Genomic DNA, 57,671 nt, shown 5'->3' with positions numbered 1-57,671 from the left:
ACTTGTCTCACCTCTAGATGATGAAACAGCTTGTTTCCCAAGCTCAACTTTCCTTCTCTTTACATGAAATTCTCTGGCCCAAGAACCATGCAATGTTACCATATCCATGTCAATTCGATCAAAGTCAACACATGCAGACAACACTCTTGTCAATATGATATCTTCATCAGAGCAATTTTTCACTTTTACACTTCTCGTTATTACATCTAAATCTTCAAAAACCGTATAAATCAAAATAACTTCCAGATTTAAATGATTATCAACACACGTTATTTCAAGCGTAGTACAGTCGTCTTCATTGCCAAACGTCGCTGGCAAGCCATTTAATTTTGGCTTGCCTTTATATATTTTATGTGACTTGTAAAAAATCCCACACGCAGTAGCTCCTGACTTTGTCAGAACCTTTAGACATGGCTCTCTAAAATCCCCTAAACCACTTGTAGGGTATTCTGTAGGGAAGCTGTCTAAAAACGACATCCTGTCTCTGTTATTCTTTGAAGGAACATAAGGAGGTTCATCCAATCTTAAAAGGTAATTCACATCTTCATCAGGAATCCTCTCTCCGAAGTAGACATGGCCTAAAAACTTTTCTTCATCAACGACAGCCATTATATAACTTGTATCTTTTGCATCAAGCTTAAATGACTTCGACTTCTCATAATAATGTATAGGCATAATAAAAATCCTCCACTTATTTAAAAAATTTATCAGCGCTTATTTACTTGAATATTTTTCATATATTTATTCGCTTTTGATAAATTTTCCCACAACTTTTACTTTAAATGTAAACTTTCACTATGATTCTAATAATTCTAAGAAAAACTTAAGAATTATGTCGCCTGAATACAGGAGGTACTCATGCTGGTACTCCGGAAAAAACACAATTCTTTTATTTGATGTAATATTGTTGTACGCTGCCATCTGTGAAAATGGCGGACACACGTTGTCCATTAAAGCTGTCATCCAGAGGACATCACACTTAACATCTTTTGCCCGATTCTTTATATCGATGTATGCAAGCCGCTCAAAGAAAAAATCCTCTTTTAGATGATTTGGGTCCCTCTGCCTAAAATACCACGTAATCTCTTCATAAGTGGGATTTTTAAAATTGTTCTGATATATTCCTCGAAAATCACACAAAAATGGATAAATAGCAGCAGCCCCCTTCAAATCATCTACTAAAGAAGCACATGCGATAGTAAGCGCACCACCTTGGGATGCTCCTGTAGCAAAAATATTTTTTTCATCCACAAAATCCATCGTCTTTAAGATTTTCACACACTGTGCCGTATCTAAATAGACATTTCTATAAAAAAGGTCATCAGGATTGTCGCTCTCTAGACCCCTTATAATATGGCCGCTCTGCGTATTTCCCTTGTATACGCCATTGTCAACGCTTAAGCCTCCTTGACCCCTGACATCCATTGCCAGCACGCAAAAACCTTCTGCAATGTATGGAAGTTTTCCGCTCCATTCGCCGCTGTTACTCCAATATCCATGAAACATAACAACAGCAGGTATCTTACCCTCTATCCTCTTAGGCTTTAAAAATTGACAGTGTATTTTCGCTCCACCAACACCGGTAAAGTATAAATCGTATGCATCGCAACTTCTTGAAACAAAGTCACTTTTCACAAGCTCATATTCTAAAGATGCATTCTCGAGATCTTTTCTTGCTCTTGCCCAGTATTCATCATAATCTTTTGGCGGATCTCCTATTCCTTTGTAGTCTTTTAAATGCTCTATTTGACACTCGTAAAGTTTATCCATCGGCTACACCTCTATATTTTTCCATCTGTTGAATCAAGAGGCAAAACTTCATTGTGCTCTTTTATAAAGTTTAAAGTTTCATCTAATGTCGTATAAGCAACCGCTACATAAGAATCGGCAGCACCGTAGTATATGGCTATTCTACCTGTATCAGCATCACATAAAGCAGCGCATGGAAATACTACATTTGGCACAAATCCTCTTTCCTCATACCATTCTTCAGGTGTCAGCATGAAACTTCCTGCCCTGTATAACACTTTTGCAGGATTATCTTTATCCAAAATCGCCGCACTCATAGAATAAACCAAGCCGTTGCATGTACCTGTAACACCATGGTAGAAAATAAGCCATCCATCGTCTAACTCAATAGGTGCAGGGCCACATCCAATTTTAACAGATTGCCACCATCCATTGCCGCCTTTCTGCATGACAAGCCTGTGTTCTCCCCAGTATTTTAAATCAGGGCTTTGGCTTAGCATAATATCTCCAAATTGAGTATGTCCATTGTCACTGGGACGTGACAGCATTACGTATTTGCCATTTATTCTCCGTGGAAATAAAACTGCATTCCTATTAAATGGCAAAAATGGATTCTCAAGTCTCGTAAATGTCTTAAAATCAGTTGTCCTGGCAAGCCCAATTGATGCACCATCGAAGTCACCGCACCATATGATGTAATAAGCATCCTCTACTTTTACAAGCCTTGGATCGTATGCATATAGCGGTTGATACGGTTTTCCGTCTTCATCAAAGAATTTAATTTTTTCTTCATCAAACTCCCAGTGAAGTCCATCCTTACTTCTTCCCAAATATATGTGGGGCCTTCCATTTATAGTTTCACCGCGAAATACCCCGATAAAAGCACCTTCATAAGGAACAACTGCACTGTTAAAAATCCTTGCTACTCCATTCACTGGATTGCGATTTATTATTGGGTTTTCGCTATGGCGCCATATTGGACCATTAAATCCCTTTGGTTTATCCTGCCATGGAATGTTTTTTAAACTGCTTCCTATTATCTTACTCATAAATTATCTCTCCTTTTAAATTATTCTTTTACAGATCCAACAACCAATCCATTGTAGATCTGCTTTTGCAACGCCAGAAAAATAATAAGTGTCGGTATCATTATGAGAATTACACCTGCAGATATTATTTCCCAATGAGCACCATACGGACCTCTAAAAGCAAACAGCGCCGTTGATACAGTAAGTAGGCTTTGGTCTGGTGTGTAGAGAAATGGAATGTAAAAATCGTTGTATATAGCCACACCTTTTGTGATTAATACAGTTGCAACTGCAGGTCTTATTAATGGAAAAATAATTTTAAAAAATACTTGAAAATAGTTTGCACCATCTATTATTGCAGACTCATCTAATGATACAGGTATGTTCTCCATAAACTGTAGAAAAATGTATATGGATACAATGTCTGTACCGCAATATAGAATTATTGGAGCAAGTCTTGTATTAAATAATCCTAAAGCGTTTATAATCTGAAACGTCGCAACCTGCGTAGAAATCATAGGAATCATTGTAGCAACTAGAAATAGAAAATTCGCAACTTTACTGATTTTAGACTTAAAGCGACTAAACACAAATGCAGACATAGAACCAGTAAGAACAGAACCAGCCAATGAAAAAATTAATATTATTACAGTGTTTTTAAACCCTGTAAGCATATGTCCTTCAGTAAATGCCGCTACAAAATTTTTAAAGTTCAAAAAATTTGAAGGTAGTGTCAAAACACTTGTAGAAGCATATTCGGCATTAGTTTTAAATGCTGCAAAGAAAACAACCAATACAGGCACTATAAATACAAAAAGTAGCAATATCAATATAGCATATTTTAGAGTAGTTAAAAATATATCTTTGAAATTCATTTTTCTCCTAACCATATTTTATGCACCTCTCGACTGTAAAACAATTCTCTGAATAACAAATACTAATATACTGATTATAAGCAGGATAACAGCTAAGGCAGATGCTAATCCAACTCTGTAGTTTTGGAATGCAAAATTAACTGTTTGAATTACAAATGTCATACTGCCGTTTCCTCCGCCTGTCATTATATACGGAATCTCAAAAGCAGCCAATGAACCGGTTATCGAAAGAAATACTAGCAATTTTAATATCGTTGATATCCCAGGTATTATAATGTGGATAAATTGTTGAAATCTATTAGCACCATCAACCTCTGCAGCTTCAATTATGTCTGTAGGAATCGACTGCATAGCAGCCGAAAACATTACAATATCATATCCTATATATCGCCATACCGAAACAAATGCTAATGACACATTTATAAGATGAGGATTTTGAAGCCACAACTGTATATATTTTCCAAGTCCCAATAATTTTAAAATTGTATCCAGTGTTGAGCCTGGTCGAAAGAAGAATATGAAGATAAAACTTATTGCAACACTATTGATCAACGAAGGAAAGAAATAAACTCCTTTAAATAAATTTGCAAATCTGCATCTAAAACTAATTAGATACGAAATGCACACTGCTAAGGCAATCTGTATAAAAGCAGCTACAATATAATACAAGCTGACAATAAATGGTCTAAAATAATCTGGACTGCTAAATATTAATTTATAATTACTTAACCCAATAAAATTTTTCGTAGGGCTAATACCATCCCAATCAGTAAAGCTGTACCCAAACATAAATATTGATGGAACATAAGTAAATAATATAAGCAACAATACAGGTACAAATAAAAACGTAATAGAAATAAGGATTTTCTGTTGTTTATACGTTAGAGAAGATATGCTAAACTTCTTCCTTTTTACGCTGGCTTCCATATAATCATCCTCTCAATCTTTAAGATTAATATAAATATTTGCGATATAACAATATTAATTTTTACTTTATTATAATAATTTGGTTTAGATTATGCTTCATGTACTTTCATGTACTTAAATATACATGAAGCATAACATCTAAACCAACTCTTCAATTGCTTTAATTTTAATTACTTTTTAACAGCATTAACACCTTGTGCCCATTTTGAATTTAGTTCTGACATATATTGATCAAATGTCTCATTACTTACACCTAATCCAATCTCTATGATTTTCTTTATCCACTTGCCATCGTTTAAATTAATCAAAGAAGTTTTCTGAACTGTATCTAAGTCCTGTGCTTGTTTTGTTGTGCCAGGTTTTGCTTCCACCAATTCAATATCTGTCGCACCATTTAAATAGTCAGGCAGTTTTGCACCTACAATAGGTGAGAACATATTAGAATCTTGCGGGTATTTCGTTATAAAGAATTTCAAAAATTCTTTCGCCAATGGTATATTTTTACTATGAATATTTACACCCATACCATAATCAGGTCCTACTTGAACTATTGCTTTACCATCATGGCGAACTGGAACAGGCATAAACTTTATATCTTCAGGTGTCTTTGATTTTGCTTGAATCTGTCCTATTGCCCAACTGCCTAAGCACATAACGGCAATCTTGCCATCAGCCATAGCCTGTTTAGACCATTCCCAATCAGATGTCATAGGATCTTGTTCTACTAATTTATTCTTTACAGCTTCATAGAGAAGGTCTAATGAAGTATACGTTGCAGTACCTTTTGTAAATTCATTTGGATTATAAATCATTTTATTCATATAATCCGGATCACCAGATATACCGATCTGCAACGCATTTGAGAAATTTGTCAAAGCCCATTCTGATGTATAATTTGTATAATATGGGATAGCATCTGTCTTTTCTTTTATTGCCTTTAGCATGTTGATGTATTCATCAGGTGTTGTTGGAAGGCTTGTTACACCAGCATCTTTTAAAACCTTTGCATTGTATACAAAGCCTGTCGCATTGGCACCTGTAGGAATGCCATAAATTGTACCATCTACATCAAAATTATCAAGATAATTATAAGTTTTTGACAGCTCATCTTTTGACCCAAGAGGTGCAAAAAAGTCTTTATATTTATCCTTAGTTATATTAGCAGGTATCATCAAAACATCGCCATAATTACCTGTGGACATTCTTGTAGAAATTGCATTTTGATAATCATTTAGATTCTCAAACTTTATTGTAGTACCAGGATGCAATTTTTCGAACTCATCAGCATATTTGTTAAATGTATCTGTCATATCAGTCCTGTGTGTCAATACAGTAATAGTCCCTTTTAACTCATTACTTGAACTGCTTGTTTTATTGGTGTTGCTATTGCTGTTATTGCTTGAATTGCCACATCCCGCCAGTGAAGTAGATATTACCGCAGTAGCCAGTAGCAGCGACAACACTTTTTTTGCTTTCATAGCCGTTCCTCCCACAAAATTTTATTTTTAGATTGGATTTGAACATAATCAAATGTTTACATAAAATATTTTCTCAATCCCCCCTTTTAACAAAATTTTATAAAAAGGCTTATATACCTTTTATACAAATTTTTAAATAATACATAACTAAAAAACATCAAATATACTTGTTTTTCCAATATCTCAAAGTTACATTCTAATATAAACTTAATAAATAACAATATTATTTAATTAAATTATTTATTTAATAATAACTTTACACTATTATCATTATTTTTCGAAATACGTAAAGTTACTTCATATTTAATAATCACAATACTAAATACAATTTAAACTTAATTTTTAACCTTAATTAAAGTATAAAATAACTATAGCAAAATGTCAATACATAATTATTATTTTCATTTATTTACATGTATTCTTAATTTTTAACGTATACAATTAGCTGTTAAAATTATTTAACCGTTATTTTGATTTTATTTATAGTTACAAATTTTATTTTATAATCCATTTTTATGTCTATTGTATTGTGATTTTTATAGAAGTAACGTTTGAATAATTGCAAATAAAGGAGGATTAGTCGCGTAACCCTCCTTTTAGTTCATAAGCTTTTAATTTGATAATACAACATTATCTAAATAAACATTGCTGTTTCCAGTTTGCCCGCTGTCAGGTACAATCTTCACGCCTATTGACTGCACATTGTCAAGGTTATTTATCTTTGATGGATCTAAATCGATTGATAATGTTGTAAATCCCTCGTTATTTATTGCCTTCCAACCACTATCATACCATGCCCAAGTTGAACCCGTTTTTATATAAAGCGTTGCAGTCGCAGTACCATTTGATAATTTAACATCGATACTTATCTTTTTAACTGCAGACAAATCAATTGCCTGTACCTTATCAATTTCAAAACCATCTGTCTTGCTTAAATCAAAATTAGATGTAAGTGAATGTGTGCCACTACTTGCAAAATCAGTTGTTATACTTGTTGCTGTCGCATTTGCATTATTTTGATCAACAGTCCAGCCATCTGTCCCATTTTCAAAATCATACAACACACCAGGCTGAGCAGGAGTACTGTTAGATCCAGAACCACCATTAGGTACGCCGCCGGTACCATCATTTATAGCTCGTATGCCATCAAAGTAAAGCGTACCAATTTCTGAACCTCCATCATCATTAACATATATAGAAAACTCTTGAACATTTTTAAGATCTTCTTTTGTTATAACTTTTCCCTGATCTTGTGTATCCCATGGTGCAACCGTAAAACTATTAAACCCAATCTCTTCCCACCGCGGTATACTATCTGAAAGAGACGGATACGCCTCGTAATAAATTCCATTTACTACTATTTGAATTACTAATTTCTGATTGCTTCCATCTGGCACTAGATAAAACTTCAATTTATTATATCCCGACCAGTCAGCGCCACCTAAAGTCTTTGTTACTCCTGCATATCCAGAAGCACCTAAATTATAATCGACTTTCATAGCATAGTTACCATCTACTGCATTGTCAGTAGTTAAAGAAACTGAAATATCATCTCCTGATGCTTTAACCCACTTAGACTGCAATGCAGCGTCATTTCCCATGTACGACTCAAAATCATCAACAAGAGATGGATCGCTAGGCGCTTCTGCAAATGCATTTATTAGTTGAATATTGTCAACATATATTTCTCCTGTACCATCAAAATTCAAGCCATTTCCTACTACTGATATAGCAAGTCCTTTAGCTGATGATACCTTTGAACTGTCTAAATCAATTGTAACTGGGAAATAAGCATATTGTATACCATCAATACTTTCTGTACTCAAATCAGCAATTTTTTTCTCCGTAGTAGTCATACCGTATTTCGTATCCCAATCGTCTGGCAACATTGCAATCCCACGCACAGTAGCATCAGGATTAGCACTTGCTGATGTTGCTGGAATCAAGACATCAAATTTAACACGATTCACATATGGTAATACATCATCTATATTAATCAATTGCAATTTCAATTCCTGCCATGTATCTGCATAAGTCATCCCACTGATAGTCATTTCGAGTTTTCCATCACCAGCTAATACTGCATGTCCTATATTCAAACTCATAGATTCAGGATAAGTACCATTATTTTGAATGCCTTCTATATTTGTATCAAAAGTATAATCTTTGACCAATATCTCAGGAACTTTTACAAAAACATTAACGGACTGTTCAAATTCAATACTATCACCATTATATGCGATAACTGTAATCTTCGCTGTTTTACCATTGTCTTGATAAGAAGGAGACCAATCTTGAGAATAATATCCATCCTGGTCTAATGTCATTGGTATTTCTTCATTTGAGTCATTAACTTTATATACAACTTTTGTTGGCGTGTCATTCAATATTCGCACTCTAATCCTTGTTGTATTAGTTGTTATTTCTGAATTATCTGTTGGCGTAACAATATGCATAAATGGCTTGCCTGGATTAACAACAATATCTGTAGTTAAATTTACCCCTTTTATATCATTAAGAAATGCAGTATAAGGATCTTGATAAAATTTTATAAAGTCTGGCAACAATTCATGATCTCCTAAATTTTGTGCGTTTTTATAAGGAACAAATAGATTACCATTTGTGCCAAAATTAGCCCATGTCAGCATATATGCAATACGCCTTGCATTGCTGTTAGATTTAATGGCATCTAAAACGTCAGTAAACCAGCTAAGATCACCATTTCCTGTCACTTTCATCCCTTGGGGGCTATAGCCAAATTCAGATAAAGTAGCTATCTTTCCTTTGCTATCAGCCAACTTTGAGATCATAGATAAATCATTAACTAGACCGCTTAAAAATTGTGCTGTTCCTGGATTGTCAATGTTGTCATACTGGTCCATGCCAAGAACATCTACGTAATTATCACCGGGATAAGTTGCTAAATAATTTTCTTCGCTGCCATTAAAAGGACCATTAGGTGAATAAACATACAATATGTTATGAACTCCTTTTTTATCTCTCAAATATTCTACTGTATATCTGTACAGTTCAATATATTGGCTTGGCGTCGTCGTCTTTGCTCCCCACCAGAACCAACCACCATTTTGCTCATGGAATGGTCTAAACAAAATTGGTATCAAGTTCCCATTATCATCTTTGAGATTATTTGCAAAAAGAGCTATGTTATCTAAAAATTCATTAAATTTGCTGTTGTATTCCCCACCAGGGAGTATCTTCTCTACAACATCACCAGAAACATCATTAAAACTACCACCTGTAACAAAATTAGGCATATGAGCACTTAGAGTGAAAATTCCACCCATCTCATGAATTTTCTTAACAGATGCTATTAAATTTTCACGACTTTTTACAGGATCATTCGGAACACCTGGTTTTTCTTTTCCCTCTAAGCTTAAGGTATCCCATCCAAAAACAGCTGGAAAATCACCAACATCATTTTTTACGTCTGACTGTAACTCATCAGAACCGGAAGTTATCGTTATACCTTCATCAATATCATGTTGATGGCCAAACAATACCTCTTTTCCACGTATATCATTCAAATAAACAAAAAGTTCTTTTGTCTCTGCAGTTGCATTAGGATCTACTAAATTAATCTTTTTTATTGTAGAACCATTATTACTATTATTTTGGCTATTATTATCATTTTCAGAACTGAGATTCAACAATCCCTTCTCTAGAATTTTCCCATTCAAAGAAACATTTTCTGCTTCAATATTTGCTTTTTTTATTGTGCCATAGCCATTTATAATAGTTCCATTTGCACCACTATTAACATTTATCTCGGAAACACTCGCTTCTCTACCAATATTAAGTGCAACATAGGTGTTTATTTCAATTGTACCAATATCAGCTTTGTCATTTAAATCAATTAATGATTCACTGTTAACTGCAACATTTTCAACCTTGTTAGCCCCACTCAAAACCACATGAACTTTTCCATCTAAACGATTAACAACAATTTTACTAATGTTGCAATTATTAATATAAATTGAATTCTCTCCACCGCCAGATATATAAACTGCTCCATCAACAGTTACATTATCAATAGTTGCTTCTCCATTTCCTATACCTGATGCAAGATATAAATTCCCTTCTATTACAGTATTTTTCAGTGTTACACCGTCATGGTTGATTATAACATTCCCATTAAAAGTTTTACCTTCATAATTGCCAGTTGTATTGTAATAACCAGTTATTAAACTGTCAAGTAGCGCACAAAACTCTGCACGCGTAATAGTCTTCTTAGGTTTAAATGTACCATCCTCATATCCTGATATTATTCCACTAAGAGCATTTACAGCGTCTTTTGCATAATCGCTAATTTGTGAAGCATCTTTAAATTTATTAATACTCGATAAATCTCCTTGGCCGTTCATATTAAAAACATCTGCCAATAGCGTAATTGCATCTTCACGTGTTATATTGGCATCAGCTTTTGAAATATTATCAGGAAATCCAGAGTAGTATCCGGCATATCTTGCTATAAGCAATTGGTCTGCATACCATGCACCTGGTTTAACATCAGAAAATTGATGTTGTGACTTAGTTGAAAAACCAAAAATGCGATTTAAAATTGATACGACTTCTGCACGAGTAATTTCTTTTTGAGGCTTAAATGTCCCATCGGAATATCCATTTATTATTCCATAGTTTTTTAAATTTTCTATATCATTCTTTGCCCAATTATCTCCTATGTCACTGAACGCAAAACTATTTGAATTTGATACTACAGACTCCGAAGTAGCAGCATATGAAGTTGTAAAGAAATTATAGGGAATAGCAGAAACTATTAATAAAACAGATAAAATTGCAGCGATAAACTTGCGAATAATACTCATCATAAATCCCTCCAAACGACAAATAGTTTTTTATTAAAACAATAAATAAAAGCTTTTCTTTCCTCCTTTCTATGTTTTAAACTTAAAATAAAATCCTCATTTATCACTCCTTCCTATGCTGTATTTATGTGTATTAACAAGTAGATAATCTAAACGGAGTTTTGGAATTTTAAAATTGAATTTGATATATCAATATTTTTAGTAAATTCACATTTATAAAGATACAAAAAAGTTACTTACGGTTATTTTTAACTTAATAAATTATATTAAATCTATTTCTTAACTTATATTTTAGTATAGAATATTTATGTATAATTGTCAATAATATTATATGATTTTCATTTATTTACATCAATTTACGGGTACTGTATGTATGTATTGTTTTAATTTCCGTTATTCGCGGATTAAATAAGGTTATTTTTGTTGTAAAATATTATTAAAAATGATTGATAATCCGAACATATTTTGTGTGATTCCTGCTACAAAATATTAGCAATCTTTATAAAGAAATTTTCCTCCTTGACTCCCAATCAAAATAATGTTAGAGTAGCTTTATAGAACTATTTAAGGAGGAATTTACGATAGATATCAATATTAAAAGTTTAAAAATCGGCGATTTAGTAGCAAAATTGCCAATAATCCAAGGTGGCATGGGTGTAGGAGTATCATTAAGCAATCTCGCTTCTGCCGTCGCAAATGAAGGTGGCATTGGTGTAATATCTGCAGCAGGTATTGGCATGCTAGAAAAAGATTTTGCTACAAATTACGTTGAAGCAAATATAAGGGCACTTAGAAAGGAAATTAAAAAAGCAAGAGAGAAAACTAAAGGTATAATTGGCGTTAATATAATGGTGGCACTGTCAAATTTTGCTGACATGGTTAAAACATCAATAGATGAGGGCATTGATATAATCTTTTCCGGCGCAGGACTTCCGCTAAATCTTCCTAAGTTTTTAAATAACTCATCTAAGACTAAGTTAGTACCTATTGTTTCATCGGGAAGGGCATTTAATCTTATAGCAAAAAGATGGCTGCAAAAATACGAATATTTGCCGGATGCTGTTGTTGTTGAAGGTCCAATGGCTGGTGGTCACTTAGGATATTCAAGTGAGCAGATATCAAATCCTGATTATTCTCTAGATAAAATAGTTAAAGACGTGTTGGAAGAAACAAGACAATATGAAGAGATTTCAGGAAAGCAAATACCCGTTATTGCTGCTGGTGGAATATATACAGGGAATGATATATTAAAATATCTAAAAATGGGTGCCGCTGGTGTACAAATGGCCACGCGTTTTGTCACAACTGATGAATGTGATGCATCAGATGAGTTTAAAAAATCATATCTCAACTGCAAAAAAGAAGATATAACTATAATAGAGAGTCCTGTCGGTATGCCAGGCAGGGCAATCATTAATAAGTTTCTTAATGATGTAAAATTGGGTGAAAGAAAACCATATAAGTGTTTGTATCATTGTATTAAAACGTGTGACTATAAAAAAAGCTCTTACTGTATATCGCAAGCACTTATAAATGCTCAAAGGGGACTCTTGGTAAATGGATTTGCATTTGCTGGAGCTAATGCTTATAGAGCGGATAAAATAATATCTGTTAAAGAATTAATTAGTATTCTTATGGATGAGTATAATAAAGCGCTTTATTTAAACATGTAACTATTTAAAAGACTGCCGTATTGGCAGTCTTTTAAATTATTTTCTAGGCTTTGAAAGTTCGATTTTTATTCTTTTCCCATCGATAATTTTATCAAAAGAATTATTTATTATATTTTTTGCAGCATTTCTACTGGCATCTATAAAAGTAAATTTATCAAATATATCTATAGTGCCAATGTCTTCTTTAGAAATATCACCTATGTCCATTAATAATTTCAGAAGTGTCCTCCGATTTAGTTTATCTTTCCGCCCTAAATTAATGAACAGCCTTACGTATTTAGGTTCGTCGTCATTATAATATAATTCTTTCCCATAGTACATATCCATTAAAGCTGCTGCAACATCTACAAGGTTGTACTCTTCATCAAGTTCCATTGCAAGCGGCACAAATCTCTTGTAGCCATCATTTTCTAAAACCCTTTTTATATCTTTAATCATTTTATTGTATTTAACTTGAAAAATATCATCAATTGTAGGCAATTCTTTTCTTCTTATTTTGCATTTTGTCTCTCTTTCTATTCGCTTTAATGCTGGATACTCCCTTGATGTTACTAATGTATAAGCGACACCGCTTCTATTGGCTCTACCTGTCCTGCCAATTCTGTGAACGTACGATTCTACATCCTGTGGCAAATCATAATTTATGACGTGTGTCACATTCTCAATATCTATACCTCTCGCTGCTACATCTGTAGCAACCAAGAAATCAAGGTTGCCTTCTTTAAACTTCCTCAAAGTATTAATTCTTTGATTTTGACTCATATCACCATGCATTCCTTCTACGTTGTATCCTCTTGATTGCATGCCCTGTGTAAGCTCATCTACTTCTTTTTTTGTTTTGCAAAAGATAATAGAACTTGATGGTTCTTCAACGTCTAATATCCTGCAAAGGGATTCAAACCTATCTTGATTTTTTATCTCGTAGTAAAAATGCTGGACTGTCGAAACAGTCATAGTCTTTTTTACAATAGAAATGAATTTCGCATCGCTTTTCATGTATTTCTTTGCAAGCCTCTTTATCTCATCAGGCATCGTAGCAGAAAACATCATGGTCTGCCTATTGCTATTAGTATGCCTTATAATTTCTTCAATATCATCTATAAACCCCATATCAAGCATTTCATCTGCTTCATCTAAAACAAGGTACTTCACATCATTCAATCTCAATATGTCTCTCTTAATAAGGTCGAGAACTCTGCCTGGTGTACCAATTATTATATCTACACCTCTTTTTATTGTCTTAATCTGCCTATCTATCGGTACACCACCATATACTGGAAGTAATTTCACTTTAGAGTACTTCCCAATGCGGGCTAATTCATCATTAACTTGTATCGCAAGTTCCCTTGTTGGCGTCAAAATAATACAAAATACATTTCCATTGCCACCATCAAAATTGTTTATAACAGGCGCACCATATGCAAGTGTCTTGCCAGTACCTGTCTCTGCCTGTCCAATTACATCTGAACCCTGCAACAACACAGGAATTACTTCAGACTGTATTTTAGACGGCTCCTCAAATCCCATATCGTCGATGGCATTTAAAATCTTTTCATTTAAACGTAGTTCCTTAAATCCCATTAATATTTGTCTCCTTATATTTTTTATTTACCTAGTATTTATTTTTTACAGAATCAACTGCAATATGTGAATATCCAGGTATCTATTAAACTTGTAACCTAATTCTTTTAATGTGCCAACAATTTTGAAGCCGTACTTTTCGTGCAAGTGAATGCTTACATCGTTGCCTTCAGATATTCTGGCTATTATAGTGTGAAATTCATTTTCCTTTGCGTGTTCTATAATCTTCTTGATTAATTTATCCCCAATGCCACGTCCCTTGTACGACTCATCAACGTAAATCGAGTCTTCCGCCACAGCTCTATAGCCGCATTTTTCAGACCAAATGGATAATGACGCCCAGCCTACAACAATGTCGTCTTCTATTGCCACAAAAACAGCATATCTGTCATTGTGGGCCTCAAACCACTTTTTATGATACTCTAATGGCCTTGGTTCAGTATCAATTGTTGCTGTCGTATTTAACACTGCTTGATTGTATATGCCATTTATCCTTTCAATATCATCTATATTAGCTTTTCGAATGATCATAAAGACCGTTCCTTTCAATCAAATTGGCTTTAAAAGAATCCGATATAAATACTTTAACATATAATGCTGAAATTGCATATATATAATCAAAATAATTTTTAAAAATTCTCATGGAGATGTATTATATGAATAAGAAATCGATTGATATAAAAAAACACTCATTCATAGTAAATGCTGATTACAATGATGTTTTGCTTTTAGCAAAATTAATTCAGGCAGAAGGCGAAAGCGAACCAATGATTGGAAAAGTTGCCATAGGAGCCGTCGTCGTAAACAGAGTACAAAATCCAAATTTCCCTAATACCATATCTGAAGTCATATTTGAGCCTGGACAATTTGAAAGCGTAACAAATAACCGCATATTCAATATAGAAAATATAGACGAAGAATGTATGATTTCAGCTTTAAAAGCATTGGAAGGAGAAGACCCGACAGACAGTTCTCTGTACTTTTACAATATGTATACAGCGACAAACGATTGGATTAAATCAAAAAAAGTAAACGCTACTATAGGAAAACATAATTTTATAGCATAAGAAAGCAGGGCAATGCCCTGCTTTCTTCAGCATATTCTGGGGAGAAGCTCGCCAATTGGCCTATCCACGATTCTATTTGTGCCATAGATTGTTTCTATCGTCACAAGACCAGAATCATCGATTTCGCCTATAATAGCAGCATCTTTACCGTATTTATCATCTTTCATTATTTCCAATGCCTTATAAGCAAAATCTTTATCAACTACACATACGAGTTTCCCTTCATTGGCAAGGTGCAGATAATCGATGCCTAACATACTACAAGCAGATTTTACATTTTCTTTTACAGGTAGTTTATCTTCATATATTTTAATTCCCACATTGCTCATGCCAGCTATCTCGTACAGAACTTCTGCGACACCGCCTCTTGTAGGATCTCTTAAGATTTTCACAGCATCTCTAAGAGCCATAAGCTTCTCCACCATTTTATTTAAAGGTGACACATCAGAAAGAAGAGGAGGGTCAAAATCAAGCCCTTCCCTGGCACCCATCACTGCCATGCCATGATCGCCTATAGTACCTGAAACTATCACTACATCTCCAGGCTTTCCATTTTTAATAGATACGGAAGCTTCATCATGCAAAATGCCTATCCCTGCAGTGTTTATAAAAATGCCATCTGCGCTGTGTTTCTCTACAACCTTTGTATCACCTGTCACAATTTGTACACCAGCTTCATTAGCCGCATCTACCATAGAGTCGACTATCTTTTTAATGTCATCAACCGGAAATCCCTCTTCAATTATAAATGATGCACTTAAGAAAAGAGGCTTTGCACCACGCATGGAAATATCATTTACAGTACCGCATATTGCCAACCTTCCAATGTCACCACCTGGAAAGAAAACAGGCTTTACTACAAAGCTGTCTGTAGTAAAAACGGTCTTGCCTGGCAGCAATGCTGCATCTTCCATCTGATTTAGATATTCGTTATTGAACTTTTCTATGAATATTTCGCTTATGAAGCTTTGCATCATCGAACCGCCGCCACCGTGTGACATCAATACCTTATCCATATACCGTTCCTCCTCGATTTTACTCGCCATATTTGTAGTACGCCGCACATGATCCTTCTGATGAAACCATGCAGGGACCAACAGGATTTAAAGGTGTACAAGCTTTGCCAAATAGCGGACATTGCTTTGGCGTTATAATCCCTTTCAGCACATCACCGCATCGACAGCCTTTTATCTCTGTGTTGCTATTGGGCTTTTTAATCTTAAATTTTTTCTCTGCATCGTATTCGCTGTACTTATCACGTATCCTAAGCCCTGATTCTTCTATCATGCCAAGACCTCTCCACTCAGCATCGCTTTCTTCAAAGACTTCATCCATCAATCTCTGCGCTTCAGTATTTCCTTCATCTTTTACGACCCTTTTATACTGAATTTCTATCTTAGGATCTTTTAAGTTTTTTAAAATCATTACGACGCTCATCAATATGTCTGTTGCTTCAAATCCAGATACGACACCGCCAATATTGTATCTATCAACCAAAAAATTATATATAGTGCTTCCTGTTATGGCACTTACATGGCCTGGAAGTAGAAATCCCTGAATGTCTGAACCATTTACAACAAGTGCCTCCAATGCCTTTGGCATTGTCTTATGAAGACAATACACACTGTAATTCTTTATTTTTTTTGTGTACGCTTCTTTTATAGTCATGGCGACAGACGGGATTGTCGTCTCAAAGCCTATCCCAATAAAAACTACCTCTTTACTTGGGTTTGCCATAGCATAATCCAGTGCATCAAGTGGTGAATAAAACACCCTCACATCTCTGCCTTTCGCCCTTTCCTCTTGCAGCGAAGAATTGTTTCCAGGCACTCTTACCAAATCTCCAAATGTGGCAATAGTCACTCCTTGACTTGCCAAAGATATTGATGCATCAATCTCATTTTGTGCCGTCACACAGACAGGACATCCTGGCCCCGATATGAGCTTTATATTTGGCGGCAATATCTGCCTTAATCCGTATTTCGATATAGCCATAGTGTGAGAACCGCAGACTTCCATTATTTTAATAGATTCTCCAGTATTATACCTATCTATAAGCTCTTTGGCTGTATTTATGATGCCTTGCATAGAAATACCTTTCCTTTCTTATTTTTGTTTGAAGCTTTCTCTCAAAGCTTCCTCCATTTCTTCCCAAAGCCTTAGATCTTCTTCAGCCGTCTCTTTGTCTACAATGCTTATGGCTACACCTGCGTGAACCATCACGTAATCTCCAATCTTGACATCAGGTACCATTGATATGGACACCCTTCTTTTTAGTCCGTTTAATTCAGTCTCTGCCACATCTCCATCGATTTTTACTACCTTTTGTGCGACAGCAATACACATAATTACACCTCCATCATATAGTTTGCTATGACTGCTTGGCCTAAGGAAATGCCACCGTCATTGCAAGGTATCTTGCTATTGGAATAAACAAGAAATCCTTCTTTTGATAATCTATCAAGGATATTTTCCAATAAATATTTGTTCTGAAAGCTTCCACCGCTTAAAACCACTTTATCTATATTGTACTTTTCGCCAAGTTTCAATGCCACATAAGCAGTAAACTCTACGATGGTATTGTGAAATCTGGCGGATATTATTCCCTTACTTACTCCTTTTTTATAGTCAGAATAAACTTGCTTTAAAATACCTGATGTATCCACCACATACCGGTCACCGCTTGATACCGTGAAGTCATAATATGATCGATCACTTTCTATGATGCTTTCAAGCTCCATGGCTGCTTGTCCTTCATATAGAACAGTGTCTTTAACACCAATCAGTGATGCAACTGCATCAAACAATCTACCCATGCTGGACACCAATGGTGCGTTTATTTTTTTGTCTATCTGCGCTTTTATGATCTCTAATTCCTTTGCATCAAACCTTTTAAGGTATTCATGGTAATAATCCATATCTTCATTTATAAAGCCTATTGCAGTTCTGTATATCCTTTTTATAGCAAGCTCTCCGCCTGGAAGCGGATTGTACTTTACGTGACCTGCCCTTACGAAGTCTTTCAAATCAGCTATCAAAAATTCAGCACCCCATACATTCCCATCTAAACCATATCCAGTGCCATCGTATGAAAAACCTATTACTCTGTCTTCTATGCCGTATTCCGCCATACAGCTTACTATGTGCGCATGATGATGCTGCGTGTATATTACTGGTAAATCTAGAGATTTTGCAAACTGTGTTGACAAATAACCTTGATGCATGTCACACGCCACAAATTGCGGCTCCACTTTAAAAAGTCTCATGTACTTCTTTATCTCATCTACATAATACATGTACGTCTTGCTGTTATCCAGATCTCCTATGTGATGGCTTAGAAATGCATAATTGCCTTTAGTCAAGCAAAACGTGTTTTTGTAATACCCTCCAACGGCAAGTATCGGTTTAAAGTCCATTTTAAACACCATAGGCTCTGGAGCATATCCTCTCGATCGCCTTACGACTCTTTCACTTTTAGCTTTCCAAGATGTAACCGTATCGTCAATCCTATTTACAATGTCTCTATCATTTAAAAGGAAACTGTCTGCTATATCTTTAAGCCTCTTTATTGCTTCATCGTTGTCTTTGCACAGAGGCTCTTCACTGATATTGCCACTTGTCATGACAACTGGAAAATCTATATATTTAAACAAAAGATAATGTATTGGGGCGTAAGGAAGCATCACACCTACGCTGTCAAGGCCATCGCTTACACCTTCAAACTCGTATTTCTTTTTTAAAAGGACGATAGGCCTTCTTTGGCTATTTAATAGCTCCATTTCATCATGGCTTACATGGCAATACATTTTTACAGCTTCTACATCTTTCATCATAAGCGCCAGTGGCTTTCCATACCTGTTTTTCCTTTCTCTAAGCCTTAATACAGCCTCATGGGATAATGCATTTACAGCCAGATGAAATCCACCTATTCCCTTTATGGCCACGATTTTCCCATTTCTTAAATCTTCGGCAATCGCCATAATAGGATCAAAATTCGTGCTTTCGCCAACGTATTTAAGGGATGGTCCACAATCGTAACATGCCACAGGCTGTGCATGAAACCTCCTATCCAACGGATTTTCATACTCGTCTTTGCACAATTTGCACATGGGAAATTTTTTCATAGACGTCTTTGACCTGTCGTATGGTATATCCTCTATGATAGAAAATCTTGGACCACAGTTCGTACAATTTATGAACGGGTAGTTATGCCTTCTGTTTTTTTCGTCCATCATTTCATTTACGCATTCGTCGCATACACCCATGTCAGGAGAAATCGGCACAAATCCCTCATCCGCTTTGCTTAACTTTATGCTAAAATCTTTATATCCTACAACATCGCAATCTTCTATGGATATCTCGTCGATCTTTGAAAGTTTTGGAGGATTTTCTTTTAATTCCAGTACAAACGCATCTATGTCATCGTCATAACCTTCTACGTTAATGGAAACACCAGATGATGTGTTATAAACGATGCCTGACAAGCTGTGTTTTAATGCCAAATTGTAGACAAACGGTCTGAATCCTACACCTTGAACAATTCCTTTAATATTTATTTGCCTTGCACGTATTCGTCGTATTTCTCTTTCAGCCATTTCGCCAGCACCTCAAAGCCTTCCCCCGTCCTTGATGATACTTCAAAAATCTCAGCTTCATCATTAAGCGTCTTCACACCGTCGTAAAAATACTGCTTATTAAAGTCAAAATACGGCAGTAAATCTATCTTGTTTATGACAACTGCTTTCGCCTTTGAGAATAGGAGAGGATATTTGTATGGTTTATCATCCCCCTCAGCAACATTTGCCATAGCCAATTTGAAGTCTTCACCAAGTTCAAAATCTGAAGGGCATATTAGATTTCCTATATTCTCTATGAACAATATGCCACCCTCAAAATCAAGCGTGGACAATGCTTTATTTATTGAATATGCATTCAGATGACAAGCACCACCAGTATTTATCTGTACCACCGGTATATTTCTTTCAGCCATCTTGCGGGCATCTATATCTGACGCTACATCGCCTTCTATGACACCACAAGGAATATCCATGTTTTCTATAAGCTTCAATATGAAACTTGTTTTGCCTGTACCAGGTGAGCCGATTATGTTTACCATCATGATTTTTCTTTCATCTTTTATGCTTTTGTTTTCTTCCGCAATGTTGTTGTTGGCTTCAAGCACATCTTTAATAATCTTTATTTCCATTTATAATACACTCCTTATTCAACATCTATACTATCTATATAAAGTTCTTTGCCTTTCTCAATCAAAACACCGCTGCTACCGCAATAGGGACACTTAAACGTGAAATTACCCCTATTATAAATCATGCCGCAACTGCGGCATTTAAACTCTGCTTTCACTTTTTTAAAATCAAGCTTAGCACCGTATAATGGCGTTCCTTCACTTAAAACATCAAAGTAAAATCTAATGCTTTCTTCTTCAAACCCGGTTAATTCCCCAAGCACGATGTTTATTTTGGTCACCTTATTGACATTTCTTTTTTTAGCTTCATCAGAAACCATGTTTACGATGCTTTCAGTTATAGACAATTCATGCATTTAAGCACCGGCTTTCTCAGAATCATCGTGTTTTTCCAAGTGAATGTTGTACTTTTTGTCTGTGCAACTTCTGTAATGCACATCAAGCTTTAAACATTTCTTAGGGCACTTTTCCACGCATACGCCACACAAGACACATTCAAACGGATTGTACTCCCAAACGCTGGTCTTTCTGTCCACCTTTATGCAGTTTGATGGGCACACTCTCTGGCACATGCCGCAAAAAATGCATTCATCAATGTTGTTTTCCAAATGGCCTCTGTTTATATCGAAAGGCTTTCTTTCTTCATACGGATACATGCGAGTTACTGGCTTTCTTGACAAATTAGAAAAAACGCTTTTAAGCATATCCAACATTTCAATTACACCTCTTTCCTGGTTGTGTTTATCTCTCTGTACAACTGATACAAGGATCAATTGTCAATATCAATACAGGCACATCTTGCAATTGAGATCCAGGAAGTATTTTCAAAAGAGCTGGTATATTGGCAAAGGTAGGTGTTCTTATGCGGAGCCTATCCAAAAATTTTGTGCCGTTTGATTTAATGTAATACACAACTTCTCCTCTTGACTGCTCAAGCCTTGATATGACTTCCCCTGCTGGCGGATTGCCTTTTACAGGAACATTAATATCTCCTTCAGGCATTTTACTTAAGGCCTGTCTTATAAGGTCAATTGACTGGAATATTTCCCTCATCCTTACTAAATTTCTTGCATAGCTGTCACCGTCTTTTTCCACAATCGGTTCAAAGTCAAGATACTTATAAGCAGCATAGCCAGTAGTCCTAAGATCTAAATCCACACCACTTCCCTTAGCCATAGGCCCAGTTGCGCCAAGCTCGTACGCTTCTTCTTTCGTCAAAACACCTATGCCTACTGTCCTCTCTTTTACCGTGTAGTTATTCATAACAACATCATTAATGTCTTTAAGTTGCTCTTCAACATCGTCTAATTCCTTTAAAATCCACTTAGCTTGTTCGCTATTTATGTCTTTTCTGACTCCGCCTACGATATTAACTGAAATTATCACTCTGTTGCCTGATGTGGCTTCCAGTATGTCCATTATCTTCTCGCGAATCTTCCACGTCTGCATAAAGAGATTTTCAAAGCCAAATGCATCAGCAAAAAGTCCAAGCCATAAAAGATGGCTGTGGATCCTGTGGAGTTCTGCCCAAATAGTCCTTAAATATTCAGCTCTTACAGGAACCTGAACACCCATCAACTCCTCTATTGCTTCACAATAATCTTGTCCATGCATGCAACTGCATATACCGCATACCCGCTCTACTACGTAAACCATCTGGTTAAAGTCCTTTTTCTGCGCTAAAGTTTCCAGCCCTCTATGGACAAAACCAAAAGCAGGATATGCTTCTACTACCTTTTCATCCTCCACCACAAGTTTTAAGTGAATCGGCTCAGGCAAAACAGGGTGCTGTGGCCCAAACGGAATCGTACTTTTATCACTCATTCTTACCACCCTTTTCTCTTCTTATAATCTCTATATCTGCTTGAGGACTTATGGGTGAGCTTTCCCCCAACATAAAATCCCCTCCAAAGTCAACTGCAAGACCATCAAACTCAACTCCAAAAAGCTCTTTTATCTCATTTTCTACTGCCAGCGCACATGAATAAATGTCTGAAACGCTGGGCACATTTTTTCCATCAGTTATGATGTGGATGTTTTCTAAATCATAACCTATGGCAAATGTGTATATGATTTTAAACTTATCTTCTAAATTGAGACACGTCTCTGTAACAAATCTATAACCACCATCGTGATATTTTTTTACTTCACTTTTTAAATTGCTAATCTCCACTTCTCTGCTATTGACGATCATAAAATCACTCCTAACCTAAGCTTTTGGCTGAAACTATTACTTCCTTGCGAGAATACTTCTCTTTTAATATTTGTGCCGCCTTGTAAAGACCATCTATCATGGCCTCAGGCTTCGCCGGACATCCAGGAACATATACATCAACAGGAATCACTTTGTCTATGCCGCCTAACACATTGTAACAATCTCTAAATATACCTCCGCTGCATGCACAAATTCCGGCTGCCACAACTACTTTTGGATCGGGCATCATGTCATAGACATTTTTCAGTACATCTTTATTTTTTTCATTTACTGTGCCAGTTACAATTAAGATATCCGCGTGCTTTGGATTTCCTACATTTACCATGCCAAATCTTTCCATGTCGTATATAGGCGTCATGCATGCCAAAACTTCTATATCACAACCATTGCAACTTCCACAATCATAATGAACTACCCATGGTGATTTTGAGAAGGACTTTTTTACAAATTCTTTTAAACCCATAAATTTATCACCTCGATACAAAATACAAATATCCGATATTTACCACTGTAAATACAATGCCTATAGTCCAGCTAAAACTCAGCATCCACTTAAGTGTCATCCTTGCAGATATATTATCTACAATTATATCTAAAAAGAATACAAAAAGCGATATCAAAGCACCGATCACAAGATTTTGTGACCAGAAAATTGCCAACATTGCTAAAAGCAGCACTAACTCATACCAATCAGCTATTTCAATTAAAGCCAGATACGGCCCTGCATAATCCGTGAGAATCCCTCTTACAAGCTCCTGATGTGCATGTTCAGATGTTGAAAAATCGAAAGGAGATTTCTTTATTTTTATGTCCAGTACAAGGCTTAAAACCACAAAAATAAGCGGCAAATCCAAAAGAAGCCTTCCATGTGACATTATATCGTGCAAATTAAAGCTTCCAGCTACGTAGTACATGCCAATAAGCACAAATATAAGGAGAGGTTCATATGCCAACATCTGCATTAATTCCCTCTGGGCCCCTACTTGGCTGTATGGAGACCTTGTAGCCAACGCCCCTATTACATAGAAAACAAGCCCTATTGACATTATGAAAATTATCATGAGAAGGTCAGCTTTTATCGCAAAGAAACCGACACTTAGTATAGCTGATAATAAGTATATATACGCTGCAAATATCTGGAAGTCATTTACTATCATCTTCTCTTTAGAAAGTAATTTTACAACGTCATAAAACGGTTGTAATACAGGCGGACCATACCTACCTTGAATAAGTGCTGTTACTTTTCTGTCTAATCCTGTTATGAGACCACCTATAAGCGGAGTCAAAATGACCGCCGCCGCAAAAACCAAATAATCTGACCACGTCATAGCAATATCCCTCCGAAAATAGCCAGTATCAAAATAAATGAGATGTAATTCATGTATTTCGTCATCACGGCCTCGTTTATGATGCTTGGAAGATAATAATTTTTCACATCATACCCATTATTTGAGTCATCGTAATTAAGCCCAGCCTCGTATGGCTTTGTCTGAACTATATCATGGGAATTCTTTATGGTTAAAAATGCTAAGATAACGGCTAAACCTATGGCAAAAAATACTGGATATATGGAAAATCCTCCAAGGTTGCTTTCAAGGTATCCTGATGCAGCTTTTACAGAAATCGACATCTTCAGCATGTTTATCTCAGGTTTAACAATGGCATTAAAAAGCTGCGTCACAGCCAAACTCAATACGATTGCTATCGTAACTAAACTGTATAGAGCAAACTTTATTGTTGACAGCTGCTTTTCTACGAAAAATTTGCTGTTACGGCCTTCTGATAAGATATTGCCTATCCACCTGGTGTAGTACATGACTGTTATAGCGCTGCCTAAAATCAAAAGCAGTGCCACAAGTAGATTTCTCGATGCAGCTTCTATTGCCATCCACTTGCTTAAAAGCATTCCAAATGGAGCAATCATTAATGAAAGAATGCCTATAAAAGTGATAATCGTCGTAACAGGCATTTTTGTAATAAGTCCTTTCATATCTTCTATATCACGGCTGCCAATACTTTGTTCAATTGTGCCAACACATAAGAACAAAAGCGCCTTTGATACAGCATGGAATATTAAAAGCAAAATCGCTGCTGTTATGGCACTGGAAGTGTTGATGCCTATGCTTGATATCATCAATCCTAAATTAGCAATTGTAGAATATGCCAATATCTTTTTCCCATTGCTTTGACTTAATGCCAATATAGAAGTTGCAATAAACGTAAATGCCCCGTATAGCGCTATAAACCCGCTTAACGTTGTCCCTCTAAATGTAGGTGCAAGCCTTAATATAAGGTATATAGCAGCTTTCACCATTGTACTTGAATGCAAAAGTGCTGATACTGGTGTCGGTGCCACCATAGCACCTAAAAGCCAGCTTTGAAATGGCATTTGAGCTGCCTTAGTAAATGCAGCCAGAACCATAAAGAATACTGGAATTAAAAGGATATAAGAACTATTTGTCTTTAATAAAGCATCCAGTGTTATTATTCCTGTATACTTATAAAGGATTATAATACCTACCAACAAAGAAAAACCACCTAACATATTAATCCACAATGCTTTAGACGCATTTTTAATCGCTTCTTCTGTCTTGTCATGAGAAATAAGCAGGAATGATGATAATGACGTTATTTCCCAGAAGAAATATATCCACATTAAATTATTTGAAAAAATTATGCCATTCATAGCTCCGATAAATAAAAGAATAATGGCAAAAAACCTAGATTGTCTTGATTTAGCCAGTTTCTTTTCTTCTTCATGATGATCCATGTAGCCAAAGGCATATACAGCAATTATGGGTCCTACTACTGAGACTACTAAATTCATAATTATTGATAAGTTGTCAATATAAAATGTATTTAGTTCTTGTTCCTTTAGCATAAATAGTTCAAAAAATGCAAGCGGCAATATTTGCAGTATTGAAAAAATCGCTATCTTAGGTTCTTTCACCTTAAATGATACATAAAGGGTATAAAACAAAAGCACATAATCGCCAACTTTTATCAATTTATCAATGATTCCATAAAATGATGTCCCAACGACCGTTGGCAAATTGGCAGTTTTAAAAATTGCTAATGAACTTAAAAATACAATAAGCAATGTAGCCAAAACAAATGCTTTCCTCGCTACTGCCTTACCAATTGTAATTGTTGTCAAGCTCATTACAATCGGAGCAATAATGCTTATTAAAACCAGATCACTTGTCATTTTTTCACTCCTTATCTATTCGATTTAATGAATATTATATATTGTATACATTTTTAAATACCCATTTTGATTATAAATCTAATTGAATAATAAGTCAATTGTATTTAATATTAATTAATTTTGTTTATTATTTAACAATTTTTCAATGTTTTTTGTAATTTAAAGCACAATAAAACGGCAGAGAATAACAATTCCCTGCCACTATTTAGCACGCTTTTTCAGCATTTTTGCCATTTAATATTTCTCTCAAATACTCGCCAGATATCGTTTCTTCTTTAACCAATATGCTTGATATTTCATTTAGCTCATCTATTTTATCTTTTAATAAATCTTTAACTTTTTTTTCTTGTTCTTTTATTATCCTATTTACTTCTTCATTTACTTTATCACCTGATATATCGTCTTTGCTGATAATGCCCAGCTTTGAAAGTCCCGTAAATACTATCTTCTTTGCGATATCTACTGCTTGCTCAAAATCATTTGCCGAGCCTGTGCTTCTGCTATTTAAGATTAGAAGCTCTGCAGTAGTTCCTCCAAGTGCCACCATAATTTCATTTTCCAACTGTTCTTTTGTATATATTAATGTATCGTCTTTTTCAGTCTGTCTTACAAAGCCTAAGGCTTTTCCTCTAGGCACTATTGTAACAGTAGCCACCGAATTAGGATTGACAATCTCACCAACTATAGCATGTCCTGCTTCATGTATTGACACCCTCAATATCTCTTCATCAGTAGGTTTTTTATCAGTTTTCTCACCAAGTATAACTTTGTCGACTGCTTCCTGAAGATGTTTCTGCATTATTTTTTCTGACCCATCCCTCATTGCCAAAATTGCAGCTTCATTGCAAAGACTTTCAAGGTGAGCACCCGAAAAGCCAAATGTATCTTCTGCAATTGCCTCCAGATTGACATTTTCATCTAATGGTTTGTTTCTAGTATGAATCTTCAATATCTGAAGTCTGCCACTTTTATCTGGCAGGTCAACACTTACCTGCCTGTCAAATCTACCTGGCCTTAATAGTGCAGGATCTAACATATCAGGCCTATTTGTAGCTGCCACTACAAGAATATTTATATCATTATCACTTTTTATCCCATCCATCTCAACAAGAAGCTGATTTAACGTCTGGTCGTACTCATGATGGCTCTCATTTGTACCCCTTTTCGCCCCAAGAATATCTATCTCATCTATAAATATTATTGCACTGTCTTTTTGTTCTTTTTTTGCCAATGCTTTTGCGGATTCAAAAAGTTTTCTGACCCTCTGTGCACCAACACCTGCATACATCTCAATGAATTCACTTCCAGATGTAGCTACATAGCTAGAGTTAGTGTACTTAGCAGCCGCTTTAGCAAGCAGAGTTTTGCCTGTTCCAGGAGGTCCGCTTAAAAGTATGCCTTTAAGTGGCCTTATGCCCATCTTTTTGATTTTTTCCCTATTAATCACAAAATCCAATGCTTCTTTTAATTCTGATATGGCTGTACTCTGTCCACCTATATCATCAAACGATACGCTTGTATCAGGATTTACGATTTTTCCGGAAGTACTTAAAAGTCCTTTGTTTTCCAGTATAAAACTTAAAGCAAAAATCATTATGCCTATTATAACAATCGGCGTAATATCAATACCCAAAATAGCGGCAAAAATGACTAAAGCAATTGAAATACCTATAAGTATTTCTTTAACCATTTGGTTATTCCCCCTTTGTATTGCGCGGTATTATCTTGTACAAATAATTTTGACCATCATAGATACTTAAATATATATTATTTTCATCGATGTAAATATTCGTTTTTGCACCTTTATCACTGCCATTTTTATCTACAATCTTGCTCATTTCTATATAATCGCCATTTTGAATGGCCTGATATATTGCAAACTGGTCCTCATAGTAGATATTATTCAATTTATCATTGGGATTGTCAATTATCTTCATATCAATTTTAACCGGATATTTATTGATTATCTTCTCAATAGTTGTATAAGCAGTCATAAGGTTATCTATTTTCGAAAGCTTAATATTCGCAATATAACCGCTATTTCCAATACTTACATCAGCAGATTTAACATATTCAGAAGATTTAATATCATTAGATATCTTTTCTGGCAAAATGCGATTCTGATATAGATTAAATCCTCCTAATAGGATACCCAGCGCTAAAGTCACTGTTACTATGACTATCTGCCATTTTAATTTTGAAAACATCATATCCCCCCTCTATAGCGGCATGATATATCATATTATATCATAAAATATATACTCGGACAACACCACAATAAATCAATAATCAGATAGAAAAAGACCTTAACATTCATATTTAATTTGATTAATATCATTCATAATACTATAATAAATTAATAATATATAATTATAGTACAATTCTTTTCTAAAACTTAATGTATAAAATTTACAAATCATATTGAGGAGAGTGAACATCGTGAGGATAGCTGCAACATTGACAAAAGATGGATTGATTTCTAAATTGCCTGATGGACCACATATTGTCATTTTTGATACAGAAAAAAAAGATGCAGAAAAATACGACAATCCAGGTTTTACTCTAAAAGAAGGAAGAAGAAGCGCCGTAGTAGATCTATTTATAGATAAAAAAGTAGACACAGTCATAACAATTCCCGAATCCTTCTGTGACATGTCTTACGGAAAGGCTAAAAGCAGCGGTATCGAATTCATAAGGCTTAATGAAAGTTTACCATATGAGGAAGTGATAGAAAATTTGCCGACGTATCTAAACAACGCAACATCGGACATACCGGAAGAAGAACTGTTTAAGAGAAGATAAAAATTTATGGAGGCATTAAATTTACATTGCCTCCATTCTCTACTACAAAACATTCACATTAGCGTATCGGTTTTACTTTTTCTGATACTTTTTTCGCAAGTTCCATATAATATGTCGCCTCAGGATCATTTATAAACGCTACAGGCAATCCAATATCGCTTTTCTCCCTTATCTTTATCTCTATTGGAATCTTCACAAGCACATCTGTATTTAACTCTTTTGCCAGTTTTTCTGTTTCGCCTTCTCCAAAGATATTGTATTTTTTATGGCAGTCAGGGCACTCAAAATACGACATGTTCTCCGCTATACCTATCAAATCTATGTTTACCTTTTGAGCCATATACGCAATTCTTCCTGCTACATGTGATGCAGATGCTTGAGGCGTCGTCACAAGCAAAAACTTTTGCTCTGGTATTTTTTGCATTATTGTAAGAGGTACATCCCCTGTGCCTGGTGGCAAGTCAATTATCATGTAGTCAAGGTTTCCCCAATAAACGTCATTCATAAACTGCTCCAGGACTCCTCCTAAAAGTGGACCTCTCCATATAAGGGGCGTATCTTCATCTGCAAAGTTCCCCATGGATATCACTTTGATACCGTACTTTTCAATCGGCAATATCGTATTCTCATCTAAAGCATATGGCCTTTCGCCTACTATGCCTAAAAGACGCGGTATGCTAAAGCCAAGAACATCAGCATCAATAAGGCCTACTTTATAACCCAATCTTCCCAGTGCAACAGCAAGATTTGCAGAAACAGTGGATTTTCCAACACCGCCTTTACCGCTTCCAACTGCTATCACACGAGTTTTCTCAAATAAAGGTACTTTACCCTGATTCATGCTGTTTGCAAGTTTCTGCCTTTCCTCTTCTGTCATGGCACCCATATTGACTACAACATCCTTGACACCTTCAAGTGCCTTTACTTTATTTATTACATCCTCTTTTATGCTGTTTTGAAGTGGACATCCTTTAATAGTTAACTTTATGTCAATTGTAACTATATTGCCCTCTATATTAATATTGTCGACCATGTTAAGGTCTACGATGCTTCTTCCTATTTCAGGATCGTAAACATCTTTTAGCACATTTAAAATTTGTTCTTTTGTAATCAAGTATATACCCCCTAATGGTATTTTGTTTTCAATACTTATATTATAATATATAATCACAATAAATAGAATACCCTTAAAATCATTTTTTACAATGATTATTTTATAAATAACCATAAAATAGATAAAGTAAGAGTAATTCTTGACAATAATAATAATATCATATTTATAGAAATAAAATATGAATAACGAGGAAGTGATACACATGGTGTTGAAAAAAGCAACCACTTTACCTCAAAATGTACAAGATGTTTTAAATAAAATGTTGGATCACCAAGATTATTCTTTGGTTAACATCGATGGATTATACTATATAATAGCTACAAGAGGTGAAATGCGTACATCAGGATACTCAATAAATATTAATGATGCTAAAATAATCAAAGATTCTGATGATACAACATTAGAAGTAAATGTATCATATGTGAATCCAGCTAGAGATTCTTACGTTTCTCAAGTTTTGACGTATCCACATGATGTAAAAAGTTTTACATATGACGGCAAAATCACGAAAGTAATAATAAATACAAAAGTAGGTCGTAATATTACAAAAGTAGACTATATTAAAATGTGAAAACAATTACCAAATTAATATTGAAATTTTTGTTAAATTAGATAATTGAATAAATTATTGTATTAATATATGATTAAAGTATAATACTGCAAGGGGGAATTATAAATGAAAGAATTTAACGTCTATTTAAATTCAATTGATAAAGTCAAGAATTTCGTAGAAAAGATGTCAAAATACCCTTTTGATATTGATATTGTATCCGGACGTTATGTTATCGATGCAAAATCAATCATGGGAATCTTCAGTTTAAACCTTGAAAATCAACTTACAGTAATACCACACACCGAAGATGAAGAAGCCTTGTCAAAATTCTCTGATGACATAAAAGAATACATAGCATAGCACAAAGGCAGTTATAATTTATAAAAGCGTAGACTATCTACGCTTTTGCTTTTATATTATTGGTGGTGGTGTAGGTCCTTTTGGTATAGCTATCTGCCCTGTTACCGCATCTATGTGCATAAGCCAATAACCCATGTCACCAGCGTTTCTCATATTTTCTTTTATAGGGCACCAGTATACAAATCCTGTCATCCCTCCAAAAGGCTGATCTGAAAGAGTAAATAATCCCGGCATACCATAGACGATATATTTAAGCTTTCCATTTTCATCATTTACAAAACCAACCAAATAGTGGTCATAAAAATCATTCCTATAGCCTGTATTAATCCTCCACCATCTGTATCCGTCTAGATTGTTCTCAAATGGATGCACTTCATCAAGGTAGTTGACAATATTATTGACGTATTCCTTTAAATATTTTACGTATCCACTATTTTCTTCGTTTCCATTAACCTCATAACAATTGCTTTTTTTGACATCTTGTGCATGTTCATCAATAAACTTCTCTTCGCTTTCGCTGTTTGTATTGGATGCATCTTCCGCTTCAAAACTATTAACAGGTTGGTTGCCAACGTCATTTTCTTCTGGCTCAACTTGAATTTCAACTTCATCTTCTTGGGTTTTCTCAGTGTAAGACTCCGGCAAGACATCAATATTATTTTCATCTTTTTCGGTTTTATCATTGCCTTTTTCTTCATCATAATAAATTTGCTCCTTATTTTTTTCATCACTTTCATTGCTTTTTACCAATTTTTTATAAGTTGCTTTCCAGTTAAATCTAGTCTTGTCTATGACGCCTGAAAGAGGTATCAATTTATTGCCATTATCTGCCTCAACAAATGCTACAGCTAAATCATCAAACTTCACACCTGAGCCAAGTACATCATTTGCATCAAAAGACCATTCTGCACCACCTCTTCCTTTATCGTCAACTCTTACAGCACCAAATTCAATTAATTTTGGATTTTCGCCAATTTTTAAAAATTTCACCGTATACGAATAGCTTGGATCAAGGTTTTGAAGCGATGCAGTAATTCTGCCTCTGCCGCTTATGGATTCTATTTTAAGATAACCTGTTATTTCTTTATCTTTTAAAAGTGATGCACCTCTCTCATCAGGTTCCAGCATTATATACATTCGCTTATAAAAGTCCTTTCTTAAAGGCATTTTAATATCCCCCTTATTTCAAATATACTTTTCGCAATATATATTATGAAACAAGGGCATTTAATATTACATTTTCATATCATAAATAACATTTGCCAGCTCAGCAAATTTTTCTATAGAAAGCGTCTCTCCCCTTTGCTTAAAATCAATTCCACATTTTGATAAGGCTTCTATGATTACAGATTGATCTATATTCAACGACTTTAATGAATTTGTTATGACTTTTCTCCTTTGTCCAAATGACGCCTTTACAACCTTGAAAAAGAACTTTTCATTTTTTACAAATACAGGTGGCTCATTAAGAACATGCAGTTTAATAAGCGTTGAACTTACCTTTGGCTTTGGAGAAAAGACTTCTGGAGGAAGATTAAACAACATCTCCGGTTTCGAGTAATAATTTACTGCAATAGTTAATACACCGTATTCTTTGCTTCCTGGTTCTGCACATATTCTCTGGGCCACTTCTTTTTGTATCAAAATCGTTATGTCTTTCATTAAATGTGACTCTAAAAGCTTCATTATAATTGGTGATGTTATGTAATACGGCAAATTTGCAACAACTTTGCATCTATTGCCATCAAAATACTTATCAACAACGCCTTTTAAATCAGCTTTCATAATGTCATCATTTAATATGATTAAATTTTTATATTCTCTTAAATTGTCTTTTAAAATTTCCACAGCTTCATCGTCTATCTCATAAGCCACCACACTTTTTGCTCTCTCTACAATCTTTTTAGTTAGTGTGCCTAAACCTGCGCCGATTTCTATTACATTGTCATCTTTTTTTACATCAGCTAAATCGGCTATCTTTGACAATATGTTTTCATCAAATATAAAATTTTGACCAAGCTTCTTTTTAGCATTAAATCCTTTCACTTTCATATCTATAATACCTCGCATTATTTTTTTAAAAAACAAGACAGGTAAAACCTGTCTATTTAAGTATATAAACTCTTACAGTTCGTCTTCCCCAATTACATGCTTCTTTATACGATGTAAAGAACAAATCGATGATATTGCCTTTTATCGCTTCCCCAATATCTGCTGCAACCCCAGGCCCATACCCCTCAACATATAACCTGGTACCTAATGGTATCACACGAGGATCAACAGCAATTATGCCACGCCTTACTGTAGCGCCTGTATAAGTTAAAGAACCCGGCGGAGCGTCGTATCCTGTAGCATCCATTATCTTCATCTCTCTATATCTATAGGTCTCTCCCCTTGATGTAGTCAAAAGCCCCAATGTACCTACCTGCACTATCTCGGTTATAGGGTTTTGCACTACAACATCTTTTAAAACTTGGCGTGATATTTCCTTTCCATCTTCATATGTAATTTTTATTGTTTTTTCACGCTTTCCGTTTTGTCCTTCCTGTACAACCTTCGTCTGTCCTCTTGCCATATCATCATTTTTTACTGTCTGTACTTCGTAAGCTATATCTTCATCTTGTGTAACAATCTTTTCATCTACTCTGGTTATTGTAACATTCATGCCGCTGTATGTTTTGCTATTTATAGGGGTGCTTATTCTATCGATAGGGCTTAGTGTGATTTTTCCTTGTGCTAATACATCTTTTAATGTTGGCTTTACTGTGTATATTGTTATATCTTTTCCATCAACGTGAATTACCACGGGGTATGCTCTTTTGATGTTTACCTTCATGCCTTCTTTTAATTTTGAATCTAATGAAGGTGTAATAACATCTTCTTTTCTAAACTTTATATTTTTCTCTGCTAATAAATCTTTAACTGTGCTTTTAAATGTTGTAGCAACAATTGTTTTGCCATTGTCTGTGATTGTAACTTGCTTTTTCAAGTTAACGTATACAGCTATACCTACTAACGAAATTACCAATGCAGCCACTATCAGAATTACAGCCGGTTTTTTGACAAACTCAACAAAGGCAACCGGCCAAATTCTTCGGTTGCTTGTATCCATTGCATAACCTCCTAATATTTATTGGGAAGACTTTTTATAATTTTAATATACTACGTTATTTTTGTCAAATTCACTACATAATTATTATCTCCATTTCCATATTAATCTATCATTTATATTATCTACTATATTATTGTATTATATACATAAAAATTTATGTTTCTTTTAAAAAGAAACACGCCCTTTACGGGCGCATCATCTGCATCATTTGTGTCATTATCGTATATGCCATAGAAACATGATTATATGCTTCCATAAACATACTCATGTGCTCTGGCGGACAAGGCATAGGTGGCATCATGCCTGGCATACCTGGCATTCCTGGCATAGGTCCCATAGGTGGTTCGTGAGGGCAGGGCATTGTAGGCATACCTCCCATAGGCGGCTGCATCGGACCCGTATATGGTTCTGGATTAATAGGCGGAACGTTTATGGAATTTTCATTCAAATCATCTCGATACATCTTTTTATATCCCCCTTTATTATTGAAATATCCCATTTCAATACAGTATATGTTTCACCTATTTTATTTGCTATAATTTATTTGAAAGTAATATTAAATAATTTTAAAGTATTTGATGCAGTAATATTGCATACATCATCATAATCCATGTTTTTTATCTCAGCTATTTTCTTTGCCACGTATTTTACATTAGTAGGTTCATTTCTTTTCCCTCTATACGGCACAGGCGTTAAGTAAGGGCTGTCTGTCTCAATTAATAACTTTTCTATCGGCACCTTCATAGCTACATCAACGGCTTTTTTCGCATTTTTAAATGTCACTGGTCCTCCCAATGAGATGCAAAAGTTCATCTCAATCAACTGAAATGCCATTTCGCTGCTGCCTGAATAGCTGTGAAAAACCCCTCTTAAACTGCTTGTCCACTCTTTTTTGATAATATCAAACACATCTCCATGTGCATCCCTATCGTGGATTACTATCGGTAAATCATACTTCTTGGCAAGCCTTATCTGTTCTATGAAGCATTGCTTCTGATAATCCACTGGTGGATCGCCGTAATAATAGTCAAGGCCTATCTCTCCTATAGCAACAACTTTTTCTTGTGATAACAATTCCTCAATAACCCCAATGTCATTTATCTCCCTTTGCGAATGCTCAGGGTGAATGCCAATAGCAGCATATATAAAACCATTATTTTCAGCAAGCTCAATCGATTTTTTTGACGTCTCAATGCTGGATCCTACATTTATCAATACTGTAAGCTCATCTTTGCACCTTTTTATAACATCATCCCTATCTTCGTCATACTTTTCATCTTCCAGGTGTGCGTGTGAATCTATAATCATAAAATCATCTCCTAAATGCTTTTATAGTCATCTTTATTTTAACATATTTTATTAATTCGAAGTATAAAGTGAAAAATCACACTATGCTAAAAAAGCAAGTTCAGATGAGCATCTACAATTCATCATGTCATCACTTCTTTCCATAATCTTAAATTTAGCCATGTAAATAGCAAGTAGTACAAAAATCCCACCTCTTATTACATATTACATTCTTTGTAATTTGCCCCAAAATTTAAATTAACTTCATAATAGCATCAATGTTTAATTTTAGCAATAGCTAAATAAAAATCGCCTGGTATATTTTGTATATAAACAAAAGAAAATTCAACTAATTTTATTCATATATCTACTAATTTTTAGTTTTTATGTTATGCTAAAATTAATGTAAATAATGCGTAATTTGAAAATGAAAAATATAGTGCAATGTTTTTATATCTCCAAAAATAAAACAAGGGAGGAAAAATAAATGAAACGAAAATTAATTATGATTACGACATCGTGCATGCTCATCATATTTTCTATTGGTACCATTAGTTATGCTGTCTCTCCTCAAGTGCAAGCCAATATTGCCGCACAAGACAACTTTAAAACATTGCTTAAAAGCATTAATACAGAATACCGCGATTTTTATTTTACAACAAAAGATGAAGTATCAATGGCAAAGCTGGGAAATCCAATTCAATGGGCCACTATTGATATTAATAAATATGATCCTTCAATAAAAATAAGTGAGCAAGTCACTCGTGAACCATTTTACACATACCCAGTAATAGCTGGAAACAATGTAATAACCGATTTTTCAATCATATTGAAGAATGAAGAATGGCATGTTGTAGATTTTGGCGGAGCATTAACCAAAAATATTTATAAATTAGCAAGTGAAAACAACTTTAACCCTGACGACTGCTTTTTACTGAATTTTGGCGGTGATATATTTGTGATTGTTAATAAAAATGGAGAAGAGATGGCCTTTTCACCGTATTACTCTGATCAAAATGCTGGTCTAAAAGAAAAAACACTTGTGAACAGCGATATTATTAAAAAATCTTTTATGAACAAAGTGCGTAATATTCAAGAAAAAGCAAAACAAGGAAATTATAAGACAATAGGCAGCAATGAAACTCTATATGGACTTCCTCCGTTAGAATTCAAGCAGAAAGGCATTTTCGAACGTTTATCTATTTATTTTAGTCATTTATTGTAATAAACTTTTATTGCACAACTTGAAGCTTGTCTTACATATACACATGTTAGGCGAACTTAGTAAAGCAGAAACTGAGATGCCGAAAATCGGCACCTACTTCATAAAAAATGTGCCGGATTTCGGAACTTCCCAAATGTTGGAGTTAGAGTTATAATGTAGTCAAACAGATGAATTCAATGTATTATTTACTAACAAATATTTCTTTCATGCTTTATAATAAACCGGGAGGCAATGTAATGAAAAAAAATATAATAATTTTGTCTATCATTTTATTGTCCATTTTGTTAACGTCTTGTCATGTAAAAACTAATAGTCAAATACATAAAAGCCTTAATATAGATAATGCTTCAATCATTCCGCAAAATACAATTCCTCTTGGATTTGACAAATATAAAAAAAGAATATTGGTGTCAATAGAAAACAAAAACAATGAAAAAACAGAACTGGGTTTCTATGATTTAAATACAAGTGTAGTTAAACCAGTGATAAAGCCAGTTAATACTGATAAAAATATAATAAATGCTGCTACGGATGGAAAGTATATTGCTTGGGTAGAAGCATCTGATAATCCATATGGCAATGACTGGATAATATATGCCTATAATATAAAAAATGGAACCATTAAAAAGATAGACTACGGAAAATTAAATGAAAAATCTGCTTCAAAAGTATCCTTTAATCAACAGCCAAACCTGTCTTTGGATAGCTCAAAGCTTGTATGGTCTACTTATGAAATACAAAACAACAAAATTCTGTGTTCTTTGATTTTATACGATTTAGCAAACGACAAAAAGCAAGTGATAAGAAGCATTGATGGACTGGGAAATAGTTATATTGGACATCCAAAAATATTTGGCAATTACATAGTATGGCATGAAGGTAAAATCGAAGAGCAAAGCGAAGTTGGCAAGGTCTATCTATACAATATTTCAAATAGTAAAATTGCAAAAATAAGCGATAATGGATTCACACCAAATATTTACGGTGAGAATATTGTATGGGTATCTGATAAAAGTCATATATCCTTATACAATCTCAAAACTAAAAATACTGTAGAAATTGTAAAAGGCGATGCAGTAGAAAGATGGTTTCCATCGTTAAACGATACATATATTACGTGGTATGATAATATGGGAATACTGGAATTATATAACATTAAGACAGGTAAATTGCAAGACTTCCCTATAAAAACAAATAATTTTTCTAGCATAATGGGTAACGTATTGTCATGGACTAAATTAGAAAATAATAAAGGTATAACACAATTTATTACCCTTTCTGAATGATGGTATGCCGATGCAGCACATACCCAATATATTTGTACTACGAAATATTTTGCATCATTTCTATAATGTAAATAACATAAGGAAGGAGTTTGTCCTTGAAGAGTTTATATGTTTGGCTAATAAGTATTGTAGTAAGTTTAATCATTTTTCTAATTGGTTTTGAAATGGCACGCTTTTCTGGACGGGTGTTTAAGTATTCCATACCGAAAGACAAAGAGTCTAAAATTAAGTTTTTCTGCTTTATAGCAATTGTCGTCATAGCTTTAATATTAGATTTCTTTTATCCAAAAAGATCTTCATTTTACTTAGCCCTGTTCACTGGATTAGCAGCCGGATTACCATATAGTTCTTCAGACAAAAATTCGAAAGATGATAAGAAGCAAAACACTTAAAGTAGTTCAATTAGATAAAAATAATGGCGGGAATCACCCCGCCTTCTTTTTATTTCACCTTCGCACCGCTTTCTATATCTTTATCGACAGTGACAACAGTCAACTTACCTTCGTTTGATGCCGCCAAAATCATTCCGTATGATTCTATGCCTCTTAATTTTTTAGGCTCCAGATTTGCAACGAGGACGAGTTTTTTACCTATAAGTTCATCTGGTTTGTAATGCAGTGCAAGCCCTGACACAACTTGCCTTACCTCATCACCAACTTTAAGCTTAAGCTTTAATAATTTATCAGCGCCTTCTACTTTTTCCGCTTCCAATACTTCTGCAACCCTCAAATCGATTTTTGCAAAATCATCTATTTTGATGTAATTTGTCTCTTCTTTTACATCTACTTTTTTAGAAGATTCTTTTTCAGCTTCTTTAAGCTCCTTTTCTACATCGATCCTTGGGAAAATATTCTCCCCTCTTTTGACTTTTGTGCCTGATTTCAGTAAGCCGAATTTAAGGCTATCCCATGTTCTTAAATCATTGCCAATTCCAAGCTGTTCATATATCTTGATAGGCGTATTTGGCATAAATGGCGTTATTAAAACTGCGACAAACCTCAACGATTCAACAAGGTTGTAAAGAACCGTTTTAAGCCTTCCTTTTTTGTTTTCATCTTTTGCCAATACCCATGGCATCGTCTCGTCAATGTATTTATTTGCACGACCTACAAGCTTCCAAATCTCCGCAAGAGCATTTGAAAACTGCAACTTATCCATATAGCTTTCAACAACTTTTGGCAAATTATTTGCGATAGATATTAACTCATTATCAACATCGTCTTTATCTAAAGCCTCAGGCACTACACCGTCGAAGTATTTTTCTACCATCGTTACAGTCCTGCTTAGAAGATTTCCAAAATCATTGGCAAGGTCAGAGTTTATCCTGGAAATCAAGGCTTCATTTGAGAATACGCCATCTGCCCCAAACGGAACTTCTCTTAAGAGAAAATACCTTATAGCATCTACACCGTATTTTGACACAAGCTCTTTCGGGTCAACCACATTGCCCTTCGACTTTGACATCTTGCCGCCTTCTAAAATAAGCCAGCCATGGCCAAACACCTTCTTAGGTAGAGGCAAATCCAGCGCCATAAGCATTGCAGGCCATATAATGGTGTGGAATCTTACGATTTCCTTTCCAACAAGGTGCACATCTGCCGGCCAGTATTTTTTGAAATCTTCGTCGTGGTCTGTAGAATACCCCAATGCAGTTATATAGTTGGAAAGTGCGTCAATCCAAACATATACAACGTGTTTTGGATCGAATGGAACTTTTACGCCCCAGTCAAATGACGTTCTGGATACGCACAAGTCCTCAAGACCTGACTTTATAAAGCTTACCATCTCATTTAGCCTCGATTCAGGCTGTATAAAGTCAGGATGCTCCTCGTAATATTTAAGAAGTTTGTCAGCGTAATTTGAAAGCTTAAAGAAATAGCTTTCCTCTTTCACAAGCTCTACAGGTCTGCCGCAATCTGGGCAGTTCCCATCTACAAGCTGTTTCTCAGTCCAAAACGTCTCACAAGGTGTGCAGTACCAACCTTCATATTCGCTTTTGTATATGTCGCCTTTTTCATAAAGCTTTGTAAATATCTTTTGCACGATTTCTTCATGCTGCTGGTCCGTCGTCCTTATAAACTTATCATTGCTTATGTCCATCGTCTTCCACAAATCTTTTATCCACGCCACAATCTCATCAACATACTGTTTCGGCGTAACGCCTTTTTCCTTAGCCTTTCTCTGTATCTTCTGACCGTGCTCGTCTGTTCCTGTCAAAAACATCACGTCATAACCTGTCAGCCTTTTAAACCGAGCCATCGCATCTGCAGCAACAGTCGTATAAGAATGACCTATGTGTAGCTTATCACTGGGATAATATATAGGTGTTGTAATGTAAAAAGTCTTCGCCATAAAAATCCTCCTCATCTTATAATTTTTATTTTTAAGACGTAAAAAAACCCGCCTCCCACTAAGGGGCGAGTTTATCGCGCTACCACCCTTTTCACATACGCCTCACGGCAGTATGCCTCGTAAAGTGCTGCCACACTCCTACTCTGTAACGGGAAATCCCGCCAAAGCCTACTTAGTTTCAGCTTTGAAGCTCAAGGTCCATGTTCAAAAGTTCATTCTCTACTGGCTTTCACCTTAACCCAGCTCTCTTTAAGAGAAATTCCTTTCTACTCTTCCCTTCATTGCCTTTTTAATATATTATTTACATCGTTACATAATAATATACTTTATCGCAAATGTATTGTCAACTAGATTTTATCCATCTTCATTCTTTCTTCCACAAATTTTACTGCATCTTCTCTACTTTCTATTTCACCGTAAAATTGATTTTTCCTCAATTCGTACAGTATCTGATTTAAAAGCTTATAATCTTTAAGATCGAAATTGACTATTATATCAAGCGGCGTAAGAAGTGGTGTCTTAGTCCTTTCAAAGTCCATGTACCTTCTAAGCATATTCAATATAAAACTTCTATAGCAAGAAGCTTCATTTAAGCGGCTTTGTCCCTTCATTGCAGCAACAACATCAGCCTGCGACAACAGCAAACAACCAATCGAATCATCTTCTAAATCAGAAAAAAATTTAAATATAGTCTTATTCGACATGCCATTTACATAAATCGAAAATGGATTTGCATGGTAGAGGACCATCTTTTTTATCAAAGACGATTCTTTTTTAGCCATTTTTAACCTTTTGGTTATCCCTGATATAATTTTTTCTCCCTTTACATCGTGATTGTAAAATTGAATATGATTATCAGCATCAATATAAATTGCATCTTTCTTGCCAATTTCGTGGAACATAGCTGCAAGCTTTAATACATCTTTTAACTTATTCCCCGAAGAAAGATCTTTATTGAGGTAAGATAAAATCACTTTTGTCATATCAGAAGGAAATCTAAGCTCCTGTATTATATTTTCATATTCCTCAATCGTTTTAAGCGAATGATGCCATGAATCCAAAACCTGATAATAGCATCCCCCTAATTCTTTCATGTTTTTTATTTCAGGAAATACTGAATCGATTAAACCCAGCTCGTCCATCATTTTTATATATTTAAATGACTCTTTTGATTTTAATATTGCATATATCTCATTCATAATTCTTTCCGATGAGATTTTACTAATCAGATTTGATTTTTCCTTTATAAGATTTTTCGTATCTTCTTCTATTGAAAATTTATACTTAGAAGCAAATCTCACTGCTCTAAGCATCCTTAAAGGATCCTCATCAAATGAATCTTTGCTTACACATCTAATCTTTTTGTTTTGAAGGTCTCGTAGCCCTCCAAATGGATCTATTATCAAATTGCTATCAAAAAAATCATTTAATCTCAGTGCCATTGCATTTATTGTAAAATCTCTATGTCTTAAATCTTCTTCTATGTATTCGCCTCTTAATTGTGTGAAATCCATCATAATTTTTTCATACACAACTTTATACGTTCCTCTTTCTTCTGCATACGGGACATAAGAACCTCCTAGCTTTTCAGACACCATCTTTGATATTGATGCAACATCGCCTATGACAGCAAAATCATAATCACTAATTTCTCTATTTGATAACCTATCTCTTATAGTTCCACCTACGACATAGACATTCTCAGCAAAATCACCAAGTATACGTTTTATCCTATTTATTAATATTGTCATATTAAAAAATCCCCTTAGCTTTATAAGATATTACCATCTCTAGTATATCAAATTTTTGAAAGTAAACAAGTTAAAAAAACAGTCTACTATAAAAAACTGATGAAAGTATAGCAACTATATCTGCTGCAATTCCTGCTATTATTGAATGCCTCATTTTTTTTACACCTACAGATCCAAAATAAACTGCCAAAACGTAAAAAGTTGTCTCCGTTGAACCATACATAACAGAAGCAAGTTTCGCTATAAAAGAATCAGGACCTTTTGACTTGATTAATTCAGTAGCTATGCCTAATGAACCACTTCCTGAAAGAGGCCTTATAAGAGCCAATGGTACAACATCTGATGGCATCCCTATTTTCGATGTAAAAGGTTCAATAAGCTTTGCAAGTGCGTCTAATGTGCCTGACGACCTTAAAACACCGACAGCCACCAGCATTGCCAGCAAGGCCGGAAATATTTTTACCATCGTATCGATTCCATCCTTTGCACCATCAACAAACACTTCATATACTTTAACATGTTTTATTAGACCATAAAATGGAATTATAAACAAAATAGACGGTATAATAAGCTCTGATATTACTTTCAGCATAAAATAATCACTCCTTAAAAAGTGATGATTTTTCCAATACCTTTACAACTATGATTCCAGCAATCAAGGCGGTAATACTAGAAAGAAGACCTACAACAACAAAGTCTGCCGGATTCTTAGCACCTAAAGATGCCCTTAAACCTATCATGACAGCAGGAAGCAGTTGAACTGATGCAGTATTTATAACAAGAAATGTACACATGGAATTTGATGCAACATCTCGATTATTTAATTCTTGAAGATACTCCATAGCCTTTATGCCAAAAGGTGTAGCTGCATTACCTAAACCCAGCATGTTGGCCGATATATTCATAATCATGGCACCAATCGCAGGATGATCTTCAGGCACTTCCGGAAAGAGTTTTATAATTGCAGGTTTCAGCAGCTTTGACAACACTTCCATAAGACCTGATTTTTCAGCAATCTGCATAATGCCAAGCCATAAAGACATTATACCTATTAATCCGATAGATATAGTAACAGCCGCCTCAGACGAATCGATAATGGCTTTCGACACCTCTCCAATTCTGCCGTTTATTATGCCTACTACTACGCCAATTCCTATCATAAAAAACCAAATATAATTTATCAATTGTATCTCCTCCATTCTATAAAAATTTATGTTAATTTTTAAAAAAAATGCCATTAAAGTATTGACTTATTTTGCAAAACTTGGTATTATTAGATATGCAAAGAATTTGTCGAATTTTGTAGCTTTAGGAGGGGAGAGTAATGTTGAAATCTACAGGAATAGTTCGAAAAGTTGATGAACTTGGAAGAGTCGTCATTCCTATCGAGCTTAGAAGGACACTGAATATAGCCGAAAGAGACGCTCTCGAAATTTATGTAGATGGTGAGCAGATTGTACTTAAAAAATATGAGCCTGCATGCATTTTTTGTGGCAATGCAGAAAACGTCGTTAATTACAAGGGTAAAAACATCTGCAAAAACTGTCTTGATGACATTAAAAAAAGCGAATAATAATAAAAAAATAATAGAAGTTTACCTTCTATTATTTTTTTATTCTATTTCATTCTTGTTGTAGGGCTCCATATGAACAATAACTTCTGTAACACCAGGTATCTCATTTTTAAGCCTTTCTTCCAACTGACTGGCTATATCGTGAGCATCAATTATGTTTTCACTGGGATCTACCATGATATGGAGATCTATATTTATATCATCTTCTCGTCCTCTACTTCTTATTTGATGACAAGACAAAACACCTTTTACACTTACAGCAATGTCATGAATTCTCTTTGAATCCACCACCACTCTATCGCACAAGATGTCAGAACTGTGCTTTATTATTTCTATACCGGCTTTTATAATGGAGATTGATATAACTACAGACATGATAGGATCGATGTAAGGTGTGATTCCAAATTTTAATGCAATAAGCGTTATAAGCACAGACACAGATACATATATATCACTTTTAGTGTGAAGCGAATCTGACACGAGTATATCACTTTTTAGCTTAACACCTTGCCTGTACTCGTAAGTAAAAACAAATATATTTACCAAAAGTGTTGCAATCATTATTATGAAGCTATCTAAAGTAATCTTTGGAATAACAGGATTTAAAAATCGGCTGTACGCTTCTTTTAGTATGTTGTAGCTGACCACAAACAGCATTACAGATATAAAAATGGACGAAAATGTCTCAAACTTTTTATGCCCATAGGGGTGCTCTTCATCTTCTGGTTTTGATGCAAGGTAAATACCTACAAGCCCTACTATATTGCCTGAGCTGTCTGATAGAGAATGATATCCGTCAGCCACCATACTAGCACTTTTAATGTACATGCCGTATAAAAGTTTAGCTAAAGCCACCACTACATTTAATGCCAAAATAAGTATTAAAACTTGTTTAACTTTTTTAAATGAATCCATCATAAAACCACCTTTTTATATCAATTGATAATATTTAATATAATATATATTATATGCTTAAACTTAAAAATATGCAACATAATTAGAATTTTTTATTTTTGAAATTATTGATTATCATTATCAATTGATACTGAGAAACAGAATCGAATCATCTGTCTTCCTTTAATGTAAGTTTATAAATTTCACTCTTTGGTATTTTTAATTGCTTTGCCGTCAATTTAATCGCTTCTTTTTTGTCCATACCACACTGAAGGTATTTTTGCAGAAGCTCATTAGGTTCCAGCGAAATCTCATCTTTCGCACCTTCAATTAGAACTACCAATTCTCCTTTTACCCCTTCACCAATTTTACATAAAACTTCCTCTACAGTTCCTCTTAAATACTCCTCGTGCACTTTTGTAAGCTCTCTAGCTATTACTATCTTTCTACCATCTATGTACGATTTAATTTCTTTTAATGTAGAAATTATTCTATGGGGTGCTTCATAAATAATAACTGTTTTCTTTTCTCTTGATATTTCCTTCATAGCATTTTCTCTATCACTTTTCTTTGTAGGCAAAAAGCCTAAAAAGACAAATTTCTTAGTGTCAAGTCCAGAACCTACAAGTGCTGTCGTTATAGCCGTTGCACCCGGAAGCGATATTACGTTTATTTTTTCATTTATGCAAAGCTTCACAAGGTCTTCCCCAGGATCAGATATGCCAGGTGTACCTGCATCGGTAACCAGTGCTACGTTTTTTCCTGCCTTTAACTCATCAACAAGTTTTAATCCACTTGAAACCTTATTATGTTCATGATAACTTACAACTGTTTTTTTTATATCATAGTGATTTAAAAGTTTCATAGTTTGCCTTGTATCCTCTGCAGCAATAATATCTACTTCCTTAAGTATCCTTAAAACCCTTAATGTTATATCTTCGAGATTCCCTATTGGAGTAGGACATAAAAATAGATTTCCAGACATTTTATTCCTCCTCTATTGTAGTTTTACCATATATGCTTAAAAGCTCGTCAGTGTATTTTCCTTCCCTATTGTAAATATACAAAGGTTTCATTATGACAACACCACTTTTGGCACCTTTTTTAGCTTCAACCAATACTAAATTTGGTTTTTCTTCAACATATGGATGTACAAATCTAATTTTTTTAGGCTCAAGATTGCAAATCCTTAAATTATAAACAATATCCACAAGTCTATCCACCCGATGCACCATAAAAAACTTTCCACCGAATTTCAAAAGCTTAGATGCTACCTTGACAAAATCCTGCAATCCGCCATTTATCTCGTATCTTGAGATATTTTCACTTTCATTGCTTTTATCAAATCCCGTCTTATGTGGCATATAAGGTGGATTTGTTGTTACTATATCATATTTTTCAATGCCTAACTTATCCACAATATTCCGTATATCATCATTTATTATTTCTATTCTGTCTGTAAAATTATTAATTTCAACGTTTCTCAATGCAATGTTTGCAACATCACCTTGTATTTCAACACCTGTAATATGTGTATCCCTGGACTTTCCAGCAATTAAGATAGGTATAATTCCAGTACCACAACCTAAATCGATAATTTTATCTCCTCTTTTAGTGTATACAAAATTTGAAAGCAATACTGCATCCATTCCAAATTTAAATTTATCCTCGTGCTGAATAATTTTAAGTCCATTTAAATTTAAATCATCAATTCTTTCACCATTCTTTAGCATATTCCCACCTCATTACAAATAATTTTACCATATTGATAAATTAATATAAATTGTATTGAAAAATGGATATAAGCAAAGTATACTATATAAAGAGTTTATACATAGGGAGGAATGTGCTGGTGACGCACCCATTGTTAGTACCTCACGTATCATCAGAAATAGGAAATTTAAAAGCAGTTATTTTGCACAGGCCCGGAAAAGAATTAGAAAGGCTTACTCCGCAAAATCTATCAGAACTGCTTTTTGATGATATTCCATGGGTTAGAAAGATACAAGAAGAACATGATGAGTTTGCAAAAGTATTAAGAGATAATGGTATAACTGTGTTTTATATAAAAGATCTCTTAAAAGATATATTAAAAGATGAGAATATAAAAGAGGAATTTATTGTTGATCTTCTAAAGATAAATGGCATCACATATCTTGAGTCAAAAAATTATTTAAAAGATTACCTTATGGATATGAGCTATGACGATATTTCAGAAATAGCCATTAGCGGCCTTGAAAAGGGAGATATTGATAGTGTCATGCCAATGGGACTGGCAGAATTCATCTATGAAGATCACTATTTTTATATTAAACCTCTCCCAAACATGTATTTTACAAGAGATCCGGGTGCAATGATAGATGGAGGCCTCATGATAAGCTCTATGAAAACAGCTGCAAGAAGACCGGAGACTCTTATATTAAAATATATATACAAAAATCACGATATATTTAAGAGAAACAATATTCCATGTTGGTACGACAACACGTATTTTCATTCTCTAGAAGGTGGAGATGTGCTGATATTAAGTGATAAAGTAATTGCAATAGGTTGCGGTGAGAGGACAACACCACAGGCTATAGAGCAACTAGCACGCAATCTTTTTGAAGGTGGATCAACTGTTGAACATATTCTTGTGGTGCAAATACCTATAAACAGGTCTTATATGCACCTCGATACAGTATTTACGATGGTAGACAAAGAAAGATTCGTATTTTATCCCGGAATAAAAAAGGATTTAAGGGTATTCAGTATAATAAAAGAGGATAAGGGTTTTTCAATAAAAAAGGAAAAAGATCTTCAGGATGCATTAAAATCAGCACTTAATCTAAGCAATATAGAGATAATACCAACAGGCGGTCTAAATGCAATAACATCAGCAAGGGAGCAATGGAGCGACAGTACAAATACGCTTGCTATAGCACCTGGCAAAGTCGTAACATATACTCGAAATGAATCATCTAATAAAATAATGGAGAAAGAAGGCATTGAAGTCATCGGAATAGAAGGATCGGAACTATCAAGAGGTAGAGGCGGTCCAAGATGTATGAGTATGCCGCTAATAAGAGATTAGGGGGGCTTAACCCTCTTTTTAATAATTTCTTAATATTTGTATTGTATAATAAATAAAAATACTATAGAGGGTGTGTTTTATTTGAAAAGGGTTATTATTGCTTTATTGCTCTTATTAATGTCTTTTACTTTAATGCCTCAAAGAGATTATGCAGCTACAAACAGTGATAAAAAAGTTGTACTTGTCATAATCGACAGAGTAAGCCTTAACGATTATATAAAGTACGATGCAAAAAATATTCAAAAACTAATCAATAATGGCACAGTTGGACTTATGAATGTAAGAAATGCTGACGGTTATGTTGACGCATCTGGATATTTAACATTCGGAACTGGAACCAGAGCCAGTGCTCATGGTATAAGTTCTATAAATTTAAATGTAAATGAAAATTATACTTTTGGAAGCGCAGGCGATTTATACAAGCTAAATACAGGAAATGATTACGGCAATAATAATATTGTAAATATAGGCATATCAAATCTTATTAGCAGCAGCGAAAGTGCCGATTATAAAATAACGCCTGGCCTTTTGGGTCAATTATTAAAGGACAACAATATACCTACATATGTATTTGGAAATTCTGACATTGCATCAGACAATTCCATTACGTATAGAAGGTACGGTACTCTCATCGCAATGGATGAAAAAGGTACAGCTTTTGGTGACGTCAGTGAAAACATATTAAAGTATGACAAAAACAGTCCATATTTTATGAGGACTGATTACAACAAAATTCTCGATTATTTTAAAAAGTATGAAAAAAATGGAGGATTTTTTGTAATAGACACAGGCGATACTTCAAGAGTCGACAGTTATTCATCTAATGTTTCAAGTGATATTTCATCCAAATATGAAAAATACGCCATCAGCAATGCAGATAACTTTATAGGTAAATTATTAGAAAACATAGATACTTCAAAAGATTTGCTTATAGTTGCAACACCATGCCCTTCCAAAAGCGATATATCCTCCAACAATCTATTGGCACCTATAATCATCTATGGTCCTGGATATAATGGCCTTACAACATCTTTGACCACAAAAAGGGATGGCATAATAACAAATATAGATTTAGCACCAACGATTCTCAGCTATTTTAATATTAAAGCACCTGTTGAAATGCTAGGTCATCCAATAACAAATATAAAAGCTCAAGACAAAGTAAACTATCTGGAAAATTTAAACAGTAAAGTCGTGTCTATTTACACAGCACGGCCTATCGTCTTAAAAAGTTATGTAATTTTTCTCATTATAATTTTAATACTTTATCTGATTACATTATTTTTAAAGATTGGATATTTAAAGTACTTAAAACCAGTAGTACTAGGTGTAATGATTGTTCCTTTGTCTCTCTTGATTTTATCGCTTTTTAGCCCTTTGTCTATTTATTCCAGTATTATTGTTTTAATACTAATAACAACACTTTTACTGTTTCTTATTAAATTGATTGCAAAAGATGAATTCAATATGCTGATAGTCATAAGCCTTTTGACTGCCATAATTATTACAGCAGATATTTTTACAGGTGCACACCTTATGAAGGGCTCTATATTAGGATATGACGTTATTGCAGGTGCAAGATTTTACGGTATAGGGAATGAATACATGGGCGTATTAATAGGATCCACCATAATGGGTGTTATGACATTTATTCAAAAATACGACAACAGAGCTAATAAATTATTAGGTGTTTTGTTTTTCGCCTTAGTATTTATGTTAATGGTACTCCCACAGTACGGAGCAAAGATAGGCGGTTTTATAACAGGTTTTATGGCTTTCGGTGTAACACTTTTACTTATGTCAGAGATTAAAATCAATTTTAAAAATCTATTGTTATTGTTTCTTATTATGATTGTACTTTTGACCCTTATGTTCATAGCCTCTATGTCTATGGGTACTATCACGCACATGGCACAAACTGCATTAATTGTAAAAAATGAAGGAATAACAGCACTGTACAAGATATTCGCCCGCAAATTAAATATGGAACTGACATTAATAAGATATACCATATGGTCTTGGGTTTTAATCATAACAATAATAAGCTTGTTTATCCTGTCATATAAGCCTACAGGAATACTTAAGAGCATATTTAAGAAAAATAAATACATCTACTACGGTTTTTTCGGCAGTATTGTAGGAATGCTTTTCGCTTTAGCATTTAATGATGCTGGTATAGTAGCCGCATCTACAATGTGCATATATGCATTTCCTCCTATATTGATAATGTTAGAAAGAGAAATAAAACAAAATGAAATTTAGGAGATGATAAAGTGATATTGACATCTTTAATTATACTTCTCATATCAATTGTGGCTGGAGTCTTTGGATCCCTTCTTGGATTAGGCGGCGGCATAATAGTAATACCAATGCTTACGCTGCTTTTAGGAGTAAATATAAAATACGCAATAGGTGCCAGTATCGTATCCGTCATTGCGACATCCAGTGGTGCTGCTGTAACGTACGTAAGAGATAAAATAACCAATCTGAGAATAGGTATGTTTTTAGAGATAGCTACTACAACAGGAGCTTTGACAGGTGCTTTTATTGCTGGGTTGATAAGTTCAAAATACCTTTATATTATCTTCGGCCTTCTTCTTCTATATTCTGCATTTACAATGTTAAAAAAGCGAAATGAAGAGCTCCCTGAAGGAGTAGTCTCCCAGCCCATCGCAAAAAAGTTAAAGCTTGAAGGTTCTTACTACGACAAAGTTCTTAAAAAGGAAATAAAGTACAACGTCACCGGTGTAAACAAAGGGTTTGGCATGATGTACATAGCAGGTGTAATATCTGGGTTATTAGGCATAGGAAGCGGCATCTTTAAAGTAATGGCAATGGATCTATTTATGAGACTTCCCATGAAGGTATCAACTGCCACCAGCAATTTTATGATTGGCGTTACTGCCGCTGCCAGTGCTGGAGTATACCTTGTAAGAGGCAACATAGATCCAAAAATTGCAGGTCCTGTTGCACTAGGTGTGTTAATAGGAGCAACATTGGGAACGAAAATCATGACAAATATGAAAAGCACAACCATAAGAAAGATATTTATACCTGTTTTAGCCTATGTTTCCATCGAAATGCTTCTTAAAGGATTGGGGGTATAGCTGTGGAGGACAAAAAAAATCAAAATGAAAAAATAGAAAATATGGAGATTATAATAAGCAAAACTTTAAGAGCAGGAGTTTTATTAAGTGCGCTAATCATTCTCATAGGTTTAATTCTATTTTTTGCAACAAAAAGTAGTGGTTATCCAGCAAACACATATCCTACATCTGTAGTAGCAATAATTAAAGGGTTAATATCTCTAAAGCCTTACGCCATAATCATGACAGGGCTTTTGGTGCTTATACTGACTCCCGTATTTCGAGTCGGTGTGTCGATCATCACATTTTTTCAAGAAAAAGACTACATGTATGTATATATAACATCAGCAGTCTTCATCATTTTAATATTTAGCTTTCTGTTGGGTAAAGTTGAATAAAAAAAGAGAGGTTGACTCTCTTTTTTTATCCGATGAAATCATCGCCTAATATTTCATTGTAAATCTCAGAAATTTCATCTTTTTTATTTTCTTTACTGTCTTCTATCACAATCACATCTTCAGGATCGTATTCTTTTGTTATCTCTATACCTTCTGCATTTTTCATCTTGACTTTAAGCTTTTTTCTTACAACATCGACTTCCGTTATCCTCATTTCTTTGTCGTCGACTTTTATAAGGCTTCCTACAGAAGGCAGTTCAGATCTCACTTCCTCATAAGTATCCTGTTCATATTTTAAACAGCACATTAATCTACCACATAAACCTGATATTTTCGTAGGATTTAATGACAGGTTTTGGTCTTTTGCCATTTTAATCGAAACAGGCTCAAAATCGCCTAAAAAAGTTACACAGCAAAGAGGTCTACCACAAGGTCCAAGGCCACCCACAATCTTGGATTCATCTCTTACACCTATTTGCCTAAGCTCAATTCTCGTCTTAAAGACCGCAGCAAGATCTTTTACAAGGTCTCTAAAATCTATCCTTCCATCAGCAGTAAAATAAAATATTATTTTGTTGTTGTCAAATGTGTATTCAACATCGATTAATTTCATATCCAGATTGTGCTCTTTTATCATGTCCATGCAGACACCAAAAGCCTCTGCTTCACAAGCTTTATTCTCCTTATAGTGTTCTAAATCTTCGTCAGTTGCAATTCTCAGTACCATTTTCAACGGAGCTATTATTTCGTCATCATCAACCTCTCGTTTTCCTACGACAACTTCTCCAAATTCTATTCCTCTGGCTGTCTCAACAATAACATTATCTCCAACATTTACAGGCAAATCGCCTGGATCAAAATAATATATTTTACCGGCTTTTTTAAACCGAATTCCTACAACTGTATACAAAATTAAAACCTCCTAAATATTTAAGAGAAATTTTTCAATAGCTAATTGATAATTTACATTTGACTTAAGATTAAAAGCAAGCTCTTCTATCTCATTAATTATATTATTTAGCTTAAATCCTGTCAAATTGGTTGACAACATTCTTAATTTATCAGACATATCTTTGTTTATAATGCATTCTTCGCTGCCCAATAATTTGAATATCATCAAATCCCTCAAATAGGAAAACATTATATCAATTATATCATCTATCATTTCTCTGTTCTCATCAAAAAATTTAAAACTTTCAAGTCTCAATGCCTTGTCTTGGTTAATCACATTGTATAAAATATCTCCCAATTCCGACCTTACTTTAGAATAACCTTCATCAATCAACAGATTTGCCTTTCCGTAATTGCCATTGGCAATTGAAGCTATTTTTTTAGCCATACTCCTGTCAATTTTTTTTTCATTTATAAGATAGTCTTCTATTACTTCGTCTGACTCCCTAGTAAACCTTATTATTTCACATCTTGACACAATTGTTGGTAAAAGGCCTTCCATCTTGGATGATGTTAAAATGAAAAGTCCATATTCAGGAGGTTCCTCTAGTGTTTTAAGTATACTGTTTTGAGCTTGCTCTGTCATTTTTTCAGCTTCTTTTATTATAAAAATCTTCTTATAAGAGTTGTATGGTTTCACATAAGCATTGTTTATTACGACATTTCTTAATGTCTCAACTTTTATTGAAATCCCATCAGGCTCTATAAAGAAAATATCAGGATGATTACCTGATATCATTTGAATACATGAAGGACAACTTAAACAAGGTTTAGAACCATTTTTACAGTTTATCATCATGGCAAAATATTTTGCCATAAATTCTTTTCCAAACCCACTTTCTCCAATAAAGAGATAGGCGTTTGCTATCTTTTGAGAACTCACAATTTTGTTAAATAACGCCAGAATATTTTTATGCCCATATATTTTAAACATCAAAATTCACCTACGAATATATATCTACCAATAATCCTCTAATTTCCTCAATAGCACTTAAAAGATCAATGTTCTTTTTGTTTCCCTCTATAAACTCTTTCGTCATCATTTCAAGCTTCTCATTCACTTTATCTACAATAGTATAAATCTTCTTTCGTCCATTTAAACTGATGGATTCTCTCTTATTTCTTTGGAACATGCCATTTATGGAGCTTTGCAAAAATTCTTTAACTTTTTTCTTGTAAATTAACAAATTATCCAAGTTTAAATTTTCTTTTAATTTTTCGGCAGCATCATCAATCTCATTTAACATTTTATTTATAATACTGTCTTTTACTTTACTTATTTCACTGTCAAAAACATCTTCAAACTTTAAAGCAGAAGTTCTGCTGCTTATGTCATCTTTGGTATATCCCGCCGTTATTTTGTTGGAATTTATTTCTTGTATTTTCATACAAAACACCTATATCCTAAAAAATTTTTCAACATCGATGACAAAAACCGTAGCTCCTCCAATTGAAACCTCAACAGGCTGTGGAATAAAAATATCTGTTGCACCACCCATCGGAGTCGGAGAAGTAATAATCCTGTCTCTCGTCTTACATTTTTTCTCTATTACTTCAATGGCATCATCGAGTTTTTCGTCTTCAACACCTATCATCAGTGTTGTATTGCCAGACCTTAAAAACCCCCCTGTAGAAGCAACCCTTGTAAAGCTAAAACCTTTCTCTGTCAGTCCATCCATTAGCCGCCTTACATCCTCGTCCTGTACTATAGCAAAAATAAGTTTCACTATTTTCTCCCTCCTTATATGATTTTACTTATTTCTTTAATGATGCTTTTCTGTATATAATCAATATCATAAGTGGCATCTATAACTAAATATCTATCCGGCCTTGATTTTATCAATTGTTTATATCCTTCATAAACCTTCTCATGAAATTCCAAATCTTCCATCTCAAGGCGGTCTTTGTCTTTCCTTCTATCAATTCGCTTTATAGTGTCTTTGGGCTTTATATCCAAGTATATAGTCAAATCTGGTACAAGGCCAGCTATAGCAATATTATTTATCTCCTCAACGGCTTTTACACCAATGCCCCTTGCATATCCTTGATATACAATAGAACTGTCAACAAACCTATCTAATATAACAATCTTTCCATTATTTAAAGATGGTATTATCACTTCATTTACTAATTCTGCCCTTGATGCTGCATATAAAAGAGCTTCTGCAGTAGGAACTATCTTATTTTTTTTATCAAGGAGTATATTTCTGATTTTCTCACCTACATTAGTGCCGCCAGGTTCTCTCAATACTACAATATCCCGTCCAATGCTTAAAAGATATTCTTTCAGTAGATTGATTTGTGTCGTTTTTCCGCTACCGTCGATACCTTCAAATGCGATAAGTTTTCCTTTGTACATTATTTAAACACCCGTATATTTAAATTATCAATGCCTACAATCTTTATACCTATATTATATAGTAATTTTATATATTGTACCATATCTTTTTTTATGATTTCACCCGGACATATAAGAGGCACACCTGGTGGATATGGAATAACATAGTCCAAAGAAACTGAATCTACTGCATCATCTATTTTTAGAAGTGTATAAGGCTTTTTAACTGCTTCTGAAGGTTTCATTTTCATCTCTGGTACATCAGGATAATAGTCAATAAGTCTAATTTCTTGATTCTTTTTGTATTTTAAAAGTCCTTCAACCGATTTTACTAATTCGTCAAACTCCTTTTCACCATCTGCAACAGTCATTATTGCCAGTATATTGTATAAATCAGACATCTCCATTTGGATATTGAAATTTTCCCGCAATATCCTTTCTGCTTCACTTCCTGATATCCCGAGACCTTTTATACTTATGGTAAGCTTTGTTGTATCATAATCATTAATTCCATACTTGCCTACAATGTCATCTCCTATACACTTTACACCTTCAATTGCATTTAATTTATTTCGAGCATCTATTGATAAATTTACGCATTCTTCTAGTCTATCTTTACCTTCTCTTTCCATAAAATCTCTAGCCAAGTCAATTGATGTCATTAAAATATATGATGGTGATGTAGATTGATAAAGGCTTAAATAAAATTTTAATCTATCAACGTCAACTCTATCTGTATTCACATGTAATATTGAACTTTGCGTAAAGGCGGGTAAAGTCTTGTGAATGCTTTCAACAACAATATCAGCACCAGCTTTAGATGCTGGCAGTGGCAATTTGTCTGAAAATGCAAAGTGGGCACCATGTGCTTCATCTACAATCAAAATCTTGTTGTACTTATGCACTAAATCAACTATTCTTTTTATATCTATGCAAAATCCATAATAATTTGGATATGTAATCAAAACCGCTTTTATGTCTTTATTACCTTTAAGAAGGCCTTCAAGTTCATCAATAGAGACTCCCATTGCTATCCCATCTTCATAATCAATCAATGGGGTTAAATATATCGGCGTAGCACCTGTAAGTATTAAACCATTGTAAACAGATTTGTGTGAATTTCTTTGAATAATCACTGCATCACCTTCGTTTAATACGGCAGACATTGCAGCATATATTCCACATGTAGTACCATTTACAAGAAAAAAAGACATCTTTGCACCAAATGCTTTAGCTGCAAGTTTTTCAGCTTCCAAAATCGGTCCTTGAGGGTCATGCAGATTATCTGTACCGGGAACTTCTGTCAAGTCTATTTTGGCAAGATTCTCTATATATTTCCGGGAAATAATTCTACCTTCTTTATGACCCGGCATATGATATGGCAAAGTGCCATCTTCTACATACTTTAACAGTGCTTCATATAATGGTGCTGACAATTTCATCACCTTTTTTCAAGTTTCATACATATATAATACCATACAATCCTAACCATTACTATAAAAAATATGAGGATATGCCAATATCAATCCTCATATTCAACATCCTTTGTATAGTTTCGCCAGATATCTATCATCTTTTTTCTGTAATATTCATATTTAATATCACCAGGTGACATATCAACAATAATCTTCTGGCAGTCATTACATAAAAATTCTCCCAATACCTCAATACCATCTGTCTTTTCATGATTGCATATAAAGCACTTTTTAGTTTTTAACATGCTTTCCATATGCTACACCATCTTTCATAATATTCTATTATAATTATTTCCATTACAACCAGTATCTATACGCTTTCTTATTAACATTATATTATTTTAAGAATAAAAAAAGGCAGGTCTCAATGCATTTTGCACCAAGCTCTGCATGTATTTTTTATAAATAATAGTGTGATAAATCCTTATGCCTAAAACACGACGTTATGTGGTCATTTACAATACCAGTCGCTTGAATATGTGAATATATTATCGTTGAGCCTACAAATTTAAAACCTCTTTTTTTAAGATCATTACTTATCTTATCAGATAATGGAGTCTTAGAAGGTATTTCTTCGATGCTTTTCCAATGATTAATGATAGGTTTCCCTTCTGTGAAGCTCCAAATATAACTATCAAAACTTCCATATTCTTTTTGAATTTTTAAAAAAGCTTTGGCATTTATAATTGATGATTCGATTTTTTTTCTGTTTCTAATGATTCCTTTATCATTTAAAAGCTCTAATATCTTTTTCTCATCAAACAAAGAAACTTTATAAGGATCAAAATCATCGTACGCTTTTCTATAATTATCTCTTTTTTTAAGTATCGTAAGCCAATTTAATCCCGCCTGGGCAGATTCCAGCACCAAAAACTCAAAGTGAATTTTATCATCATGGACAGGCACACCCCATTCTGTATCATGGTACTTTATGTATATTTCATCTTTGAGGCACCACGGACATCTTTCCATTGTATCCTCCTTACAATACGAGTGCTGCTGCACCTATAAGTCCAACATTTCCGCCAAGTTTCGCTTTAACAACATCACAAATTTCTCTGTTTGGCTTCAATGCTCTATCTTTAACTGTCTTCATCATCTTATCGTATAAAACATCCCATTGACTTGACAGTCCACCACCTATTATTATCCTCTTTGGATTATAGAAAGCCATTATATTTACAATACCTACTCCTAAATAAAATGCTTCATTTTCTATAAGTTCCAAAGCTAATTCATCACCTGATTTTGCTGCATCAAAAATATTCTCAGCCTTTAATTCATCCATTGGTATGCTTTTAAGAATGGTATTTCTTCCAGACTCTATGTACTTTTTTGCAAATTTAACTAGCGATGTACCAGAAGCATAAGACTCTAAGCATCCGGGATTGCCACAGTTGCACCATCTAGGGCCATCAAAGTTTATCGAATGGTGTCCAATCTCTGCCGCATTGGAGTTTGCACCATTATACAATTTCCCACCTATTATAGCACCACCGCCAATGCCTGTGCTTACAGTTACATAAACCATATCATCTATGCCTTGTCCTGCTCCAAATAAATGTTCAGCAAGTGCAGCAACATTTGCATCATTATTAAGCTTGATTTCTGTATTAAATTCTTCTTTTAGTATATCCACAAGAGGAATATCAATCCATCCAGGTAAATTAGGCGGACACTCCACAACACCGCTATCTGCATTTAATGGTCCAGGTGCACCTATGCCAATACCTGCAATCTGATCTATCTCCAGTTTTGTATTTTTTAATGAATCTATTATGCTCTTCTTTATATTGTTTATTACATGTTGGGGCCCTTTATCAGCTTCTGTTGGAACCTTTACATTGTACAATATGTTACCATCACTATCCATTATACCGGTATTAATCTTTGTACCGCCAAGATCAACACCACAGGCCAGTTTTTTCATAAATATCGCCTCCAAAGCAAAATTCTCAAATTTTTATTAGCTGCTTATGCTCTTCTATTTATATGTTCTTATAGCATGTCTGATTTGTCAATAGTAAATAAATATAATTCCGCATAAATTAAAAAACTCCTGGATAAGGAGTTTTACTTAGGGGGCTAATATATGAAATTTTTACCGGCAGCGACCTACTCTCCCGAGTAATCAGTACCATCGGCGCTGGAGGGCTTCACTTCCGTGTTCGGTATGGGAACGGGTTTTTA

The 57,671-nt window shown here is 34.5% G+C and carries 58 protein-coding genes, 1 rRNA gene and 1 other annotated feature (1 of these 60 running past the window's edge); of the genes, 13 read left to right on the top strand and 46 right to left on the bottom strand.

All coding sequences use genetic code 11. The features are described from left to right. From J2Z80_RS08500 to J2Z80_RS08470, 7 genes are all read right to left on the bottom strand, one after another. Positions 1-675, bottom strand: partial view of an alpha-galactosidase gene (locus tag J2Z80_RS08500; RefSeq protein WP_209453998.1) — the 5' portion only. The gene continues 1,515 nt to the left of window position 1, outside the view; 675 of the gene's 2,190 nt are visible here — the first part of the coding sequence; its start codon is at positions 673-675; its stop codon lies beyond the left edge, outside the window. Between the two features lie 120 nt (positions 676-795). After that, positions 796-1,770 (bottom strand): acetylxylan esterase, encoded by a 975-nt coding sequence (locus tag J2Z80_RS08495; protein WP_209453997.1) that lies wholly within the window; start codon positions 1,768-1,770, stop codon positions 796-798. Positions 1,771-1,781: 11 nt separating this feature from the next. Continuing rightward, positions 1,782-2,798: a glycoside hydrolase family 130 protein gene (locus J2Z80_RS08490; protein WP_209453996.1), complete on the bottom strand. Its 1,017-nt coding sequence runs from the start codon at positions 2,796-2,798 to the stop codon at positions 1,782-1,784. 20 nt (positions 2,799-2,818) lie between these two features. Beyond that, a complete protein-coding gene (locus tag J2Z80_RS08485) occupies positions 2,819-3,667 on the bottom strand; it encodes a carbohydrate ABC transporter permease (RefSeq protein ID WP_209453995.1) in 849 nt (282 codons plus the stop codon). Positions 3,668-3,670: 3 nt separating this feature from the next. Further along, the gene (locus tag J2Z80_RS08480; RefSeq protein ID WP_209453994.1) at positions 3,671-4,579 is read right to left on the bottom strand and encodes a carbohydrate ABC transporter permease; all 909 of its coding nucleotides are present in this window, start codon (positions 4,577-4,579) and stop codon (positions 3,671-3,673) included. Positions 4,580-4,749: 170 nt separating this feature from the next. Next, complete coding sequence (locus tag J2Z80_RS08475) at positions 4,750-6,057, bottom strand: ABC transporter substrate-binding protein (RefSeq protein WP_209453993.1); 1,308 nt, start codon at positions 6,055-6,057, stop codon at positions 4,750-4,752. Between the two features lie 611 nt (positions 6,058-6,668). Beyond that, positions 6,669-10,901, bottom strand: a complete 4,233-nt coding sequence (locus J2Z80_RS08470) for a glycosyl hydrolase (RefSeq protein ID WP_245301222.1) — start codon at positions 10,899-10,901, stop codon at positions 6,669-6,671. Between the two features lie 629 nt (positions 10,902-11,530). On the opposite strand from J2Z80_RS08470, the gene J2Z80_RS08465 reads away from it, so the two are divergent. Continuing rightward, a complete protein-coding gene (locus tag J2Z80_RS08465; RefSeq protein WP_245301221.1) occupies positions 11,531-12,574 on the top strand; it encodes an NAD(P)H-dependent flavin oxidoreductase in 1,044 nt (347 codons plus the stop codon). A 36-nt stretch (positions 12,575-12,610) separates the two neighbouring features. Here the strand turns inward: J2Z80_RS08465 and J2Z80_RS08460 are convergent, their stop codons facing one another. Beyond that, on the bottom strand, positions 12,611-14,155 hold the full coding sequence (locus J2Z80_RS08460) for a DEAD/DEAH box helicase (protein WP_209453991.1): 1,545 nt from the start codon (positions 14,153-14,155) through the stop codon (positions 12,611-12,613). Positions 14,156-14,200: 45 nt separating this feature from the next. Next, on the bottom strand, positions 14,201-14,686 hold the full coding sequence (locus tag J2Z80_RS08455) for a GNAT family N-acetyltransferase (protein ID WP_013296698.1): 486 nt from the start codon (positions 14,684-14,686) through the stop codon (positions 14,201-14,203). Between the two features lie 125 nt (positions 14,687-14,811). Here J2Z80_RS08455 and J2Z80_RS08450 point away from each other — a divergent pair, with 125 nt between their 5' ends. Continuing rightward, positions 14,812-15,222, top strand: a complete 411-nt coding sequence (locus J2Z80_RS08450) for a cell wall hydrolase (protein ID WP_209453990.1) — start codon at positions 14,812-14,814, stop codon at positions 15,220-15,222. Positions 15,223-15,248: 26 nt separating this feature from the next. Here the strand turns inward: J2Z80_RS08450 and hypE are convergent, their stop codons facing one another. The 14 genes from hypE to J2Z80_RS08380 form a co-directional block, all read right to left on the bottom strand. Beyond that, positions 15,249-16,238: a hydrogenase expression/formation protein HypE gene (gene hypE, locus J2Z80_RS08445; RefSeq protein ID WP_209453989.1), complete on the bottom strand. Its 990-nt coding sequence runs from the start codon at positions 16,236-16,238 to the stop codon at positions 15,249-15,251. 19 nt (positions 16,239-16,257) lie between these two features. After that, a complete protein-coding gene (hypD, locus tag J2Z80_RS08440; RefSeq protein ID WP_209453988.1) occupies positions 16,258-17,310 on the bottom strand; it encodes a hydrogenase formation protein HypD in 1,053 nt (350 codons plus the stop codon). An 18-nt stretch (positions 17,311-17,328) separates the two neighbouring features. Then, positions 17,329-17,568 carry a HypC/HybG/HupF family hydrogenase formation chaperone gene (locus tag J2Z80_RS08435; RefSeq protein ID WP_085112501.1) on the bottom strand — a complete coding sequence of 80 codons (240 nt, stop codon included), beginning with the start codon at positions 17,566-17,568 and terminating at the stop codon, positions 17,329-17,331. Between the two features lie 2 nt (positions 17,569-17,570). After that, positions 17,571-19,817, bottom strand: a complete 2,247-nt coding sequence (gene hypF, locus J2Z80_RS08430) for a carbamoyltransferase HypF (protein ID WP_209453987.1) — start codon at positions 19,815-19,817, stop codon at positions 17,571-17,573. Then, the gene (hypB, locus tag J2Z80_RS08425) at positions 19,775-20,428 is read right to left on the bottom strand and encodes a hydrogenase nickel incorporation protein HypB (protein WP_209453986.1); all 654 of its coding nucleotides are present in this window, start codon (positions 20,426-20,428) and stop codon (positions 19,775-19,777) included. The genes hypF and hypB overlap by 43 nt, the downstream gene beginning before the upstream one ends. A 14-nt stretch (positions 20,429-20,442) precedes the next feature. Further along, the gene (gene hypA, locus J2Z80_RS08420; RefSeq protein ID WP_085112504.1) at positions 20,443-20,784 is read right to left on the bottom strand and encodes a hydrogenase maturation nickel metallochaperone HypA; all 342 of its coding nucleotides are present in this window, start codon (positions 20,782-20,784) and stop codon (positions 20,443-20,445) included. After that, the gene (locus J2Z80_RS08415; protein ID WP_209453985.1) at positions 20,785-21,141 is read right to left on the bottom strand and encodes a 4Fe-4S binding protein; all 357 of its coding nucleotides are present in this window, start codon (positions 21,139-21,141) and stop codon (positions 20,785-20,787) included. It lies immediately after the preceding gene. 28 nt (positions 21,142-21,169) lie between these two features. Then, positions 21,170-22,252 carry a hydrogenase large subunit gene (locus J2Z80_RS08410; protein WP_209453984.1) on the bottom strand — a complete coding sequence of 361 codons (1,083 nt, stop codon included), beginning with the start codon at positions 22,250-22,252 and terminating at the stop codon, positions 21,170-21,172. Further along, on the bottom strand, positions 22,245-22,622 hold the full coding sequence (locus tag J2Z80_RS08405; protein ID WP_209453983.1) for an NADH-quinone oxidoreductase subunit C: 378 nt from the start codon (positions 22,620-22,622) through the stop codon (positions 22,245-22,247). The genes J2Z80_RS08410 and J2Z80_RS08405 overlap by 8 nt, the downstream gene beginning before the upstream one ends. 10 nt (positions 22,623-22,632) lie before the next feature. After that, positions 22,633-23,106: an NADH-quinone oxidoreductase subunit B family protein gene (locus J2Z80_RS08400; protein ID WP_013786933.1), complete on the bottom strand. Its 474-nt coding sequence runs from the start codon at positions 23,104-23,106 to the stop codon at positions 22,633-22,635. 7 nt (positions 23,107-23,113) lie between these two features. After that, positions 23,114-23,971: a respiratory chain complex I subunit 1 family protein gene (locus J2Z80_RS08395; protein ID WP_209453982.1), complete on the bottom strand. Its 858-nt coding sequence runs from the start codon at positions 23,969-23,971 to the stop codon at positions 23,114-23,116. Next, positions 23,968-25,851, bottom strand: coding sequence for an NADH-quinone oxidoreductase subunit 5 family protein (locus J2Z80_RS08390; RefSeq protein WP_209453981.1), 1,884 nt, complete (start codon positions 25,849-25,851; stop codon positions 23,968-23,970). Before J2Z80_RS08390 ends, J2Z80_RS08395 begins: the two co-directional genes overlap by 4 nt. A 205-nt stretch (positions 25,852-26,056) precedes the next feature. Continuing rightward, positions 26,057-27,541, bottom strand: coding sequence for an AAA family ATPase (locus tag J2Z80_RS08385; protein ID WP_209453980.1), 1,485 nt, complete (start codon positions 27,539-27,541; stop codon positions 26,057-26,059). Between the two features lie 4 nt (positions 27,542-27,545). Beyond that, positions 27,546-28,058 (bottom strand): hypothetical protein, encoded by a 513-nt coding sequence (locus J2Z80_RS08380; RefSeq protein WP_209453979.1) that lies wholly within the window; start codon positions 28,056-28,058, stop codon positions 27,546-27,548. Between the two features lie 232 nt (positions 28,059-28,290). Between J2Z80_RS08380 and J2Z80_RS08375 the strand changes: the two genes are divergently transcribed. Next, positions 28,291-28,653: a NifB/NifX family molybdenum-iron cluster-binding protein gene (locus tag J2Z80_RS08375; RefSeq protein WP_209453978.1), complete on the top strand. Its 363-nt coding sequence runs from the start codon at positions 28,291-28,293 to the stop codon at positions 28,651-28,653. 58 nt (positions 28,654-28,711) lie between these two features. Here J2Z80_RS08375 and J2Z80_RS08370 read toward each other — a convergent pair whose 3' ends face one another. Further along, a complete protein-coding gene (locus tag J2Z80_RS08370; RefSeq protein WP_245301220.1) occupies positions 28,712-29,767 on the bottom strand; it encodes an Mrp/NBP35 family ATP-binding protein in 1,056 nt (351 codons plus the stop codon). A 202-nt stretch (positions 29,768-29,969) separates the two neighbouring features. On the opposite strand from J2Z80_RS08370, the gene J2Z80_RS08365 reads away from it, so the two are divergent. Together J2Z80_RS08365 and J2Z80_RS08360 are read left to right on the top strand one after the other, a co-directional pair. Continuing rightward, positions 29,970-30,338, top strand: a complete 369-nt coding sequence (locus J2Z80_RS08365) for a protease complex subunit PrcB family protein (protein ID WP_209453976.1) — start codon at positions 29,970-29,972, stop codon at positions 30,336-30,338. A 105-nt stretch (positions 30,339-30,443) separates the two neighbouring features. Further along, positions 30,444-30,680 (top strand): HPr family phosphocarrier protein, encoded by a 237-nt coding sequence (locus J2Z80_RS08360; RefSeq protein WP_013296679.1) that lies wholly within the window; start codon positions 30,444-30,446, stop codon positions 30,678-30,680. Positions 30,681-30,731: 51 nt separating this feature from the next. On the opposite strand, the gene J2Z80_RS08355 is transcribed toward J2Z80_RS08360, so the two are convergent. The 5 genes from J2Z80_RS08355 to J2Z80_RS08335 all read right to left on the bottom strand — a co-directional run bounded on the left by J2Z80_RS08355 (position 30,732) and on the right by J2Z80_RS08335 (position 35,100). Next, the gene (locus J2Z80_RS08355) at positions 30,732-31,847 is read right to left on the bottom strand and encodes a hypothetical protein (protein ID WP_209453975.1); all 1,116 of its coding nucleotides are present in this window, start codon (positions 31,845-31,847) and stop codon (positions 30,732-30,734) included. A 66-nt stretch (positions 31,848-31,913) separates the two neighbouring features. Continuing rightward, positions 31,914-32,732, bottom strand: coding sequence for a 16S rRNA (adenine(1518)-N(6)/adenine(1519)-N(6))-dimethyltransferase RsmA (rsmA, locus tag J2Z80_RS08350; protein WP_209453974.1), 819 nt, complete (start codon positions 32,730-32,732; stop codon positions 31,914-31,916). A 52-nt stretch (positions 32,733-32,784) separates the two neighbouring features. Further along, complete coding sequence (locus tag J2Z80_RS08345) at positions 32,785-33,792, bottom strand: resuscitation-promoting factor (protein ID WP_209453973.1); 1,008 nt, start codon at positions 33,790-33,792, stop codon at positions 32,785-32,787. 184 nt (positions 33,793-33,976) lie between these two features. Beyond that, entirely contained in the window at positions 33,977-34,255 is a 279-nt protein-coding gene (locus J2Z80_RS08340) for a hypothetical protein (protein ID WP_209453972.1), read from the bottom strand. Positions 34,256-34,332: 77 nt separating this feature from the next. Then, positions 34,333-35,100, bottom strand: a complete 768-nt coding sequence (locus J2Z80_RS08335) for a TatD family hydrolase (RefSeq protein ID WP_209453971.1) — start codon at positions 35,098-35,100, stop codon at positions 34,333-34,335. 466 nt (positions 35,101-35,566) lie between these two features. Here J2Z80_RS08335 and J2Z80_RS08330 point away from each other — a divergent pair, with 466 nt between their 5' ends. The 3 genes from J2Z80_RS08330 (at position 35,567) to J2Z80_RS08320 (ending at position 37,982) form a co-directional block, all read left to right on the top strand. Continuing rightward, a complete protein-coding gene (locus J2Z80_RS08330) occupies positions 35,567-36,304 on the top strand; it encodes a hypothetical protein (protein WP_209453970.1) in 738 nt (245 codons plus the stop codon). Between the two features lie 236 nt (positions 36,305-36,540). Next, on the top strand, positions 36,541-37,590 hold the full coding sequence (locus J2Z80_RS08325; protein ID WP_209453969.1) for a hypothetical protein: 1,050 nt from the start codon (positions 36,541-36,543) through the stop codon (positions 37,588-37,590). 164 nt (positions 37,591-37,754) lie between these two features. Continuing rightward, positions 37,755-37,982 carry a DUF2919 domain-containing protein gene (locus J2Z80_RS08320; RefSeq protein WP_150201215.1) on the top strand — a complete coding sequence of 76 codons (228 nt, stop codon included), beginning with the start codon at positions 37,755-37,757 and terminating at the stop codon, positions 37,980-37,982. 49 nt (positions 37,983-38,031) lie between these two features. On the opposite strand, the gene metG is transcribed toward J2Z80_RS08320, so the two are convergent. The 4 genes from metG to J2Z80_RS08300 form a co-directional block, all read right to left on the bottom strand. Continuing rightward, on the bottom strand, positions 38,032-39,942 hold the full coding sequence (metG, locus tag J2Z80_RS08315) for a methionine--tRNA ligase (RefSeq protein ID WP_209453968.1): 1,911 nt from the start codon (positions 39,940-39,942) through the stop codon (positions 38,032-38,034). A 58-nt stretch (positions 39,943-40,000) separates the two neighbouring features. Further along, positions 40,001-40,233, bottom strand: a binding site (T-box leader). Between the two features lie 56 nt (positions 40,234-40,289). Beyond that, positions 40,290-41,693, bottom strand: coding sequence for a CCA tRNA nucleotidyltransferase (locus J2Z80_RS08310; protein WP_209453967.1), 1,404 nt, complete (start codon positions 41,691-41,693; stop codon positions 40,290-40,292). 70 nt (positions 41,694-41,763) lie between these two features. Further along, the gene (locus tag J2Z80_RS08305; RefSeq protein ID WP_209453966.1) at positions 41,764-42,285 is read right to left on the bottom strand and encodes a spore maturation protein; all 522 of its coding nucleotides are present in this window, start codon (positions 42,283-42,285) and stop codon (positions 41,764-41,766) included. A 7-nt stretch (positions 42,286-42,292) separates the two neighbouring features. Then, the gene (locus J2Z80_RS08300; protein WP_209453965.1) at positions 42,293-42,877 is read right to left on the bottom strand and encodes a nucleoside recognition domain-containing protein; all 585 of its coding nucleotides are present in this window, start codon (positions 42,875-42,877) and stop codon (positions 42,293-42,295) included. A 140-nt stretch (positions 42,878-43,017) separates the two neighbouring features. Here J2Z80_RS08300 and J2Z80_RS08295 point away from each other — a divergent pair, with 140 nt between their 5' ends. Further along, complete coding sequence (locus J2Z80_RS08295; RefSeq protein WP_013296657.1) at positions 43,018-43,266, top strand: AbrB/MazE/SpoVT family DNA-binding domain-containing protein; 249 nt, start codon at positions 43,018-43,020, stop codon at positions 43,264-43,266. A 39-nt stretch (positions 43,267-43,305) separates the two neighbouring features. Here J2Z80_RS08295 and J2Z80_RS08290 read toward each other — a convergent pair whose 3' ends face one another. The 3 genes from J2Z80_RS08290 to J2Z80_RS08280 all read right to left on the bottom strand — a co-directional run bounded on the left by J2Z80_RS08290 (position 43,306) and on the right by J2Z80_RS08280 (position 45,893). Continuing rightward, positions 43,306-44,181, bottom strand: coding sequence for a cation diffusion facilitator family transporter (locus J2Z80_RS08290; protein ID WP_209453964.1), 876 nt, complete (start codon positions 44,179-44,181; stop codon positions 43,306-43,308). 148 nt (positions 44,182-44,329) lie between these two features. Beyond that, positions 44,330-45,145 (bottom strand): 16S rRNA (cytidine(1402)-2'-O)-methyltransferase, encoded by an 816-nt coding sequence (rsmI, locus tag J2Z80_RS08285; protein WP_209453963.1) that lies wholly within the window; start codon positions 45,143-45,145, stop codon positions 44,330-44,332. A 1-nt stretch (position 45,146) separates the two neighbouring features. Continuing rightward, on the bottom strand, positions 45,147-45,893 hold the full coding sequence (locus J2Z80_RS08280) for a tRNA1(Val) (adenine(37)-N6)-methyltransferase (RefSeq protein WP_209453962.1): 747 nt from the start codon (positions 45,891-45,893) through the stop codon (positions 45,147-45,149). Between the two features lie 119 nt (positions 45,894-46,012). Here J2Z80_RS08280 and J2Z80_RS08275 point away from each other — a divergent pair, with 119 nt between their 5' ends. From J2Z80_RS08275 to J2Z80_RS08260, 4 genes are all read left to right on the top strand, one after another. Further along, a complete protein-coding gene (locus tag J2Z80_RS08275; protein ID WP_209453961.1) occupies positions 46,013-47,233 on the top strand; it encodes an arginine deiminase in 1,221 nt (406 codons plus the stop codon). A 117-nt stretch (positions 47,234-47,350) separates the two neighbouring features. Further along, positions 47,351-49,495: a hypothetical protein gene (locus tag J2Z80_RS08270; protein WP_245301219.1), complete on the top strand. Its 2,145-nt coding sequence runs from the start codon at positions 47,351-47,353 to the stop codon at positions 49,493-49,495. A gap of 11 nt (positions 49,496-49,506) precedes the next feature. Next, positions 49,507-50,340 carry a sulfite exporter TauE/SafE family protein gene (locus J2Z80_RS08265; protein WP_209453959.1) on the top strand — a complete coding sequence of 278 codons (834 nt, stop codon included), beginning with the start codon at positions 49,507-49,509 and terminating at the stop codon, positions 50,338-50,340. Between the two features lie 2 nt (positions 50,341-50,342). Next, positions 50,343-50,717, top strand: a complete 375-nt coding sequence (locus J2Z80_RS08260) for a DUF1634 domain-containing protein (RefSeq protein WP_209453958.1) — start codon at positions 50,343-50,345, stop codon at positions 50,715-50,717. A gap of 25 nt (positions 50,718-50,742) precedes the next feature. Here J2Z80_RS08260 and J2Z80_RS08255 read toward each other — a convergent pair whose 3' ends face one another. From J2Z80_RS08255 to rrf, 10 genes are all read right to left on the bottom strand, one after another. Next, entirely contained in the window at positions 50,743-51,627 is an 885-nt protein-coding gene (locus J2Z80_RS08255) for a PSP1 domain-containing protein (protein WP_209453957.1), read from the bottom strand. A 12-nt stretch (positions 51,628-51,639) separates the two neighbouring features. Next, positions 51,640-52,602 carry a DNA polymerase III subunit delta' gene (gene holB / locus J2Z80_RS08250; RefSeq protein ID WP_209453956.1) on the bottom strand — a complete coding sequence of 321 codons (963 nt, stop codon included), beginning with the start codon at positions 52,600-52,602 and terminating at the stop codon, positions 51,640-51,642. A 10-nt stretch (positions 52,603-52,612) separates the two neighbouring features. Then, complete coding sequence (locus tag J2Z80_RS08245; RefSeq protein ID WP_209453955.1) at positions 52,613-53,056, bottom strand: YaaR family protein; 444 nt, start codon at positions 53,054-53,056, stop codon at positions 52,613-52,615. A gap of 9 nt (positions 53,057-53,065) precedes the next feature. Continuing rightward, positions 53,066-53,395 carry a cyclic di-AMP receptor DarA gene (gene darA / locus J2Z80_RS08240; protein ID WP_209453954.1) on the bottom strand — a complete coding sequence of 110 codons (330 nt, stop codon included), beginning with the start codon at positions 53,393-53,395 and terminating at the stop codon, positions 53,066-53,068. Positions 53,396-53,409: 14 nt separating this feature from the next. After that, a complete protein-coding gene (tmk, locus tag J2Z80_RS08235) occupies positions 53,410-54,027 on the bottom strand; it encodes a dTMP kinase (RefSeq protein WP_209453953.1) in 618 nt (205 codons plus the stop codon). Further along, positions 54,027-55,448, bottom strand: coding sequence for an aminotransferase class I/II-fold pyridoxal phosphate-dependent enzyme (locus J2Z80_RS08230; RefSeq protein ID WP_209453952.1), 1,422 nt, complete (start codon positions 55,446-55,448; stop codon positions 54,027-54,029). The genes tmk and J2Z80_RS08230 overlap by 1 nt, the downstream gene beginning before the upstream one ends. 80 nt (positions 55,449-55,528) lie before the next feature. Continuing rightward, complete coding sequence (locus J2Z80_RS08225) at positions 55,529-55,735, bottom strand: sigma factor G inhibitor Gin (protein ID WP_209453951.1); 207 nt, start codon at positions 55,733-55,735, stop codon at positions 55,529-55,531. A 145-nt stretch (positions 55,736-55,880) separates the two neighbouring features. Beyond that, a complete protein-coding gene (locus tag J2Z80_RS08220) occupies positions 55,881-56,453 on the bottom strand; it encodes a DNA-3-methyladenine glycosylase I (protein ID WP_209453950.1) in 573 nt (190 codons plus the stop codon). Positions 56,454-56,463: 10 nt separating this feature from the next. Further along, positions 56,464-57,411 (bottom strand): ROK family protein, encoded by a 948-nt coding sequence (locus J2Z80_RS08215; RefSeq protein WP_209453949.1) that lies wholly within the window; start codon positions 57,409-57,411, stop codon positions 56,464-56,466. 172 nt (positions 57,412-57,583) lie between these two features. Next, positions 57,584-57,671: ribosomal RNA gene (rrf, locus tag J2Z80_RS08210) — 5S ribosomal RNA — on the bottom strand; the annotation flags it as partial.

Source organism: Thermoanaerobacterium butyriciformans, assembly GCF_017874545.1.
GTDB classification, from domain to species: domain Bacteria; phylum Bacillota; class Thermoanaerobacteria; order Thermoanaerobacterales; family Thermoanaerobacteraceae; genus Thermoanaerobacterium; species Thermoanaerobacterium butyriciformans.
The sequence above is the reverse complement of the archived record's forward strand: the minus strand, read 5'-3'. Positions and strand labels throughout refer to the sequence as shown.

What these genes read in the sequence shown, in the direction of transcription:
- J2Z80_RS08495 (WP_209453997.1), bottom strand. Translation starts at nt 1,770, where the DNA reads ATGGATAAACTTTACGAGTGTCAAATAGAGCATTTAAAAGACTACAAA.
- J2Z80_RS08490 (WP_209453996.1), bottom strand. Translation starts at nt 2,798, where the DNA reads ATGAGTAAGATAATAGGAAGCAGTTTAAAAAACATTCCATGGCAGGAT.
- J2Z80_RS08485 (WP_209453995.1), bottom strand. Translation starts at nt 3,667, where the DNA reads ATGGTTAGGAGAAAAATGAATTTCAAAGATATATTTTTAACTACTCTA.
- J2Z80_RS08480 (WP_209453994.1), bottom strand. Translation starts at nt 4,579, where the DNA reads ATGGAAGCCAGCGTAAAAAGGAAGAAGTTTAGCATATCTTCTCTAACG.
- J2Z80_RS08475 (WP_209453993.1), bottom strand. Translation starts at nt 6,057, where the DNA reads ATGAAAGCAAAAAAAGTGTTGTCGCTGCTACTGGCTACTGCGGTAATA.
- J2Z80_RS08470 (WP_245301222.1), bottom strand. Translation starts at nt 10,901, where the DNA reads ATGAGTATTATTCGCAAGTTTATCGCTGCAATTTTATCTGTTTTATTA.
- J2Z80_RS08460 (WP_209453991.1), bottom strand. Translation starts at nt 14,155, where the DNA reads ATGGGATTTAAGGAACTACGTTTAAATGAAAAGATTTTAAATGCCATC.
- J2Z80_RS08455 (WP_013296698.1), bottom strand. Translation starts at nt 14,686, where the DNA reads ATGATCATTCGAAAAGCTAATATAGATGATATTGAAAGGATAAATGGC.
- J2Z80_RS08450 (WP_209453990.1), top strand. Translation starts at nt 14,812, where the DNA reads ATGAATAAGAAATCGATTGATATAAAAAAACACTCATTCATAGTAAAT.
- hypE (WP_209453989.1), bottom strand. Translation starts at nt 16,238, where the DNA reads ATGGATAAGGTATTGATGTCACACGGTGGCGGCGGTTCGATGATGCAA.
- hypD (WP_209453988.1), bottom strand. Translation starts at nt 17,310, where the DNA reads ATGCAAGGCATCATAAATACAGCCAAAGAGCTTATAGATAGGTATAAT.
- J2Z80_RS08435 (WP_085112501.1), bottom strand. Translation starts at nt 17,568, where the DNA reads ATGTGTATTGCTGTCGCACAAAAGGTAGTAAAAATCGATGGAGATGTG.
- hypF (WP_209453987.1), bottom strand. Translation starts at nt 19,817, where the DNA reads ATGGCTGAAAGAGAAATACGACGAATACGTGCAAGGCAAATAAATATT.
- hypB (WP_209453986.1), bottom strand. Translation starts at nt 20,428, where the DNA reads ATGGAAATAAAGATTATTAAAGATGTGCTTGAAGCCAACAACAACATT.
- hypA (WP_085112504.1), bottom strand. Translation starts at nt 20,784, where the DNA reads ATGCATGAATTGTCTATAACTGAAAGCATCGTAAACATGGTTTCTGAT.
- J2Z80_RS08415 (WP_209453985.1), bottom strand. Translation starts at nt 21,141, where the DNA reads ATGTTGGATATGCTTAAAAGCGTTTTTTCTAATTTGTCAAGAAAGCCA.
- J2Z80_RS08410 (WP_209453984.1), bottom strand. Translation starts at nt 22,252, where the DNA reads ATGAGTGATAAAAGTACGATTCCGTTTGGGCCACAGCACCCTGTTTTG.
- J2Z80_RS08405 (WP_209453983.1), bottom strand. Translation starts at nt 22,622, where the DNA reads ATGATCGTCAATAGCAGAGAAGTGGAGATTAGCAATTTAAAAAGTGAA.
- J2Z80_RS08400 (WP_013786933.1), bottom strand. Translation starts at nt 23,106, where the DNA reads ATGGGTTTAAAAGAATTTGTAAAAAAGTCCTTCTCAAAATCACCATGG.
- J2Z80_RS08395 (WP_209453982.1), bottom strand. Translation starts at nt 23,971, where the DNA reads ATGACGTGGTCAGATTATTTGGTTTTTGCGGCGGCGGTCATTTTGACT.
- J2Z80_RS08390 (WP_209453981.1), bottom strand. Translation starts at nt 25,851, where the DNA reads ATGACAAGTGATCTGGTTTTAATAAGCATTATTGCTCCGATTGTAATG.
- J2Z80_RS08385 (WP_209453980.1), bottom strand. Translation starts at nt 27,541, where the DNA reads ATGGTTAAAGAAATACTTATAGGTATTTCAATTGCTTTAGTCATTTTT.
- J2Z80_RS08380 (WP_209453979.1), bottom strand. Translation starts at nt 28,058, where the DNA reads ATGTTTTCAAAATTAAAATGGCAGATAGTCATAGTAACAGTGACTTTA.
- J2Z80_RS08365 (WP_209453976.1), top strand. Translation starts at nt 29,970, where the DNA reads ATGGTGTTGAAAAAAGCAACCACTTTACCTCAAAATGTACAAGATGTT.
- J2Z80_RS08360 (WP_013296679.1), top strand. Translation starts at nt 30,444, where the DNA reads ATGAAAGAATTTAACGTCTATTTAAATTCAATTGATAAAGTCAAGAAT.
- J2Z80_RS08355 (WP_209453975.1), bottom strand. Translation starts at nt 31,847, where the DNA reads ATGCCTTTAAGAAAGGACTTTTATAAGCGAATGTATATAATGCTGGAA.
- rsmA (WP_209453974.1), bottom strand. Translation starts at nt 32,732, where the DNA reads ATGAAAGTGAAAGGATTTAATGCTAAAAAGAAGCTTGGTCAAAATTTT.
- J2Z80_RS08345 (WP_209453973.1), bottom strand. Translation starts at nt 33,792, where the DNA reads ATGGATACAAGCAACCGAAGAATTTGGCCGGTTGCCTTTGTTGAGTTT.
- J2Z80_RS08340 (WP_209453972.1), bottom strand. Translation starts at nt 34,255, where the DNA reads ATGTATCGAGATGATTTGAATGAAAATTCCATAAACGTTCCGCCTATT.
- J2Z80_RS08335 (WP_209453971.1), bottom strand. Translation starts at nt 35,100, where the DNA reads ATGATTATAGATTCACACGCACACCTGGAAGATGAAAAGTATGACGAA.
- J2Z80_RS08330 (WP_209453970.1), top strand. Translation starts at nt 35,567, where the DNA reads ATGAAACGAAAATTAATTATGATTACGACATCGTGCATGCTCATCATA.
- J2Z80_RS08325 (WP_209453969.1), top strand. Translation starts at nt 36,541, where the DNA reads ATGAAAAAAAATATAATAATTTTGTCTATCATTTTATTGTCCATTTTG.
- J2Z80_RS08320 (WP_150201215.1), top strand. Translation starts at nt 37,755, where the DNA reads ATGGCACGCTTTTCTGGACGGGTGTTTAAGTATTCCATACCGAAAGAC.
- metG (WP_209453968.1), bottom strand. Translation starts at nt 39,942, where the DNA reads ATGGCGAAGACTTTTTACATTACAACACCTATATATTATCCCAGTGAT.
- J2Z80_RS08310 (WP_209453967.1), bottom strand. Translation starts at nt 41,693, where the DNA reads ATGACAATATTAATAAATAGGATAAAACGTATACTTGGTGATTTTGCT.
- J2Z80_RS08305 (WP_209453966.1), bottom strand. Translation starts at nt 42,285, where the DNA reads ATGCTGAAAGTAATATCAGAGCTTATTATACCGTCTATTTTGTTTATA.
- J2Z80_RS08295 (WP_013296657.1), top strand. Translation starts at nt 43,018, where the DNA reads ATGTTGAAATCTACAGGAATAGTTCGAAAAGTTGATGAACTTGGAAGA.
- J2Z80_RS08290 (WP_209453964.1), bottom strand. Translation starts at nt 44,181, where the DNA reads ATGGATTCATTTAAAAAAGTTAAACAAGTTTTAATACTTATTTTGGCA.
- rsmI (WP_209453963.1), bottom strand. Translation starts at nt 45,145, where the DNA reads ATGTCTGGAAATCTATTTTTATGTCCTACTCCAATAGGGAATCTCGAA.
- J2Z80_RS08280 (WP_209453962.1), bottom strand. Translation starts at nt 45,893, where the DNA reads ATGCTAAAGAATGGTGAAAGAATTGATGATTTAAATTTAAATGGACTT.
- J2Z80_RS08270 (WP_245301219.1), top strand. Translation starts at nt 47,351, where the DNA reads ATGTCTTTTACTTTAATGCCTCAAAGAGATTATGCAGCTACAAACAGT.
- holB (WP_209453956.1), bottom strand. Translation starts at nt 52,602, where the DNA reads ATGTTTAAAATATATGGGCATAAAAATATTCTGGCGTTATTTAACAAA.
- J2Z80_RS08245 (WP_209453955.1), bottom strand. Translation starts at nt 53,056, where the DNA reads ATGAAAATACAAGAAATAAATTCCAACAAAATAACGGCGGGATATACC.
- tmk (WP_209453953.1), bottom strand. Translation starts at nt 54,027, where the DNA reads ATGTACAAAGGAAAACTTATCGCATTTGAAGGTATCGACGGTAGCGGA.
- J2Z80_RS08230 (WP_209453952.1), bottom strand. Translation starts at nt 55,448, where the DNA reads ATGAAATTGTCAGCACCATTATATGAAGCACTGTTAAAGTATGTAGAA.
- J2Z80_RS08225 (WP_209453951.1), bottom strand. Translation starts at nt 55,735, where the DNA reads ATGGAAAGCATGTTAAAAACTAAAAAGTGCTTTATATGCAATCATGAA.
- J2Z80_RS08220 (WP_209453950.1), bottom strand. Translation starts at nt 56,453, where the DNA reads ATGGAAAGATGTCCGTGGTGCCTCAAAGATGAAATATACATAAAGTAC.
- J2Z80_RS08215 (WP_209453949.1), bottom strand. Translation starts at nt 57,411, where the DNA reads ATGAAAAAACTGGCCTGTGGTGTTGATCTTGGCGGTACAAAGATTAAT.